We start from the raw sequence: 57,671 nt of genomic DNA, 5'->3' as shown, positions 1-57,671 counted from the left end.
CATTTTCATCTGTGCTTGGCTTTTCACTAATTGTATCATCCAAACAAAGAACATCGTATTCGCTGTTATGTTTTCTAACTAAAGGCTTTATATATTTCCAAAATTCTAAGCTTGTTAAATCTGACTTGTTTAAAAACCTTGTTATTTTGTCATGTGATACTTCTTGATCTAATATATCTGATAATTTTGTGGCTGTAGCATACTTAGTTTGGCTTATAAGATAGTCTGTGTATATATCTAGTAAATCCTTGTCCATTTCTTAAAAAACAGAATTTTTTCCTATGTCCAGTATTCTAAATATCTTTTTAAAACTTACAATCTTTTACGTAAGGTGAGTTATAAGATAGTCTGTGTATATATCTAGTAAATCCTTGTCCATTTCTTAAAAAACAGAATTTTTTCCTATGTCCAGTATTCTAAATATCTTTTTAAAACTTACAATCTTTTACGTAAGGTGAGTTATAAGTTCAAATTTGTCAATCATGGTTTTTAATATTAAACTTCAATTTCAAACCTTTTACAGCAAATTATTTTTTATGATTCACAAATGAAGTAACCCCAGCTATTTAGCTGAGGCCTTATATTTGTGCTCTATAAATTGAGTCTTATATATTAAAAAAGATGGCGACTACCTACTTTCACCTGGGCAAGAGCCAGACTATCATCGGCGTGTTGTAGTTTCACTTCTGAGTTCGGAAAGGGATCAGGTGGTTCCTACAAGCTATCATCGCCAAAACTTGAGTTTTGGATTATAAAGATATTTAACAATTCAGCATAGAAATAGACTTAAGTCTCTCGGATCATTAGTACTGGTAAGCTACATACATTACTGCACTTCCACACCCAGCCTATCAACGTCGTAGTCTCCAACGTTCCTTACAGGTTTTAAACCTGAGAGATCTAATCTTGAAGGAGGCTTCCCGCTTAGATGCTTTCAGCGGTTATCCCGTCCGAACGTAGCTACCCGGCAATGCTTCTGGCGAAACAACCGGAACACCAGTGGTTCGTTCACTCCGGTCCTCTCGTACTAGGAGCAACTCTTCTCAAATCTCTAACGCCCACGGCAGATAGGGACCGAACTGTCTCACGACGTTCTGAACCCAGCTCGCGTACCACTTTAAATGGCGAACAGCCATACCCTTGGGACCTGCTTCAGCCCCAGGATGTGATGAGCCGACATCGAGGTGCCAAACTCCTCCGTCGATATGAACTCTTGGGAGGAATCAGCCTGTTATCCCCGGAGTACCTTTTATCCGTTGAGCGATGGCCTTTCCATACAGAACCACCGGATCACTAAGACCTACTTTCGTACCTGCTCGAGCCGTCACTCTCGCAGTCAAGCGCACTTTTGCCTTTATACTCTTGGTATGATTTCCGACCATACCGAGTGCACCTTCGTACTCCTCCGTTACTCTTTAGGAGGAGACCGCCCCAGTCAAACTACCCACCATACACTGTCCTCGTCTTTCAACTGAGTTAGAACTTCAATAATTCAAGGGTGGTATTTCAAGGTCGACTCCACATGATCTAGCGACCATGCTTCTTAGTCTCCCACCTATCCTACACATAAATGATCAAAGTCCAGTGCAAAGCTATAGTAAAGGTTCACGGGGTCTTTCCGTCTAACCGCGGGTACGCTGCATCTTCACAGCGATTTCAATTTCACTGAGCCTCTGGTGGAGACAGTGTGGCCATCGTTACGCCATTCGTGCAGGTCGGAACTTACCCGACAAGGAATTTCGCTACCTTAGGACCGTTATAGTTACGGCCGCCGTTTACTGGGGCTTCGATCCAGAGCTTCGCCTAAGCTAACCCCTTCAATTAACCTTCCAGCACCGGGCAGGCGTCACACCCTATACTTCCTCTCTCGAGTTCGCAGAGTGCTGTGTTTTTGATAAACAGTCGCAGCCACCTGGTATTTGCAACCCTCAACAGCTTACGTAGCAAGTACTTCACCATTAAGGGCACACCTTCTTCCAAAGTTACGGTGTCATTTTGCCTAGTTCCTTCACCAGAGTTCTCTCATAGCCTTAGTATTCTCTACCTACCCACCAGTGTCGGTTTACAGTACGGTTACTTATACAATATACTTAGAAGCTTTTCCTGGAAGCAGGGCATCAGTAGCTTCGCCAAATAAATTTGGCTTCGTCTCGTATCTCAGATTATCAAGTTACCGGATTTGCCTAATAACTCTACCTACTTACTTTCACTTGGACAACCATGCGCCAAGCCTACCTAGCCTTCTCCGTCCCTCCTTCGTTCATATAAGCAGCACAGGAATATTAACCTGTTTCCCATCGACTTCACTCTTCAGCTACGCCTTAGGGGCCGGCTTACCCTACGTTGATTAACATTGCGTAGGAATCCTTGGGTTTTCGGCCAATAAGAATCTCACTTATTTTACGTTACTCATGTCAGCATTCGCACTTCTGATACCTCCAGCAAACTTCTCAATTCACCTTCATCGGCTTACAGAACGCTCCCCTACCAATATATTAAATATATTCCGCAACTTCGGTGCATAGCTTAGCCCCGTTAAATCTTACGTGCAGGCCGACTCGACCAGTGAGCTATTACGCTTTCTTTAAAGGATGGCTGCTTCTAAGCCAACCTCCTGGCTGTCTGGGCCTTCCCACTTCGTTTCCCACTTAGCTATGACTTAGGGACCTTAGTTGGCGGTCTGGGCTGTTTCCCTTTCCACGACGGACCTTAGCACCCGCCGTGTGTCTCCCGTGATAAAACTTGATCGTATTCTGAGTTTGCATCGAGTCGGTAAGCTCGTAAAAGCCCCCTAGTCGAAACAGTGCTTTACCCCAATCAGTCAATTCACGAGGCACTACCTAAATAGTTTTCGGGGAGAACCAGCTATCTCCGTGCTTGATTAGCCTTTCACTCCGATCCACAGCTCATCCCATACTTTTGCAACAGTACCGGGTTCGGTCCTCCAGTTAGTATTACCTAACCTTCAACCTGGCCATGGATAGATCGCGCCGGTTTCGGGTCTACTCCTAGCGACTAGTCGCCCTATTAAAACTCGCTTTCGCTACGGATCCCTTATTCAGTTATCCTCGCCACTAAAAGTAACTCGCTGACCCATTATACAAAAGGTACGCAGTCACATGACTAAATCATGCTCCTACTGCTTGTATGCAAGCGGTTTCAGATTCTATTTCACTCCCTTTATTAGGGTTCTTTTCACCTTTCCCTCACGGTACTAGTTCACTATCGGTCATTCAGGAGTATTTAGCCTTGGAGGATGGTCCCCCCATGTTCAAACAAGGTTTCTCGTGCCCCGTCCTACTTGTTCGTATGCTTAGTTCCATCTTAATCATTTCGTATACGGGACTATCACCCTCTATCGTCAAGCTTCCCAACTTGTTCTACTATAATTAAAATTATATCATACCAGGCTCTTCCCACTTCGCTCGCCACTACTATGGGAATCTCAATTGATTTCTCTTCCTAAGGGTACTTAGATGTTTCAGTTCCCCTCGTTCGCTCTCTATCTTATATCAGATAAAGTGACTGGACTGCTCCAGCCGGGTTCCCCCATTCGGAAATTCCGGGATCAACGCTTATTTGTCAGCTACCCCAGACTTATCGCAGACTAACACGTCCTTCTTCGCCTCTGAATGCCAAGGCATCCACCGCTTGCACTTATTCTCTTAAGTCTATTTCTATACTAAATTGTTAAATATCTCTATATTCATGCAAATAAAATATTGGTGGAGCCAAGCGGGATCGAACCGCTGACCCCCTGCGTGCAAAGCAGGTGCTCTCCCAGCTGAGCTATGGCCCCAAAAAAAATGGTGGGTCTGAGTAGACTTGAACTACCGACCTCACCCTTATCAGGGGTGCGCTCTAACCAACTGAGCTACAGACCCGTATCTTATTTACACTAAAATATATTAGCTACAAACACTCTATCAATTCATCTGAATTAGCAATTAAGCTCTATTCTTATTATTCTTTTCGTATTTCCTTTAAGGAGGTGATCCAGCCGCAGGTTCCCCTACGGCTACCTTGTTACGACTTCACCCTAGTCATGAATCACTCCGTGGTAAACGCCCATCCGTTAAGCTATCTACTTCTGGAGCAACCCACTCCCATGGTGTGACGGGCGGTGTGTACAAGACCCGGGAACGTATTCACCGCGACATTCTGATTCGCGATTACTAGCGATTCCGACTTCATGCTCTCGAGTTGCAGAGAACAATCCGGACTAAGAGTACCTTTCTGAGTTTCGCTCCACCTCGCGGTTTGGCAGCCCTCTGTAATACCCATTGTAGCACGTGTGTAGCCCTGGTCGTAAGGGCCATGATGACTTGACGTCGTCCCCACCTTCCTCCGCCTTGTCAGCGGCAGTCTCAATAGAGTACCCAACTTAATGATGGTAACTATCAATAGGGGTTGCGCTCGTTGCGGGACTTAACCCAACATTTCACAACACGAGCTGACGACAGCCGTGCAGCACCTGTCACACAGTTCCCGAAGGCACCAATTCATCTCTGAAAAGTTCTGTGGATGTCAAGACCAGGTAAGGTTCTTCGCGTTGCATCGAATTAAACCACATGCTCCACCGCTTGTGCGGGTCCCCGTCAATTCCTTTGAGTTTTAGCCTTGCGGCCGTAGTCCCCAGGCGGAGTACTTATCGCGTTAGCTACGCCACTAGGCCCTTTACACCGAACCCAACAGCTAGTACTCATCGTTTACAGCGTGGACTACCAGGGTATCTAATCCTGTTTGATCCCCACGCTTTCGTCCCTCAGTGTCAGTATTAGTCCAGAATGTTGCCTTCGCCATCGGTGTTCCTTCTGATCTCTACGCATTTCACCGCTACACCAGAAATTCCCCATTCCTCTACCATACTCTAGTTTGACAGTATCAAATGCAGTTCCAAGGTTGAGCCCTGGGCTTTCACATCTGACTTATCAAACCACCTACAGACCCTTTACGCCCAGTAATTCCGATTAACGCTTGCACCCCCCGTATTACCGCGGCTGCTGGCACGGAGTTAGCCGGTGCTTATTCTTTAGGTAACGTCAATTCCATTAGCTATTAACTAATAGACCTTCCTCCCTAACTAAAGTGCTTTACAACCCTAAGGCCTTCTTCACACACATGGTATTGCTGGATCAGAGTTTCCTCCATTGTCCAATATTCCCCACTGCTGCCTCCCGTAGGAGTTTGGGCCGTGTCTCAGTCCCAATGTGGCTGATCATCCTCTCAAATCAGCTATGGATCGTCGCCTTGGTAGGCCCTTACCCTACCAACTAGCTAATCCAACGCAGGCTCATCCATTCGCGGCAGCAACAAGTTGCCACCTTTAATCCTCAGATATTATGCGGTATTAACAGTCGTTTCCAACTGGTATCCCCCTCAAATGGGTAAATTCCTACGCGTTACTCACCCGTCCGCCACTCGTCAGCATCCGAAGACCTGCTACCGTTCGACTTGCATGTGTTAAGCATACCACCAGCGTTCAATCTGAGCCAGGATCAAACTCTTCAGTTTAATCTAATTCTCTGACTCAATCACTAAACTCAAATTCTTCAACAAAGTGTTTGTATTTAATATATCTCTTAAATATCTCCAGGCATCAAGCCCCTCTCTACCGCTAACATCACCCGTCAGCCAGTGAAGACATATAATACACACCTCCCTCTCTCAACGCAAGAGCTTTTTATGAAATTTTTGAAGTTTTTGAAGTTTTTTAATGTTTTTACTTTTTTATGAATATTTATAACGTTCGTGCTTGACACGGAGGTCTCTTACACACTGGATAAAAACTGGAAGGTTGCCGTCTTCGCGATAATTGCAAATCAGGTTTTAAATATCCTAGAATTACTGATGATTAAAAAGTTTATAAAAAAACTAGCTGGGTCCGGTAATTATTATAAATCTATAATTAGAAATCTAAACAATAATACTTATACCGACTAAGAGACTGGCCAGCAGCCGGCAGTAAATTGAATTTCACCCCCATTCTCGTATCCATTTTTGACATCATCACCATCACCGCTCCCTTTTCTGATTTCAGATCCACTAGAATTGTAATCCACGAATGCGACACCTCTGTCTATACCATATGATATCTCTCCCCAAGCTGGATCTTGTTCTGGCTTCCATCCATATCCTGCATCACAGGTAATTGTCCATTCATTATTATTTGTGGTTGAAAATTCGGCATTAGCGATTGCTTTATTTTGATTAAGAGCATTCACTATAGTTTGCGCTGTAAGACCTACTGGCCTTTCAACACCATTTTCTGTTTGACCTTCGTCTGGCATTGTGAATGTGTGACTACTTACCATAACTGGCTCCTCCACATCAACAGATTTACTCTCATTAATTGTTATCGTGGAGCCATCCTCTTTAGTTATAGTACCTGATACACTTATTTGTTTAGCCCCAGCTGAACCAAACACATAACCAGTTGGGTTATCTGTAGCTGTACAGTTTCCAGATTCACATTCTGTAAAGCCAGCAGCTGTCATGTCCGCTCCTGTAGCATAACTTCCTCCTGATATACTCCATGTGATATCAAACTGTGTGCCTTCAGTATCCCCTACTGGCTCTGCTTTTAATACTTGATCAATATCTTTACCTAGGACTGTTGTATATCTAAGTAAATCAACTTGGTCTAAAGCTATACTACATGTTAGATCATTACAACTTGTAACTATCTGATACTCACTTAGCTCTTCTTGTGTACCACAACTACTTAATAATGAAGCTGATGTTAACAAAACCATCACACATATTAATTTTTTATTCATGACGTTGCCCTTATTATTATAGTTAAACCATGTATTTATTTAAATAATATATATTAATAAAATTTATTATCAACAATTGTTTTAACAAATATTAAATAGTTACGTGTATTTGATTGACATATAAATTTAAATTATAACTAGGGTAAAGTGGTTTTTGGAGGCAGAATAAACCTTTCGTCGCTTGGATTATAATCAAAACTATTAAACAGCTCTGATTTAACTCCTTAGTAAACATTATACTAAGAATTTAACTTACAATTCCGTCAGGCTTGACCACGGAATCTACTGAAATAGCTTGGTCTTAAGCTATTTCAGGGGCTGTTGAAAGCTGGAATTAGATGGGTGGTAACAAGGCAAAAATATTCGAAAAAGCGCAGTTTACATGTAGTAAATGAGCATTTTGAGAATGTTTTTAACACAGTTAGAAACATATAATTTTAGTTTGCAACAGTCCCTTTCAGTTAGTACTACTTTTATGCCTAGTAGGTTATATAACTAAACTATTATAAAAGCATTACAAATAAAATCTCTCCTGATATCATGAGTACTGAATCGAGTTCAGCACAGGCCCGTTTTACGGATCTCCTAAATATGGGCAAGGCGAAAAGATTCCGGATCAAGTCCGGAATTGTAAGTTAAATTCTTAGTATAATGTTTACTAAGGAGTTAAATCAGAGCTGTTTAATAGTTTTGATTATAATCCAAGCGACCGTCCCGGAATAGATTTAAACAATCGTCGTCATCAAGGTACTTGGGTTATCTCCTTAATACGTTTGGATAGTTGCTTGGTTTTAACGACCGTTTACAATCGCAAACATTTATAAACATACTAAGGAGATACTTGAAATGTATCATAATTTTATCGGTATTGATATATCAAAGAATGATTTTGTAGTAGCAATTCATGCTAAGAAAAAGACTTTTAAATATCTTAATAACTTAACTGGTTTTGATGAGCTTTTATCAGATCATCCTATACTCAAGGATAATTCTTTTGTAGTTCTTGAAACTACTGGAGGCTATGAAAAAGCTTTACTTGAGTATTTAATAGCTAAGAATATAGTTGTTCACAGAGCTAATACTAGAGTAGTTAAACATTTTATTCGTTCTACAGGTCAATTAGGTAAATCAGATAATATTGATGCTATTGGACTAGCTAAATATGGGTATGAAAGACACCGTGATCTAGAATGTTATCAACCTAATGATGATAAAATGCAGAAGCTTATAAAATATATTCTTAGAAAACAAGATATTAAAAACAGTTAGTAGCTGAAAAAATAGATATCAAGCACCAGACCAAAAATGTACAAAAGACTCTCACCAAAGAATGATAGGATTCTATAAACAAGAGATTATGATTATAGAAAGACTTATGGTGGTAGAGCTGATTTAAAACCTATATTATTTATGTCAGCATTAACTGCTGCTAGAAGTAATGGTAAGCTTGGAATATTTTATAGAGATCTTGTTGAAAGGGGTAAAAAGAAGATGGTAGCACTTGTAGCTGTTATGAGAAAAATTATAGTCATTGCTAATGCTAAAATTAGAGATCTAAAAAGAGATTTGAAGGTCTTATAAAGAAATTAGCAACATAGTTGATGACGTACTACTTTTTAGTATCGCTAGCTATAAGGAGCTATTCAATGATACTTTCTGGAACACTACGGTATACATATACAGCATGAAAGTACACCCACAATGACCATATGATTATTAACAAATAGAATATTGATGTATTTAAAATGTCAAACCCTCCATAATAGCTTGGGGATAAGCTAGATAATATAGCTAAGACAATTATATGTAGTATTAAAGGTAATGATTTTTTGACAACCTTAAAAAGACCTTGATCAAAAGATGCCTGCTTGATTACATACAAGATATATAAAGATAACACAAACACAACAACATAACCCGTGTTAGGAAATTTTGAAAATGTAAATAGTATTGATAAAAATACAAACATAGCTGGCAAAATGATTTTTGCAAGAGGTATAGCAAATCTACCTCTAATACCATTAGCTCTTAGCTTCCCTAAACATACTGGTATCGACATATATGAGATGACATAAAATAACGATAAAAATGAAACTAACGATGACCATGACCTAAATAGTAGTAAAAAAAGTACAGCTAAACTAACAGTGGCATAAAGAGAACGTCTACTAAAGTTATATTTTGTCATTTTATTAAAAAACTTAGGTGCTTGGCGCTCTTGGGACATAGCTGTTAATAGTCTAGTCGTTGAGCCAGTATAAATCATGCCTGTCCCAGCAGGTGAAATAACCGCATCAGCATACAACACTATTGTTATTAAATTTAGGTTTAGCATCATAGTCAACTGTACAAATGGACTAGTAAAATCTAAATTTGCCCACCCCTTATGTAACTCATCAGCTGAAAGAGCTCCGATAAAAGCTGTTTGCAACATCAAATATACACCTAGAGTAATTAGTACTGAAAATACCGTTGCTAGAACGATATCTCTTTTAGGGTTTTTTGCCTCTGAACAGAAAGATGTTATATTCTGAAAACCGTTAAAAGAATAAACCATCCCCGCACCAATCATGGCAGAAAATATTGATGTTACATCATAAGGAGCATAATCACTACTTACAGCCGTAAAGTTACTACTGTTGAAACTAACTATTATAATTGATAAAGCCGTTATAAACGGTATCAATATTTTTACAGTAGTTAAAATAACGTTACTACTTGAAAGTACTTTAACCCCCCAAAAATTAACTACCCCAAACAGTAATATAATCATAGTTGCCAGACCAAGGCCGATAGGGGTCAAGGATCCGTGCCCTGGATTAAACAAATAAGTAGATGCTGTATCTGAAAGTGAAGCTAGATACTGAATGCTACCCTCAGCCTCTGTAGCTATAACAGCAGTTAACCCTAGCCAAGTTGCTATAGTACAAATAAAAGCAAAATCTTTGTTGTGACTAATGACTAAAAGTCTAGCCATCAATCCTCGTTTAGGATAGTTGAAAGAAATTTCCGCAAGACTCAAACCTAACACTAAAATTATAAGCGCTGTAATTAGCCAAGCAATATAAGCAGCTGGACCTGCGATCTTAGCAGCGTAAAAAGAACTAAATAACCAACCTGAGCCAATCATGGTTCCAACCCCTATGGCCGTTAAACCTATAAGCCCCATCTTATTTTCTTTCATATTAATTTATAACCCCGTAAAGTAAATAGTCTAAAAATTTCATGACTATAATATAATCAAAATATGTTTTTAGCTAGACAAATAAATTTTTCAACATGCACTTTTTTGATCAATTTCCATTAACTTAAAGTAAGCCTAAAAAAATATAGTGATCATTAAATTATGATTTTAACTAGTTTCTCAAAACAAAACATATTTGACTAAATTTAAAACTCGTTATATCATCATTATTGCTATTAACAGCATGATAGAAGGTAAGACATGAAACTAAAAAAAATGATAATAGCTCCTGCTCTATTAACGCTAACATTATTACTAAATAGTTGCTGGCTATTGGTAGGAGCTGCTGGAGGTGGTGTTGCTGTAGCATACGCTGAAGGTAAATACTCCATGAATATGGAAGGTAACCTTAAATCCATCTACAATGCAGCTATACAAGCTGTACAAAGTAATGATGACTTTGTATTAACAAAAAAAGAGATAACTCCTACTAAGGCAAATATAGAAGGCTCTACCAAAGTTAATAATACCGACTTCTATATTAGTATAGAGAAACTAACAGATAATGCTTCTCGAGTAACCATTAAATTTGGTGCTTTTGGTGATCGTACAGCATCTGCAACATTAATGGACCAAATCCAAAAGAATGTCCAATAACTAAAACAAAAGTAAGGGCATATTGATGGCACATCTCAAAAAAAGTTTTTCTACTCTCTTTATATGTATATTTACACTAGTATTAAGTAGTTGTATATTAGCGTCTGTAACAGTCGGAGGAGGCACAGTTGCATATGTAGAAGGGAAATATTCTATGAATATTGAGGGTTATTATAAAGATGTCTACCAATCAGCTCTAAAAGCTATAAATGATAATAATGATTTTGTACTTGTCTCTAAAGATTTGAACCTAGATAATGACACTGCCGAGATTGATGGCGCCACTAAAATAGAGAGTACTAACTTTTACATTAAAATTGAAAAATTAAATAATAATGTGTCTAAAGTAACTATTAAGTTTGGTACTTTTGGTGATCAGGCAATGTCTTCTACATTAATGGATCAAATCCAAGCTAACGTAAATAAATCTAAAGCTTAATATCCTTACTAATGTTGGTGTATATATACAATGTTAAAAAAATTTAAACCAATAGTACTTGGTTTTATAATAGCAACTGCTCTTAACAGCTGTGTACTAGCAGCAATATTAGTTGGTTCTGCTGCGGTAGCAGGTGGTACCGTATACTACATAAATGGCAATTATGTAATTGAAATACCCAAAGACGTCCGCTCTGTATATAATGCAACCATTAAGACCTTCCAAACAAACAACCTATACTCTTTAAATGGCCAATCGTATTCACAAACTACTGCTTCTATCAGTGGCAAAGATAGTTCTGAAGAAATTTCCGTAACTCTAAAAGACATTGATAAGCGTAGCACGGAAGTTAAAATACGCTTCGGTATGCTGGGAGATAAACAAAAATCTGCTGACTTAGCAAACCAGATCACAAAAAATATAACTTAAAAAATTAATCTCTATTAATTTAAATTTTTACTTTTTAAATATTTTTTTAAATGTATAATTTGTGATAAATGCAACCTAGTTAGTTTTAGAGCTTATGAGCAATAAAGTACTAGATAGATATTATACAAATAACAGACATATTTGGGTGTTAGTGTTGTCTGGTGGACTCTTGGGAATCATAATTGGGCTAGTTGCAACATCTTTTGAGCTACTACTTGGCCTTATAGCTAATTTCAAAAAAATGCTATTTGGACTTTGCGGCGCTAATAATATCTATTTACAAATTGCCGTTTCAATAGTAATCACCACAGCCATGGTAACATTATCTTTATACTTGATTAGAAAATTCGCTACTGAAGCGGGAGGTAGTGGTATACAAGAAGTTGAAGGAGCGTTAAAAGGTTGTCGTAAACTCAGAAAAAGAGTTGCTCCAGTGAAATTCCTTAGTGGCTTATTATCTTTGGGATCAGGTTTAAGTGTCGGTAAAGAAGGACCCTCTATACATATTGCTGCGTCTATTGCCCAGGTTTTTGTAGATAAATTTAAACTAACCCAAAAATATGCCAATGCTGTAGTATCTGCTGGTGCTGGTGCTGGCTTAGCTGCTGCTTTTAATACTCCGTTATCTGGAATAATCTTTGTAATCGAAGAGATGAATAGAAAATTTAGGTTTAGTGTATCTGCCATAAAATGTGTACTAATAGCATGTATCACAAGCATTATTGTTTCTAGATCTATCGTAGGTAACCCACCAGCTATTAGAATTGAGACTTTTTCTAGTGTTCCCCAAGATACCCTTTGGTTATTTATGATCTTAGGGATATTTTTTGGCTACTTTGGGTTATTATTTAATAAAATCCTCATAAAAGTAGCTGATTTTTTTTCTGGGGGTCCTCGTAAAAGGTATTGGATTTTGGTAATTTGTGTCTGTGTAATTTTCGGTGCCGGTGTTGTAATTTCACCAAATGCTGTTGGTGGTGGATATATAGTTATTGCAGATGCTCTAGATTACAACTTGCCAGTTAAAATATTATTGTTATTATTTGCTCTAAGATTTATTGGAGTAATTTTTTCTTATAGTACGGGAGTTACTGGTGGAATTTTTGCACCTATGATCGCTCTAGGAACTATATTTGGACTTGCTTATGGAATGAGTGTAAACACCTTTTTTCCACAATATAATATAGATGCTGGTGTTTTTGCCGTTGCAGGAATGAGCGCTCTATTTACTGCAACAGTAGGAGCCCCACTAACAGGAATAGTGTTAGTGATAGAAATGACTTGGAACTATCAGCTTTTACTTCCACTTATGATTACTTGTTTTAGTGCCTCTATGCTAACCTACATACACCACCAAAAACCTATATATGATACTTTATTAAGAAGGACTATATCTATTGAAAGAAAACAACAGGCTAAAATAAAAAATGAAAAAAATTCAAAACCAGCTTCAGACTCTCAAGAACACATTATTGATTAAACAAAAGCATAATCATGCAATACCTTTGATGCATTGGGATTTAAATGAAAATAGTTTTAATAAGTTTGCACCGTATTTAGAAAATATTTAGAAAAGAAATTTGCTCAAGTTTATAACTTCTCTTAACGCTTTGGCTATGCATGTGACATTTAGGTAAATAACTACCGCTTGAATACTAATAAAAAAGTAAATATTATATAACTAATAACAAAATACTAATATTTAATGTATGAAAAAAACATTTTTTTTGAGTCTAGCTTCTATCACTATCACGACTCTTAGCTTTGCAGATACATCAATTAATCAGCCAAATATTAACGTAGTGTCAGATTCAAGTGTTACTGCTACAAAACAAATATCTAAGGACTATCTGCCAACTTCTGAAAGTGTCAATGGAACCAAAATACTAAAAGCTACTCAGCCTACACAAAGTAGTCACCTAGTTGGCTCAAATCCAGCTACATGGACACCTGCTTACTTAAACGTTAAAAACTTTAAAAAATGCCTAAAAACTCAAAAGTATAGAGGTTGGGAGGGCTACTGTATGCCAGAGCAACAAAGTAAAGATTGTCCTAATGAATCTTGGGAAAAGTTAAAACAAATGAATCTAGTTCCTTGTGTAAAAGATAAAGATTAAAAAAAAACCTGGCTTTGGGTGGATGGTTATTTAATTAACTTCTGTATTCTGTAATTTGTGAGTTATGTTGCTTTACCTTCATACTATATGCCCAAAGGATAATAGCTCCTACAAAAATCGGTAATAATACAGAAGGAAAAAGCATAAGTGTAAAATATTCTCCGAAAATCCTAACCCAGAAAACCCCAGCCGCGTTCCCTGCAATAAAAACTAATACACAGACTAAAAAGAAAGGAATTTTCCAGAGGTCCTTTCTTGATCCTTTTAAAGCTCTGCCAATTTCTATACCTAAATCAGTTGTGGTGCCAGTCATATGAGTCGTACGTGCGAAACTACCAAAAAATAAGGTTGTAAAACTATTTTGCATACCCATAGCCATAGCAAGAAAAAGATCATCTATAACTTGATGATGAGTAAAAACATCTATAAGAATAGTTCCAGTTAACATAACAAAACTCTGTAAAACCAAAGATTTTGTATGGTTTTTTGAGATAACGTAAGGGTCTGTACTTATAATAATACCATTTATAGCGGCCCCTATAATAAAGCCAAATACTAGAGCAGTTACTTCATAGGCAAAATGCCAATCGTAATCTGCTATATTATGACCTAAAATTCTATAGTTACCTGTCATTGCTGCCACACTGGCACCAAAGGATTTATATAAGACTACACTATCTATCCAACCAGCGTTAAAAACCAAAATGATACAAATGAAATATGTGAATGTTAATCTTTTTGTGAACATTCTTAGTTCCACGTCTTCTTATTACCTAGAGTGTATCATACAAGGATTATCGTTTTGTTGGGTTTTTGCTTTTTGTTAAAACAGTTTAATAATTTTTCAATAAACTCCCTATAAAAATATTCTCTTGCTTATCAATATTGACTGTTACTGCTCCATTATTATAAGTGTCTATAATTTTAGTTTTATTACCCCTAAATAAACTAATATTATCTCTAGCTAAGCTTTTATCTGAAATATGGATAAATAATTCTGGTTTAAATCTAGTAATAAACTTAGAATAAGGAATCTTTGTTGAAATAATAGTACTTGGACTGATAACACGATTGTATAACTTATAAATCATTTGTTGAACGCTAATAGAAGTATCATCTAGTATTAAAAATTCATTTTTACCAACTTTAAAACTAATAGAACAACTACTACCCTCTCCTAAAAGCTTAACGTTTACTTGCTGTAGTAAAAAATTATTTTGATATTCACATTTTTGAGCAGGCAAATCTGTAACGATGTTAGTAATGATTTTATTTACTGGTACTTGTTTTTTTAGGTTAAAAAGGTCTATAGTATGACTAGAATCTCCTGAGATTATTAAATAGTCCAAATGATCTATTCCTTGTAATTCTAAATATTTTAATAAATTAGTTTGTAGAGAAAAGTTATTAGATAAGTTCTTATTTGACGTATAAAGTAAACTTATACCATGCTCTTGTAACAAAACCATAGCTTCTCTTGTATCAAATATGTGTATCTGAATGCTTTGATGTTTTTTTGCTATATTTTCAAAAGGTTGAAAGAACACTAAACATAAAGAAAATCCTAACAAACGTAATGGCTTTCCTATAGGTAAAAAAACTAAAATCAAACCAATCATGACTATAGTTAAGCTAATAACAGAAAAATATCCTAGGTAATCTACTAGCTGAACATGATGAGTTAAAAATTCCAAATATGTGTTGAGAATCTCTAATAAAAAGCTAGGAATGATCCATAATTTAATGTCGATAACTGATAAAAACAAGCATAAAAATAATAACGGTACGATTAACAAGCTAACTAATGGAATAGCAACTATATTTGCTATAATCGAAACTAACGAAAAACTGCCAAAAAAATATACTGATACAGGGATAAGTAAAATGGCTAAATAACTCTGACTTAGCAAACTTATCCAAACCCTTGATTTATATTGCTGCAAAATAATAGTAAGAAAAATAAGAAATGCTACTGCTGAAAAACTTAGCCATAAACTCGCACTATGGATAGAATTAAAATCCAATATTAATATCAATGCTAGAGCTATACTAAGTGATCTAGTTATAGAAACTCTTTTTTTAAAAAACCATAAGATTGCTACTACAGAAAGCATAATCACAGCCCTTTGAGTCGGTAGACTAAAACCAGCAAGCAAACTATAAATAAAAGCTATAATTAATGAAAAGGATACAGCTACATATTGTGCTGGAATCTTACGACATAAAGTCGGTGAAAAAGACCAGAAAACTCTAACTATAACAAAAGCTATAAAGCTTAATAAACCTATATGTAAGCCAGATATAACCATTAAGTGTGAGGTCCCAGATTCTAAAAATAAATTTTGTTGCTCTTGGTTAAAATCTTTTTTGCCTATCAATAAGGCTAATATCAACTCTCTTGTTTTATAGTTTTGTAAATCAATTTGTAAGTAATTATATAAATAGTATCTTAATCGTTCAGGCAAATAGCTAATAGCTGTACCTTGGAATTTTATCTCAGAATTTGGCACCAATTTGCCTAAAGCAACTATATTATTACGCTCCAAATACTGAGCATAATTAAAAGAGTTAACGTTACTATACTCATGAGGTTTATATAATTTTACCTGTAACTGTAATTCATTAGCTGGAATTAAATAATGAACATACTCCCTGCTGGCTTTTAAAAGAAGCTTACCATAATTATATGAATGAAAGGTAAATTCTAACTCTTTTTCGCTACTTTCTGGAATAGAGCTAACAACCCCGGTTAGAATAAGATTGTTATCATACTTATAATTTTCTATAGTCTGATACGGCTTACATGAATCTAGAAAGCAGAAAATAAGTAAAATAAATATACGACTAATCACAAACAACTTTTGTAAAATTTTTAATTTATTTATAAATAAATAATACATAATTTAAAAAGTTATTTTAATAAACCTTATTAAAATTAATTTTCTAGATTTAAAACAAACTAATTTAAGAGCTATGGTGTTATCACATATGATATTGTTTGCCTTAATCATATCAAGATAAATAAATTCTAATACTACAACCAAGAAACTCTTTCATAGAATGATTTCATAAATTAGAAGACCTAAGAATAAATAAGAAAAGGCTTTACCTTATAGTAGAAATAATATCCTTGTTATACGTACCAAAACACGTAGAGCTAAAAAGCTACAGAGACTATGAAAGATTTGGCAATGCTAAGCTTTTAGCTTCTCATGGTATAGTTAAAGGGCATGGGCGTATAGCACAAAAAGGCTGTTATGTAACAGACCCGATTGACTGGTTAGTAGACAGAAATAAATGGTACGGTTTGAAATTTATAGTGGGGATATTGAAAATAAATTACACTGGGTCCTGGATGTATCGATGTCTGAAGATGGCTCAGAAGATATAAAGGTTAATTCTCCTGAAAATTTAGCCATTTAGGCATATTACCTTAAACAGATTACAACAGACCAAAAAACCATGGAAGATATAAGTATCAAGGGTTTAGGAAAGCTTGCAGGATGGAGCAAAACTACTTAATGAAAATAGTTGCGGCTAGTTTTGAGGCTGACACATTTATTGCGGGAGAGCCTTATTCTTTGAATGCGAACAAGGTTTGTAATTCCTTATGAAAGTTACCGGCTTTGCCTCTGTTCTGTTGTTCATATTTATAAAGAGTAGATCCATGTCTTGCATAACAACGAATATCACGCTGTCTTACCTTTTCGTGCATGGCAAACCCCATCGCAAACTTCAATTTTTTGTAGGTATAATCATTTAGTAGTTTAGCCATTGCCTTCATCGAATTGGTACCGCCAGACCCACTTCTTCTTTGTGCTACTATATTACATAGCTGCGTCATATTAACAGCTGATGCTATTCTGTCCCGTTTAGTTAAATTTTTTGTTGCTTCAGACACGATTGTCTGTAATTCTTGAAATTTACCCCAATAATCTTCATCTTCCTGGTCAACCACCATTGCTTGCCTCAATTTAGAAGCATTAACCACGTCTTCAATAAGTTCCGAATGACTTGCCATTTTGGCAGTATCCTGTAAATGAATTTGACGCTGTTGCGACAAAGAAAAGTCTGGTAAGTTTTCCAATAAATCATCCCAATACTTCATTTCGCTAAGCAAAACGCATTCTTGCGGTTTATTCGCAAAACTGTAATATAAATTAACTTTATGTCCGGCGTCTTTCAAATATTTTTGGACTGGAATTTCTTCTCTATCTGTCAGGTGCAGTATCCCATAGATCGCCAGTAGTGTAGTGTCCGATTCGTTCTTCAGGTGATTATTTATAATTTTAGCAGCCGCAATGTTGCCCTTTTCTAATCTATCGTCACCTGCTCCATTAGAATCATTGTTACTTTGATGACTGTACAAATCCTCAATTCCGATAATAGTTATACCATTGTCGATGAGGAATTTAACACATTCAATCATTTGCTTAAAACATAAGTGACCCGTAAATGACTTGTATTTTCCTCTTGCTATACTGCTTCCAAAGAAAGCGTCCATCAAAAAACCGTCAACATTTTCCAATTCCTCTGCATTAAAGCTGGTTAATATTTCTTGCTGCATCCGATGGTTTTGCTTTTGATTATTTTTGATTATTTTTATTAGTTTATTTTTTAATCTTCTATCATTTATAGACATTGGACCCCGAGGCCTCATCGAGTAATTATTGATCTGCACAGGTTTTTCGTTGGTCTGTATTTCTTCTTTGTTGTCCACATAAAATGTCATGCAATCATGATGTACTAAAAATTCAATGAAAACCGTTTTTATATCGTGCTTAACACATATTGCAAGCAGTTTGGTTGGATCTTCAAAAGCGTTTAGCCCTTTGTTATGGTATTCGCCTATTAAGTGTATGGTATTGTTACTCATTGTGTTTTGTGTTTTCCTTTCTTAAGTTATCGCTATAGATTGATGTTGCGTAAATTGGTTCTATCGCAAACTGGTAGTTGAGTGAATTTATAGTATAATTTTATCACAAATATTTATATAGAGCATTAGATAAAAGTGGAGACACTTTAGAGTTATGCTATCTGCCAAAAGAGATAAAAAAGCAGCGGATAAATTCTTTAAGGAAACCATTGGCAAGCATGGCTTACCAGAGAAAGTTAATGTAGATAAATCAGGTGCGAATGAAGCTGCCTTACTGACTATCAATATTTTCTTATTTTTGCTTGGGATATGGTTAACTAATGGAATAGAGATTAGACAAAATAAGTATCTCAATAATTTAATAGAACAGGATCATAGAAACATAAAGAGATTAACTCGACCCATGTTACCCAGATTCTAAATAGAAATGCACCAATAATAATTTGATAAAAACGATGATTGTTTTCATATTTTACTATAGAAAATATGGGGCATTTATGAAAAGCTATAAACATTTAACTCACCTTACGTAAAAGATTGTAAGTTTTAAAAAGATATTTAGAATACTGGACATAGGAAAAAATTCTGTTTTTTAAGAAATGGACAAGGATTTACTAGATATATACACAGACTATCTTATAAGCCAAACTAAGTATGCTACAGCCACAAAATTATCAGATATATTAGATCAAGAAGTATCACATGACAAAATAACAAGGTTTTTAAACAAGTCAGATTTAACAAGCTTAGAATTTTGGAAATATATAAAGCCTTTAGTTAGAAAACATAACAGCGAATACGATGTTCTTTGTTTGGATGATACAATTAGTGAAAAGCCAAGCACAGATGAAAATGATATAGTCTGTTGGCATCACTCTCATGCTAAAAGTGTTCATGTAAAGGGTATTAATATAGTCTCATGTATGCTTAGTACATCAAACTTATCTATTCCTATAGACTATGAGATAGTGAAAAAGGATGAGCGATATTATGATGAAAAAGATAAGCGGTATAAAAGAAGATCTAAAGTTACTAAAAACCAAATGTTTCAAAACATGATAAATCGAGCAGTTATTAATCATGTTAAGTTTAAATATATTTTGGCAGATAGCTGGTTTTGCTCTAAAGATAATATGAATTTCATACATCATAGATTATCGAAGAAATTTATACTTGGTATGAAGTCAAATAGAGTTGTTGCCTTGAGTGATTATGCTAGAAAGAGTAAGGATTTTATTAAGCTCTCTGAACTTGATATTGCTGATGGAGAATCTTTAAAGATATGGCTTAAAGATATGAATTTCCCTGTGCTTTTAACAAAAAAGATTTTCATAAACGAGAACGGTACAAAAGGAATTTTATATCTTGTAACAAATGATTTAGAAATAGATTCTAATCAGTTATACCATGACTATCAAAAAAGATGGCAAATAGAGGTTTATCATAAATCAATTAAGCAAAATACTTCTTTATCAGCCTCACCAACTAAAGTTGAGAAAACTCAAAGAAATCATATTTTTTGCTCATTAGTAGCTTTTTGTAAACTAGAAATGCTTAAGATAAAAACTTCACTAAACCACTTCGCTCTGAAATATAAGCTATTAGTTAGATCTAACGCTATTGCTCTTAAGGAGTTATATGAAATTAGAAATTCATAACTAAAATGCGTAAGGTGAGATTTAAGTTACGAAGAATTAGTAAAGATAGAAACATTGTTAAATGAAAAGTATACAATTGCAGAGATAATAGCTATTAAGCTCTCTAGAAATAAAAGCGCCATTTATAGATGTATTTCAAACAATGTAGGAAAACGTGGCTACAGTGCCAATGTTGCCTATAAGCTAATAAAATCTAGGCGTCTAAACAGCTCTAAAACTAGAAGAATTTTACCAAATAGTATTTTAGAAAAATATATATTTGAGAAAGTTAAAGAATACTGGTCACCTGAGCAAGTAGCTAATATGTGGAAAACAGAAGCAAAGGAAACACTTTGCCATGAGACAATTTATCAATACATATATATATAAGAACAAACCACACTTAGTAAAACTATTCTTCCGTAGAAAGGGTAAGAAACATATAAAGGATAGGAAGTCTAAACACCAGATACTTAATAGGAGAATGATTGATGAACGCCCAGCTAATGTTGAGAGAAAGAGTGGTAAACTTATAGCAACAAAACTGCCTAATAAGTGTTCACAATCCGTTTTAGAAGGTACTGGTATGACAGTATATTTCGCTAGAGCATATGCATTTTGGCAAAAAGGAACTAATGAAAGCACTAATGGATTACTAAGACAGTTCATTCCAAAAGGGACTGATTTTGATACAGTAAGTGATGAAGATTTACAAAGATATGTTAATCTAATAAATAATAGACCTAGAAAACGACATCAATGGCTAACTCCGAATCAGGTGTTTGAACAAGGTTTAAATATGTGTCGCGCTTCGGTTTAGAATCTGGCATTTACTATATTGAAAAACTTATGTGAGAATTAACATGAAGAGAAGGTTACTGCTATTTACTGGGATTTTTAGCTTTACTAGTTTTTATGCAATACCAATTAAAAATACAGAAGTCAAAGATGGTCTTATTTACCAAAAAAATAATCCTGCAGAACCATATACAGGAAAGGTATCATCCTATTTTGAAAACGGTAAAATAAAAAGTGAGATAAGCTTTAAAAAAGGTAAACCAACAGGTGTAGCCAATGGATGGTATGATAATGGTAAAAAACGCTATTCCTACTACCAAATAGATGGCTTAAAGAATGGTGAATCTACACTATTCGATAAAGATGGGATGATCAAAAGTATAGAATTCTTTAAAAAGAATAAGCTAATTAGTTATAAAGAATTTGACAGTACAAATGATAAATTAGCAATTGATGCTAGCGAATATTTACCTATTTTTAATAACATAAATTACAAATACCGTAATTATGAAAAACATTCTAAACAAGATAGTAAAGATAAGTATGATATATATAAATATAGTGTTACTTTTACAAAAGTAAGTTGTGATAAAAATACTAAATCTTGCATTTATAAATTGATTCAAGGAGTTAATAAGCTAGAGGAAGTATATGCTATTAAAAAATCAGGTATTTATTCATACCTAAAGAAACTTAATGATGAGGTTTTAGATCAAAATGAATATCTAAAATCCAAAACTTTAGTTTTAGCAAATATACTTTCTCCAAATGAAAATACTAAGATTAATAAATTAAAAGCCTTTATGATTAATAACCATAAATATAATAACTGTATAGAGTTAAATCAAAAAGAAACGTCACATTCTCATAAAGTACCTTTCTATTATAATGCGACCAAACTTACTCAACAAACTTCTAGAATTTATTGTAAGAATATTGGTATGACAGAAACCAACGAGATATCCAGTTATTTTATTAAAAACAAGGAAATAGGAAAAACTGTTTTTAGATCTATATTAGATCCTAGGAGTATTTCTAAATAATTAACAATTACATAGACAAAACTTACACTATACGATTTAACGTTTTAATTTGTATTGTATTTTTAAAAAAAAGGTGGATGATCATACCCTCCTATTTGGGACACTTAAGTGTTAAGAAAAGGAGACAAGATGAAGTATCAAAGATATACAAAAGAATTTAAAGATAATGCTGTTAAATTATGTTTACAACCAGATACAAATAGGCGAGAAATAGCAGATAATTTAGGAGTTAAATATAAAACCATTTGCAACTGGATATCCAAAGCTATGTCGAATCCTCCTAAAGAGATAAAGATAGATTATAAAACGCAGTATCAGCAATTATCTTCTGAAAATGCTGATTTAAAGAAAAAGCTTAAACAACTGGAGTTACGGACTTTTAAATTTAAGCAGTCATTTTGAGTATTTTTTTCATTTTTATAATTTCCCTATGACTCGCTTGATTGGCGGCGATTAACATTTTCCTTTTCAACGCATAGTGATTTTTATTTGAAGCAAGTTTTAGTTTTTCAAGTTCAATAAATGCACCTATAGATAAACCTATATGGTTAAGCTGAGTAGTAATTACAGATGTAGGTGATTTAGCAAGACTAGCGTTTTGTTTTATACTTCGATGATAAACTTCTATATTCCATCTTTTTTGATAGATATCTTCTATGTGGTTACTCTCTAGGTTTAGATCATTAGTAATTAAATAAATCTCACCTGTTGAATTGTCCCCGTTTTTGAAGACTTGGCGAGTAACCACAAGACTATATTTTATATCTTTTAAATAAATTTTCATAGCCTCATTTTCTAGCAATCCTAATTCATCTAACCTACAGTAGTTACCAGCAAGAGCATTAGCTTTACTCTTAGCAACTAAACGATTATTTGCTATACCTATTACATACGAGAGTTTATGTTTGTTAAAGAATTTCAAATTAGTTTTAGAAGCAAAATATCTATCAGCTACTATATAATCAAAACTAGAGAAATTCTTAATAATTTTCAATATCAGTTTTCTTGCCAGTTCATTAATTGTGTAGCGTGCTTTACGCTTTAAGCGCTCCATACCTGCTTTATCTTTTTCTACTACAAAGTTTTCCTTAGTTTGTACTTCAAAGCCTACAGGAATATTAGCATCTCCAACGTGGATTAAAGCACTAATAAGATTGATGCCTTTAACTGCTCTACCTACAGAATGATCATAAAACCAGTTTACTACCTCATTGACCATACTATCAGATTTAGGACTTATTGTATTGTCTATAGATAATATCTTTGGCTTATCTTTGTAGGCGTTTAAAATACTTTTACCTTTTAACCAGACATATTTACTTTCATAACTACCAACTTTTAACATCCGAGAAAAACTATCATGCTTTACTAGTTCATCTAACATACTTGAACACATTGTCGCACTTGCTTGGGAGTTTTGACATAATAAATATTCAGTATATAGATTGGCTAATTCACGTTGTTTCATTTTTAGAACATAACATAGTTGATGTAATTATAAATTAACACATAGAAAACTTTTTCGCTTTAACTTTTTCCCAAAAGTCCGTAACTCCAGTTAAACAAGTAGAAACAGAGCGTGAAATACTAAAAAAGGCAGCAGCGTACTTTGCAAAGCAAGGACTGTAAGGTACGCTTTTATTAAGGAGCATTGCAAAGTCATGCCAGTAACAACATTATGTAAATATTTGAATGTAAGTACATCCTCATATTACAGATGGATACATGAGCCTATAGGTAAAAGACAATCTAATGATGCTGAGCTAGATAATGCTATTACTGCTATATTTAACGAACATAAATCTAGATATGGGAGTGTTAGGATATACAAACAACTTAAAGATATGGGTTGGAAAGTTACTCAACCTAGAGTATCTAAACGTATGAAATTACTTGATTTGCAGGCAAAAGCTGCTCGTAAACATAAAGCAATGACAGACTCTAACCATAACAAACATGTTTCTGAGAACTTATTAGAACAGAACTTCACAGCGTTGTCTATGAACCATAGGTGGGTTACAGATATAACTTACATACCTACACAAGAAGGATGGCTGTATCTTTTTGTGATTATAGATTTATTCTCAAGGGCAGTTTTAGGTTGGGCAATGGATTCTAGAATGAAAGCAGACTTAATCTGTAGTGCTTTAAATATGGCATTATTTAGAAGAAATTTTCCTAGTGGTGTTATTATACATTCTGACAAAGGGTCACAATATTGTAGTAAACAGTATCAGGATGTTATTAAAAATAACTGGCTATTATCAAGTATGAGTTCTAAAGGATGTTGTTATGATAATGCTGCTTGTGAGAGTTTCTTTGGTACTTTAAAAGTTGAGTTAGTTCATGATGAAAACTATAAAACTAGAGAAGAAGCTAAGCTATCTATATTTGAGTATATTGAGGCTTACTATAATACAAAAAGGAAACATTCTACAATAAATTATATGACTCCAAATCAGTTTGAATATATAATGGAAAATAAAAAGGTAAACTGTCCCAAATTGACGGGGTAGATCAGGATAATAATTAATCCTTTTTAGTCCATTTAACAGTTAAGAACAATATGAAATCTTTAAAAATACTCATTGATCATGAGAAGGCTTGGTCACCTTACTATCCAACAGAAAATTTAATAACTATAGATAAATATCTACAAAACATAAGTCAAAAGCCAAGCTATATAATCAATCTATCAGAAAAAATGGCTTACTTAGAACAAGGGTATTATGCTTGCCTATTAGCCAAAGCTAACAATGATACAATAATCCCCAATGTAACAACTCTTAACAACATAAAACATTTTGAAGAAATACACCTTGCTGAACTTGCTCTAAAAATAAACCATAATGCTCTTAACCATATTACTAAAAACAATATCTTGGATATTATGATCTTTTTTGGAACCACGAACATAAAAGGGTTTGAAAAAATAGCTAAAAAAATATTTGAAATGTACCCGGCTCCGTTATTGTCAATAAAGCTAGAAAAAGAAAATTCTCTTTGGCACTTTAAGAACCTAGAAATAGCCAATATAAGCTCATTAAGTGACCAAGAACAGAGTATGTTTGCTGAAGCATTAAATAATTTTAGTACTAAAGTTTGGCGTAAAAAGAAAAATAAAAAAACTTATCAATATGACCTTGCTATTTTACATGACCCTGATGAAGTTCTTCCACCTAGTGATCCTAAAGCGTTAAAAAACTTCAAAAGAGCTGCTAACCAGTTAGGAATATATGTAGATATGATTACTCAAGATGATTATATGAAGTTACTTGAGTATGATGGTTTATTTATTAGAACAACAACTTCTATTAATCACTATAGTTATAGATTCGCTAAAAAAGCTGAAGATAATAACCTAGTTGTTATAGATGATACAAAATCCATAATTTGTTGTACAAACAAAGTTTATCTACATAATTTACTAGTCAAAAATAAAATACCAACTCCTGAAGCCCGATTAATTTTTAAAGATAATCTTTTACCTTTAGAAGAATTGGTTGCTGAGCTAAGCCTGCCAATAGTACTTAAAATCCCAGATGGATCATTCTCAAAAGGTGTAAATAAAGCTTCAACTATTGAAGAATTACAGGAAACTTTAGAAAATATGTTTCAACAATCTTCTATAATTATTGCTCAGAAATATTATTATACAGAGTTTGATTGGCGTATAGGAATACTAAATAGTAAGCCTATTTATGCTTGTAAGTATTATATGGCAAAAGGACACTGGCAAATAACTAATCACAGTAAAAAGTCTACTCAGCATGGTAGTTCAGAAGCTTTTGCTATACATCAAGTTGAAAAATCTATAATAAAAACCGCTATTAAAGCTGCAAAAACTATTGGTAACAGTTTATATGGTATAGATATCAAAGTAGTCAATGGTAAACCTATCGTTATAGAAATTAACGATAATCCATCTATTGATTCTGATATAGAGGATGCTTATATTGGTGAGCAACTTTATTCGACTATAATGTTAGAATTCCTAAATAGGATGAACTATAAGAAATTACCTTATGCAAATTTATAAAGCTAGCTTAAATGATTTAAAATCGCTTATAGAATTAGAAAATTCTCTTTTTAATAGTGATCAAATATCTAAAAGACAATTTAAATACAATATAGAAAAACAGAAACTATTTTTTGTTGCTAAGGTAAATGATCAGTTAGCTGGCTATATACTTTGCTTTGAATACAAAAAAAGTATAAGAATATACTCTCTAGCTGTAAATGAAAAATTCCAAGGTAAGGGTATTGGAAAAAGTTTACTTAACTATCTGATAACTAATTCAACAAAAAATATATATCTTGAAGTAAATGTAAATAATTCAAATGCTATAGCTCTTTATGAAAAACTAAATTTTACTATTTACAAAACTATTCCAAACTACTATCAAGATGATGATTCAGCTTATAGAATGGTTCTAAGAAGAAACTAAAAAACTTCCAACAGCTCAGGGATTTTCTCTATATTCAGAGCTATAATTTTGTGTCTAGATGTTATACCTTTAACTATAGCTATATCTTTCTTTTTAATCTTGAAATGCTTTGATAAAAAATCTATCACAACTTTATTTGCCTTACCATCTACAGCAGGGGACGATATTTTTATTTTTAAAGAACCATTATGTTCACCACAAATTTCAGATTTTGAGGAGTTAGGTTGGATATATACAGATATTTTGTACATCTAGCTTACGAAAATAGTTGTATTAATACACTTTGCAAGAAAATTTGGATACAAAATAGACTTACTAGTACAATAACAGGCGAAAAGTCAAAACCTGATCTAGGCTTTATTATTTTTCTTGCTATTGCTAGTAAAGGTTCTGTAACTTGAAATATTATTATAAACAGAGGGTTGTATCCGCCATGGATAAACCAACTAGCTATAGCTCTTATTATTATTAAATAAACGTACATATTTATAACAGCAAACACTATATCTACAACCGGTTTAGCAACTGCAAATACTAAGCTTATACCAAAACCCTTTAGTAAAGCTAAAAGTAAATTCTGTACAATAAAAACAAAATACGTAGCGACAATACACGACCAATCTAAACCAAAAAACCCAGGCACAAGCTTTCTGATAGGAAGAATAATAATATTTGTAGCCCGCATGACTAGCTGGCAGATAGGGTTATGAAAATCAGCTTTCACCCACTGTAAAAAAAATCTAAATAAGAGAATAAAAGCATATAAACCAAAAACAATATTTATAAGAAATTCTGCGACATTTACAATTCCGCTTAGCATTATAATGTTAACTCCAATCTTGCATTTTACAATTTTAAATACTCTAATGATGCAACTACAGCTTCAACTTGTGCTTGTATACATTCATCTGGATTAGTTTTAGGACTATCTGGGTAAACTTCTGTTGTGGTTGTATATTTAGCATCAGTAAATGACATACAAAGCTTTGAACCTGCTGAATCACATTGTGTTAAACCATCAATAACTGCTATTTCCCCAGAGATTTGTCCTTTCTCGTCAATTTTTGCTAGATGGGTAACCTTAGCTACAGCAGATATTATGTACTCTTGAAAACTTTTTTCTAATTTGTTTTGGTTCGCTACTAGATAAAATCCATCTGTTATACCCCATTTCTCAATCACTATAGCATCTCTAGCAGCTAGTGCTGGTCTAAACTCGCTATCATCGGTATCTGTAGTCTCATGTAAATCTATATGCATAGATATATCTACACCAAGAGAAAATACATACTCCATAGCGTTAGTAGCTTCTTGAGAAGCACTACCTAAATAAAAAGAACGGTTTGGATCTACAGCATCTGGATTCCAACGATTGATAGTCTCATAACCCCATGGACTAATACACGGTAAAATTATGATATTAAAATATTTTGAATACTCTAAAGCTCTTGTTTGCGCGAAGTTAATAGCTCCTTGGACTCCACTTGTCTCATAACCATGCACCCCACCAGTTACTAACACATATGGCTTTGAATTATCCCAGTTTTTTGTTTTTATAGCATATAAGTCATATTTACCTACTAAATACTCTAACTTGCCATATATTTCTATATCAAAGTCTTTAACTAGCTCTTTTATCTTAGTAACTACTTCTTCATGGTAAGAACGCTTAATCTTTTGTTCTGCTAACCACTGTTTTTTTTCTACCTCACTCCATTTCTGACCTAAGGTACCGATATGATAATGTTCCATAATTTTGATATTAACTAGTTCAATCCTATAATTATCTAATTATATATTATTTTACCAAGACATCAGAGAAATTATTTGTAGCGGAAATTTATTAAGAATTTTTATGGCTGGGCTACCAGGATTCGAACCTGGGAATGACGGGATCAAAACCCGTTGCCTTACCGCTTGGCGATAGCCCAACATAAGCTAACCTAAAAGTTAGTAGACATAGTTTAATGTCTTAACTAGCCACTTGTCAAGAGGTTTATTGATTTTTGTTGCAAGTTGCTGCAATCGTGCCTTATCATCTGAGAATAAATAAAAACATGAGCCTGTTCCTGTCATTCTAAAATTAACGTCTAAATTTTTAAGATAACTCTCAAATTCTGGATAATTGGCAAAAAATACTTTCTCAAAAACGTTCCCCATAATGTCACTATCAAATTCTAAGTCTTTTGACAGTAGTTTAGAACTTTTAACAAGTTTTTTACTACTAAAAAACTCCTTTGTACTAATATGAACATTTGGCTTAACTAACAGTATAAACTTAGTATCAAAATCCTTTGGATATAATACTTCACCAACCCCTTCTGCCCACGCAGAACGACCATATAAAAAAATTGGCACATCTGCACCAAGCTTTACCGCCAAACTTATCATTTCAGAATTTTTAAGGTCTGGTACATAGTGATCACGCATAGCCATAAGAGTGGTTGCTGCATTTGAACTACCACCGCCTAGGCCTGCGCCCATTGGGATATTTTTAACCACATCAATATCAACACCAATACGTTGCACACCATAGGTTTGTTGAAAGAGTTTAATTGCCTTAAAGATTAAATTATCTTCTCTTGCGGATATTGCAACGTCACTTGTTATATTTATGTTAGTTGAATTGTTAAAACTAAATTTTAGCTGATCTTTCAAATCTACAAAAGTAAACCAAGTTTGTAAATTATGATAACCATCTTCACGCTTATTAAGCACATGCAAAAATAGATTTATCTTTGCGAAACTGTTGTATGCTTTAGGTTTTATAGTTGCCATGATTTTATAACTACTTTTAGTAAAATATCACCTCTAGACATCCTAAATTTTGTTGGAAGTGGATATTTTTGATCCATTAACTCATAACCTTGATAACTTATTTTCCAACCTTGTTGCGAAAGTTCTCCTGCTAGATTATTAGCTTTTAATTTTAAGTTTGCCGGAGTTTGTGGTACAGCTATAGCTTTGATCCAATATTTTAGCCCATCTAATGGAACATACCAACCCAACTCATCTAACATTAGTGTTTTAACATCTTTAGCTTCAAGGATTTCACCTTTACTGTTTTTTAAAATAACCTTGTTTTTGTCACCTGAAATCTCTACTTTCCCAACACCTAAAGGTCCGTAGAGGCTCATAATAAAGTTATCCTTATCTTGAGAATATGTATAATTAGCAGAATCAGCTTTATTATTATAAATAATACCTATCACGCCACTAACTTGCCATTTATCAAGATCTAGCAATTGTGAATCTAACTTAGCTCTATCAAACTTTCTATGTGCATCTATAGCGTTCGTATCCAAAGTAGAGCATGCGACCAATAGAGTTGATAATATAAAAAATGTAACAAGCTTAAATTTCTGCTTTATATCTATTTTTAATCGTAACATAATGCTTTGCATTTTCTATAATATCTTGTTTTTCTTTTTCACTTAACTGGCGGATTTTCTTTACTGGTGAACCTAAATACATGTGTCCTGATTCTAACTGTTTTCCGGGAGGGACTAAACTTCCAGCACCAACCAAAACATTTTCACCAACAATAGCGCCATCTAAGACTATAGCTCCCATACCTATCAATGAGTTATTCCCTATATGGCAACCATGTAACACTACCCCATGACCTATAGTCACATAATCCCCTATTTTTAGATCATAACCTTTACCAGAGTCTTTTGGATACTCCGTAGTGTGCAAGGTGCTGCAGTCTTGAACATTACTACATTTTCCTATCGTTATTTTTAACAGATCTCCTCTAACACTTACTTGCGGCCAAATAGAAGCATCTGCCTTTATAACTACATCACCTATTACAGCAGCTGATTCATCTATATATGCTGACTCTACAATTTCAGGATACTTGCCATTAAAAGCTCTTATACACCTAGACATAATTGCTCTTTGTTTTTATTATCATCTCTTAATGATACCAAACTATAACTTTCTGATTTAATCTTTTTATCCCTAAAAAAAGGTTGAACATAGCCATTACTATCAATAGTAAATAAAGGAATAGCATTAGTATTGTCGACAAAAAAATTCTCTAGAGTGTAGTTAGGAGTTATATTAGTGCTTCTAATTTTAGCTCCTTGATTTAGTCTCTCAATTAATACATTAAAGTCTATTCCTTCATCAAATAGTAAGGTAGCTAAGTTAGTCTCTATAGAGCCTATACCTTTATAACTTTCTTTTTGTGAGGCTCTTAGCACATATGTGTTATTTGCACCAAACTCATATTTATATTTCATCGCTGAAACAGCATTTACATATTCACTGGTAGATAAACCTAACATAGCACCTATCCCCACTAAGCTAATACTCCAATCAGCATGGACTGACACTGGGCTTCCATAATAAGTATTTAATCCTAATTGCCGACATTTTTGTACATTTGTCCAAGATGAATCTGTAATCAACACCTCGATATCATTTTTAACAAAAACTTCCGCAAGTTCACGTGCAAACCTATTTCCACCGATAATTAAAAAGCCTTTACCTTCTGGTTCAGTAACCTTCAGTAACTTAGAAATAAATGGAGCGAATACACTTTGAAAAATTACTGTAAAAACGATAATCATAAACACAAAAAACACTAATGTGTTAGCTTCATCATATAACTCTGGTTGCGTTTTAATTATTTTAACAGATGCCAATGCTGCTACTGAAGCTGCAACTATACCACGTGGATATATCATCCCCATAACAAACCTTTCACTTAAAGAGGTTTTTGAACGAAATGTGCATAAGTAAACAACTAAAGGACGTAATACAAACTGTAAAAAAATAAAAACTTCTATTAAAGAAAGCCAATACTCTATTACTAAACTAAAATCAATTTCTGCACTAAGTACAATAAAAAGTATAGATATAATCACTATACTAAGGTTTTCCTTAAAAGAAACTATATCAGACATCCGAATATCTTTCATATTAGCCATAACTAGACCAGCTACAGTAACCATCAGAAGTCCAGCACCATGCATGATGCTGTCTGATACAATAAAACCAACAACAACTACTGCTAAAACAAAGAAACTTTTAAGATACTCCGGAATATAGTGCCTCTTAAAACTAACACCTATTAGATACCCTACAATAAAACCTATTACAATACCAAGTACGCAAACAAATATTATATAGGCAATAAATAGCCCTATACTATTTACCTCACTAGAAAAACTACCACCAATAACAAACCATGAGAGCATAAAAACTACAACTAATGCGCCTATAGGATCTACTATTATAGATTCCCATTTAAGGATATTTGCAATATGGCGCTTTGGACGAACAGCTCTCATTAAAGGAGGAACAACTGTTGGGCCACTTACACAAGTAACTCCTCCTATTAATAATGACAATTCCATATTCAAGCCCACAATATAATGGCAAAACCAGGCTGTAAAAACTACTGTTAAACCCAATCCTACTGTTACCAATAAAAAAACGACTCTACTAACATTTTTTATCTTATTAAAATTAAGTGATAAGCTTCCCTCAAATAATATAATTGACACACAAATTGAGACAAATGGCGAAAGGGCCTCCCCAAATATAACATCACCATCTACTAACTTAAAACCCATAGGAAATGCCGCTTCAGATATTGGACCAAGAATGATTCCACTTAAGATCAGAAAAAGGATAGATGGAAGCTTAAGTCTCCAGGATAAATATTGTGATACTATTGCAAAAAGCAATATCAAACCTGCTGCTAACAATATATAGTTAGATGAGTGTAAAAATAGCTCAATATTATTACTCAAGTTTTAACCTTAGAATATAATAAAAGACTTAAGATATTATATGATATATATAACTTTATCAATACTTTCCGATAATGCTATAAGGTCAAATAAAAAAAGCTAAAACCCATCAATTTATGCTAAATTTTATAATATTATGAGCTTAAAATATAGCTAAATTATTTTATACAAAAAACAATAGTGTAAAAAAGTTTTCCTAATGAAGAACTAAATACAACCTTATACATAAACTGATAAATCTAAAGTTATTGTATTCATATGTTCGCCATTATACAGTTCTTGGTAGGAATATTCTGGACCCAATAATACATTGTCATCAAAATATGATCTTTGAGCTGAGAAAATAAGTTGATTCCTAATACCAGAAGAGGTTTTACCAAACGTTGGTGATGCGTTAGACAAAGGCATAGGAATGTTTGCAGCATTGTAAGATTGGCCATAAGTAACGTTAAAGTTGGTATTTTTACCTGCTAGATTTAAAGCATACACCAAACCAGCATACCAAGCACCTGTGTTAACGTTTGTACCATTCTTATTGAAATCTTCTGCAGTAGTTGTTGATGACCAACCACCTTGTATCTGCCAGATCCCCCCAAGCATAGCATACGCTAAGTTAGCGTCAAAGTTAATAACACCTATATTCTCATTTTCTCTACCAACACTTTGTAAGAATTGTGGAATACTACTATTTCCAGCTCCAGCTATATTAAATACGTAGCCAGCATTAAAACCAGCTGATAAACTTTCTGTTAGAGCATCAGCATAAAATAAACCTGTTGAGAAGTTTGCTCTTTTATCATCAGAACCAAAAACAGCAACGTTAGCGTTGATAGTATCTGTTTTATAGTTAACTGATATGTTAGTTACCTTATCTGGAGATAAAAATTCATCAATAATACCACTACTCCAAGGACCTCCCCCACCGTAAGATCCTACTGATAACTTACTTCTACCAGCTGTTATGAAAAATGGTGAAGTATCTAGATTACCAAACATTACAAAAGCATTACCTAAGCCAAAACCACCTGATTCACTTGTGTCAAAATCAAACTGTGCTGTTACATAATGTCCTAAGTTTGAAAGGAAGTATAACTTAGCATTAGTTAAATATATATTCTCACCTGTTGCTGAGAAATCATTTCCTGATATTCTTTGGATTGAACTACCAAACCAAGTCTGAGCATCAGCTTCTATATAGCCACCGAAAAATACTGAATAATCATCAAACTTATCTCTTTGACCTAACAGTGTAGAAGCAAAAAGGTTTGAAGATATCATTCCGACTGGAATTGTGTTATTACCAGAATAAGAACCTAGATAACTTACTTGACCTCGAGTTGTAATTGCTGGTGTACCACCAACGTCAATACCATTATTTGAAGCAAATACCCCCCCACTTTGACTATCACTAGCCTCTATAGAATTTCCTTGAGTTATGCTTGAAGAGATATCTTCTGGGTCTATTTCACTAGTTTTAAGGGTCCCAAGGTCTAAATAGTTTTCTGTTGATCCCAAATTACCACCTACTTTAGAGCTGTACGTAGCAAACTGTGAGCTGCCACCAGAAGTGCTTCTGATACTACCTTGCTGAGATTTAAGTTGATTTACTTGTCCTTGTAATAGTTGAACTTGAGCTTGTAATTGCAGCAAAAGCTCTTTTTCATTTAGGTGTTGTGGCGTTGGTGTAGAACTGCTTTCAGAAGAAGAATCTGTCAAACTAAGATCTTGTTGCCCAATACTTGTAGCTCCAAGAGGCCCCCCCTGCGAAACTACCTCAGTATTTTGCTCAGCGTATAAGTTAGTTCCAAAAATCAAACTTAAAAAAGCTACTTTGAGCATTTTACTTTTAAAAGTATAAGACATAAACCACCTTTTTTTAAAAAACCTCAACGTGTATACAGACAAGCCGGAACACTAATTTACAGACTTTTAATAATATACTCAAATAAAAGCAAATTAAATAAAAATAACCCAGCAAAAAATAGTTTTGTTTATAGGGCCTCTTTGCAAGCTAGCGTTAGACGGATGGTGACAAGGCATTTAACTTAATTAATACCAATTCCAACATAAATTGGTGCGTTTATCACAAAGGAGTTTATGACTAATTTAAGTTTTTGATGTGCAGGCAATAGAAGTAGCTATTGGTAAATATTAAATGGTTAAATTAGGTATGAAATACAAAGTTAGAAAGTACTAATATGTGTTGGAATTGGTATAAGTAGCCATTACATTTTTTTAATATACTCAACAGCGTTCTCGTCTAAAGAAAGCATACCTATGTTTGAATCGTAGAAGATAAGTTCAGCGTAACGCGCCCAATCTATAAATGTATCAAATACACGCGCAGCAACATCCGCTGGAAAGTGATCGTCTAATTCTGCAAGAAACCTACTTTTTGGCGCTGAATTGGATTCTCTATCATGTAAAACCTTGACTACATGCCTTGCCAGTGGTATATACTTTAAAAACAATCTACCAAATATAAATTTTCTCTCATCAATGTTTGATTCAATAAATTTGCGTCCCATAGCTGTCATTTTAATATCACCATCAGAAACTTCTGCAAATCTTAAAATAGATAATATCTCAATAATTGGGAATAAATCATCAATATCAAGATGTAGCTCATCTGCTAATTGTGATAAATCTATAGCATCAGCATTTTTAATATCAGACATTTCATCTAAAAGACCGTTCATTTCTGATATATCAACATCAGGTATACGATAACCTATCGTCATTGCTGTTTTTTTGTTCATACGTTCTGTAAGCTCTTTAGTTTGAGCTGTAGTCATCATCCTATAAACCTCATCTACCAAATCTGCCACAGCAGGATCTTGGGAACTCCTTGGATGAGGAATATTAACTTTTAACTCACCCCGTATAAAGCCAGGATTACTACCAAATATAATAATCCTATTAGCAGTTAATACTGCCTCTTCAATACTATGAGTCACATATAAAATACCTTTCATTGCGTCATTAGTTTCCCAAAGCTCTAACAAATCTTCTCTTAGATTTTCAGCTGTCAAAATATCTAAAGCTGAAAAGGGCTCATCCATTAAAAGTACATCAGGTTCTAGTACCAAAGCTCTAGCAAAACCAACTCTTTGTTTCATACCACCAGAAAGCTCTTTAGGATAAGCATTTTCAAAACCATCTAAGCCAACCATATCAATAGCTTTTAAAGCTCTTTCTCTGCGCTCTTGTGAGCTTATATTGCGAGCTTCTAGACCTAATTCAACATTTTGCAACACTGTCAGCCATGGCATAAGCGCAAAACTTTGAAAAACCATCGATATATCAGGAACTGGAGCTGAAACCTTTTTACCTCTGTATAAAACTTCTCCTGTAGTAGGGCTTAACAAGCCAGCTATAATCCTTAGTAAAGTAGATTTTCCCGAGCCAGATTTCCCCAGTAAAGCGACAATTTCCCCTTCATACAATGTGAAATCTATATTATCTAAGACCTTTAGTAAGTGCTCTTCTTTAATCAAGAAGCTCTTACTTACATTTCCTACTGAAATTATTTTCTTGCTCATTTATTTTATCCTCTATGCTACATATTCATACTGAAGCGATTTTCTGTATAGCTATAAAGTCTTCGCCAAAAAAGCTTATTTGAAGATACTACTAATATGCTCATCACAATAACACCCAAAAGTACATTAGCTGTATGATCCCCCTGCATATTAGTATATTTAGTAATGTAGCTACCTAAACCTGCAGCTTGTATAACTGTATCCTTACCCCAATTTATATACTCACATACTATACTTGCATTCCATGCACCTCCAGCAGCAGTTATAGCTCCTGTTACATAATACGGCATAACAGCTGGAAAGAGAAATCTTCGCCACTTAGTTAACCCCTTTAATTGCATATTTTTTGCAGCAAGTTTTAGCTCTTCTGGCACTGCTGAAGCTCCTGCAATTACATTAAATAAAATATACCACTGTGTACCAAGTGCCATTAGTAAGATACACCAGATATTAAAATTTAAATTGAAAGTAATTACTAAAGTACCAAACACACCATAAAGTACATTTACTGGAAAAGCTGCTGCCATTTGTGCATATGGTTGCACTTTTTGGGCTATTTTGGGACGCATACCAACCCACACACCTATTGGAACCCATATAATAGAAGTTATTAATATCAAAACAACTACCCTTAAACCAGTAAAAAGTCCATCATACAAAGCCTCAAAAGCTTCAGGTAAGCAAACATCACCTTTACCAAAGATAGTTTCATAGGCAAAGTATAAAAGAGTTAATACAGCTAATGATATAAAGCCAAACCATATAACCTTCTGCAACATAGTTTCTTTTTTATCTTCTTTCTTATGTTTTTTTTGATTAAAGGCTTTAGTTAGGTCTTTTTTAAAAAGGTTGCTATTAATAATCTGTCCTATAACTTTACCAACCAGGCCCGTAAAAAGCTTTATAGCCAAAGATTTTTGTAAAATTTTAAGAAACCAAGATTTAGTATGCACTTCAGACTGGTTCTCTCCTAGCATAAATTTCTCTGACCATGCAACCAAGGGTCTAAATAAAAGCTGGTCGTATAAAATTATAGTTACAAGCATAGTAATAATTGCTGCAGCAACTGCTATAAAATCTCGAGCATTATTTGCTGCATCAATAAATGAACCTATTCCTGGTAAATTCACGAAAATTGATTGAGAGGCACCAAAATTAACAACTATAGTTTCAGAAGCAACTATCATAAACCAAGAGGCTGACATTGACATCATAGTATTCCATACTAAACCTGGCATAGAAAAAGGAACTTCTAGTTTCCAAAATTTTTGCCATGCTGATAACTGATACATATCAGCTGCTTCCTTTAGCTCTTTAGGTATGGTTTTTAATGACTGATAAAAACTTAAAATCATATTCCATACTTGAGCAGTTATAATCCCAAATATAACTGCTGACTGAGCCCCCCATAAAGAACTAGGAAAGAGCACTAAAAACCCTGTTACTGTAATAGCAAAAAAACCAAGTATTGGTATTGATTGTAATATATCAACAGCTGGTATTATTATACTTTCTGCTCTTTTACTTTTTGCTGCCCATGTACCAAATACAAAAGTTATTAGCAAAGAAAAAGCTAAACCAATAAACATACGTATAGTTGTTTCAGCGGTATAATAAGGCAATAACCACAAACTTAGCGAAATTTCTGAATATTTTTGTACGCTTGCTTGATCGGTATAATCAACAACCCCACCTAATCGAGATGTTGACCATACAAATATACATAAAATCAGCAAGACTATTGTTAAAGCTAGAACATCCCACTTGGTTTTAGAAACTCTTGTTGACATATTTGCAGTATACAATCTTTTCATATGTCAGCTACCTTTATTTTTAACAACAAGCCTTAGTATATGCCATTTATGTTTTTTTTTGTATTATTAATTTGGCCTAATTTTTGCTAAAATCTAGCCAGTTAGTATTTTAAAAAACACTAAAAAATGAAAAAAGAGCAAAGAGTTATCAAAGTGCAAAAAGGTCAAAGAGTCTGTTGCCCGACAAAATATCATGAAAATTGGAACTTGCATCCAAGAGTTTTTATAGATCTTAAAGACAAAAAATCAAATACCTGCCCATATTGTGGTACAGTTTTTAAGGTTGAAAAGTAGCTTTAATTTCTCTACTTAACTTATTCGTTGCCAGAACTGTTTTCTAATTCATATAAAGATTTTATAAAATAATTTTTGGCACCTTTGTAGTCACTTTCATAGATAACTACTTTTGTATCTTTTGGATAGTTCTTATCTGGAAACTCCTCAAATATGATACTTTCAGAACCATTTTCTGGAGCCACTTCATATTCGTATTTTCCAATTATATCATCTTTGTTAGCAACATATATATAGCTACCACCTCCACCGACTATAGCACCACCAACAGCACCAACTCCAGCTCCAGTTACCGCTCCAAATCCTGCACCTATAGCCGCCCCACCACCAACTCCAGCAGCCATACATGGAACTGTACCTATCCCCAAAGTGGCTACACTACATACAACCCCCAATGCTCCACCTGTAAGCCCTCCAGCGATAGCACCAACTCCAGCTCCTCCTACTGCTCCGACACCAGCTCCTCCTATTGCTCCATCCTCAGCTCCATCTTTGCTGGCTTGAGCATTGATCTTAGCTTTACTCATAGTTTCTTTTTCATATTTAACTATACCTTTACCAATAGGTTTAACCACAGGCTGACTTGCACATGAAGCTAAAAATATTGTGCTTAAAATTATAAGATGTTTTTTCATATTTAATAATTTCTTTTGCTTATAAAAATGTCTAATCAAACTTATGGTTTGAATGTTTATAAATACTAAAACTTGTTTCGATATATAAAATCCTGTAACTACTGAGCATGTTACAGGATTCAATAACTATACACTCAAGGGGTTTTTGACGTATTTAAAATAGCTCTGTATTTTATTTAGATGTTGCTTTTATGTTACTCAAGATGAGATCTTCTAAACTATAAATGTCATTGATATCATGATCTATCTTATTGGCATCACCATCATCGCCTATATCTATTCCTAAATACACCCTACCTTTCATGTTTATAGCATAAAAGACTACTGGTTGATTATACTTATTTGAAAAAGCCCAAACTCTAGATTCATTATCTCCATAATCACTTGCTTGAAGCTTAAATTCTTTAGGATTATTTTTTATAGTCTCTGTGATAGCATCGTACAACTGTTTAACCGTGATTCCTTCTTGCAGCTCTAGACTATGAAGTCCAGCATCAGCATCAAAAATATCGTCATGAGTTACAAAACTTCCAGTAACCACTGGTATACAACCACTTAAAACTAGGCCTATCAAGAACATTAAGATAGCTACATTCTTCTTCATTTATATATCCCTACTACTAAATAAAATGCTACAACCACGGCAAGTAACGAAAAAAACACACTTGCTAAAATGTATCCAAATGCCAGAAAAGCTTCGCCTCTTTGTAGCAAGTTTAGTATATCCAAACTAAAACTAGAAAAAGTTGTAAACCCTCCCAAAAAGCCGGTTACCAGAAGGGCTCTAGTATATGCCGAGAAACTCTCATTAAATAAATTTGTTTTTATTAAAAAAGCAGCAATTAAACCAATTAAAAAAGAGCCTATAACATTACATAAAAAGATGCCTACGGGAATTTGTTTAGACATACTAGCGCTAACTTGCATTACTGAAAATCTAGCTATAGCGCCAAGACCTCCACCAATGCCTACTAATAATATCATCAGTCTCATTTAATTCTCCAATATTCCATACGCTCCTAATTCTATCATTTCTTGAGCTAATAATTTACCTAAATTTTCAGGGTCTACTCCATTTTTTGACCTTCTTATAATTTTTTTACCATCACTACTAGCAACCATTGCTTGCAGTGTTATTTTTTGATTCTCTACAGTTGCATAAGCACCTATAGCAACATGACATCCTCCCTTTAACTCTTGGTTAAAAGCTCGTTCTGCTTTAGCAGCAAGAAAACTAGTTTCATCATTAAGTTTTTTTAACTCAGCCAAAAGCTTTTTATCTTTTTCTAGGGCTTCTATTGTAACTACACCTTGACCAACAGCAGGTAGAGATATCTCTGTAGGTATGTATTGAGCGACACGATCTTGCAAACCTAATCTAATAAGCCCAGCACTAGCTAATATAATAGCTTCATAATCATTATTATCTAATTTAGATAATCTAGTTTGAACGTTACCTCTTAAATCTTTGATAACCAAATCATTTCTATAGTTAAGCAGTTGAGCTTTACGACGTAGACTAGAAGTCCCAACGACAGCTCCTTTAGGCAAATCGTCTAACGATGTATATTTATTTGAAACAAACGCATCCCGCGGGTCCTCTCTAGGCATAAAACTTGCTAAACAAAATCCTGATGGAAGATCATAAGGAACATCTTTTAACGAATGTACTGCAATATCAGCCTTATTACTTTGCATGGCTACTTCTAGTTCTTTCATAAATAAAGCTTTACCGCCAACTTTATTTAGAGGCTTATCTAGAATAATATCCCCTTGAGTCTTCATTGTGACTATTTCACATGAGATACCTAGCTTGTTTTGTATCTCCGATTTAACAAACTTGGTTTGCCAAAGAGCTAGTTTACTTTCTCTACTTGCTATTATAATTTTTTTACTCATCATACGTTAAATACTTGCGATATATAATTAGATATATCATTTATTTCTTCTATACACACACTATGCTGCATACCATTATATGATTTATACTTAATTTTAAAACCTTGTGCAACTAGTTTAGCAGACAGCTCTTGTCCTAAAACTTCTGGCAAAACTTGGTCATGTGTACCATGACACACCAATACTGGAGCATCTTTATTAATATCTGTAACATCTTTTTTAAGCTCATCCCATGCTGGCAAATATGTTGACAAAGCCATTACTCCACCAAGTTTATGTTTAGTGATAAGCATTGTATAAACAGCAATAACCCCACCCTGTGAGAAGCCTGCCAAGATAATGTTTTCTCCTGTGATCCCTTGAGCAATCTGTTTATCAATTAAAGTATTTAACTTAGCTATTGAGTTTTTGATACCTTCAATATCTACAACTCTGTTTAGACTATTAGTATCAAGAGATTTAATATCGTACCATGCTGACATTTGCATACCCATATTTACAGTAATTGGCATTATATCAGCATGCGGAAATATAAAACGAATATTATCTAGAGGGATACCTAAATGGTCAACTATATCAACAAAATCATGACCATCAGCACCTAAACCATGTAGCCAAATTACACAATATTTTGGGTTTACTTTTGCTTCCACTAGCTCGTAATTCATAAATTCATAAATTTTACAGAACACTGTGTAAGATGATACATTAATTTACATAAAATTTATTCTGATAAATAATTTTTATGCACAAAACTGATTGACGTAATTATAAATTGGACTATCAAAAAAATATTTACCCCTTTAAAAATGTTGTACTTCAAGGATTCTAATTTAGTGCGTGATAAGCAGAAAAGCTCTCACCCTTATGTGGATAACTATGTTTATATTTATGTAACTCTTTGTAATAAATAGTTATCTTTTTATTTTTTTTCTTTTGCTTAAAAGCTTGAAATTACTAGTATATAAGGTTTTTAAAGCAAAATATCTGCTAAGAGAAGTAAGAATAACTAACCTATACTTTCCTGTGGATAAGAATGTGTACTTTTTGTTAAAACCTGGTTATCTATTTTCTAGAACCTTAAAATAAGCTTCCTGATTTACAAGGTTTACTGAGCTATTTTCTAAAACTAAAGTGCTATTTAGATCTAGTTTACTATTGACAGATATTTTCTTTGTCATAGCTAGTTTCTCTATAGATACTAATACTCTGTTTCTCTCTAGTAACTCTACAACTGTAGCTTTGAATTTCATATTAGGGTTTTGTATTAGATATACTAGCTTCCAATGTAGATTTGAATCTCTTTCAGTTTGTCTGTTTATTCTTATTGGAGTATCTACTTGTGCTATAATTTCATTTACAGTATCAATACTTAATAATTCTTGATGACCTAAAAAACGTCTAATCTGATAGTGAACTAACAAATCAAGATATCTTCTTAAAGGACTAGTTACTTGTACATAGTTTTCTAAACCCATACCAGCATGTTTATCAGCTTGTGTAGTATACTGCCCTCTTTGTAACTTTTTCCTCGCAGCAAACATATCTGCTGGCGTTAGCAGAGATTCTAACTCTTCTTTAGTCAGCCCATGCTGTGGCTGTGTAGAAAAAGGAACAGCTATGCTATGTTCTAGACAAAATTTACCTACCGCGACACCTGCCATAAGCATAGTATCTCTTACTAAAGTCCGCGAGCCTAATTTGTGTAAATCATATATGCTAACTTTTTTATCAGCTTCTAGTTTAATTTTAGCTTCTGGAAAATCTAACTCAACACCTCCTGATTGTAAGCGTTTTTCTGTAAAACTTTTTGCAAATTTGGGAATATATCCAAGGTCAAGACTACTTATATTTTCTTCTGCAAATTCATAACTTAGTCTAGTTACTTTAATTTTACTAAAGCATATTTGTATATTCTCGATATCACCATTATCAGTAACATTAAAACCTATAGATAAGGCTGGAGATATTTCTTGTAGTCCTAATCCTAAAATTTCTGTAGCTTTCGCTGGAAGCATTGAAATAATTTTCTCAGGAGTATACAAATTTGAACCTCTAGCTCTAGCTTCTAAATCTACTTGCTCACCAAAAGCAATACTTGAAGATGGATCAGCAACATGTACCCATATTTTACTATTTTTAGCATCCCAGCTTATAGCATCATCAGGGTCGTTGCTATCCTCATCATCGATAGCATAAGCTTTTAGATGGGTTAAATCCAACCTACTAACATCAGAACTAAAATTATATTCAAACTCTGCAGGATTATCCTCTAGCTCTGCTTTATATCTATATAAATGTGGGTTATTGTATTCATCCCAATAGCCAATATCTAGAAGTAACTTATATGCGCTATTCTCTGATTCTTCCATGTTAAGGTGCTTAAAGAATCTACAGTTTGGGCTTTTTAATAACGCTAAAGCTTCAATCTCTTTTAGGGATTTTTCATCATCTTGCAAATACGTTTTATTATTTAGACGCTCTATAAAATTATTAAGCTCTTGTTCTTTTTTTTGTCTTTCCTGTTTTTCTCGAGTTATTGCTTCTTTTTGTGCAGGAGAATGTATGTTTATACTAAAATCCTCATTAAAGCTAAAAAACTCTCCTTCTGACACTAAAAGCCAAATTGTATATACCTGGTTAACTCCAGTATTTTCAAAAAACAGTTCACTTAACTCCTCTATTGAGGTTTCTGTTTGCTCTTGCAAAAGCTCCCAAGTTAACTCAAGATCATCAATTTGTAGTTGTTTTAACTCTGCTAACTCAAAATCGTTTTGTGTATCTATTAGGAATTGGACATTTTTAGGTGGTAATTTTATTTTTTTGCCATCTAAGGTTTCTATTTCTATTTTTTTGTCTAAAACATCTACAACCTTAGCTGGTTTAGACTTAAAGATAACTAAGCTATTTTTTTGCATTTTTCTATTCAAGAATATAATTAGTTACCTAAATATAAAACAAGCAACAAGAATTGCAAGTATATACCAAAACTTTAAGCTTTTAATTTGGAGCAATAAAAAATCAACTGATAATGCCAAAGTAGCTAGCAATATATTTAAATAATGCTTTATGAACTTGGTATGTCGGGTGAACTTTATCAAAAAAAGCAAATTCTTGAGGATTAGCACATAAAGTTCCTGTCTCCGCCGCTAGGATAGCAGAGGTTATATCAGGATTAAGAGGAATTTTATCCATGACATTCAAATTTAAATCTATATCATTTAATTGTAACTGTCTACTATCATTTTCCTCTATCTCTGGATTTGAAATTAATAAATTTTTATAAAATTCTTTTTGGTCTGTGAATGAATTTAATGCAAAATAAGATCCCAGCCAGCAGCTTTTATGTATTTTTTCAGGAGACAGGTGGGTACTATAAGTTTGATTAAATTTATCTGTGTCATTAATTAGAGTATTAAACATTTCATCTAAAGAAAGAAAATCAACATTATCATCAGTATTAGCAAATTGCTTGAGATATTCATTATGTAATTTAGAAACTTCTTTTAATAAGGCTTGATTTCCTATTTCTATTGATTCAGGAGTTAAACTTAAATCAGGCAGACCAATAATTAAAGTTTTTGATGCTTTTACTGATTGTACAGCAGCCTTTATTTTATCTGTAACTTGTTTTGCTATATCTGGAATTGTGCTAGGGTCTTGTGATGCACTAATAGTCAGATAATCATTAGCACCAATAAAAAATATAGCGAAAGTTTTGTCAGTATCATGAGCGCCTCTATCCACTGAGTATGCGCTAATCTCAGTACCTAATGTATATGGCAATCCAATATCTGTCCATGATGGTTCAAATACAACTGTAGCACCACCAACCGCATAATTACTTATTTTGATTTTATCTTTTAATGAATTATTTAAAATATCACTCCATACTGCACCGTTAGAAAACATTCCTTTATTATAAGGGATTGATTTAGGGATTATACCGTTTGTGTAACCATATAAGTTCCCATAATCACTTAAGCTATCACCAAAAATCAATATCCTTTCAACATCTTTTAATTTGCTGCTTCTTATTTGTAGTTGAGTGTTACAGGCAGAAACTGTAAATATTGGAATCCTGCGCTTTAATGTAGTGGTGTAGCTATGCCATTCATATGAATAATCACTATTTTGATGTTCTATATTAATATCTCCAGTTAAGTTTTTGAAATCTGCGTAGTTTGCAGTAAACCCATTAGTTAGAATATATTGTAAAGAACCACTATCATTTGTAGAATCTAATGAATGAAAATTTATATTTATAGTTGATACATAATTGATTATTTCACTGTTTGTATAATCTCCTATATTTATGTACTCAAAAGGTTCTAGTTTTTTGTTTATTATCGTTGCTCCAGAACTATTTCCTGGGTGAACATTAAATTCTACAGGTGCAAAGCAATTGTTTTCTAAAATTAGTTCCGAGCGGGCATCTGCTAGACAAATAGTAGGAAGTATAAAGCTAAAACCAAACAAAGCTGAATATAAGCTTCTCATAGCAAATAAAGTCTTAATAATTTTTTTTATCATGGTTATTTATCTCAAGGTGTAGTTATGTATGAATTTGATTCCAAGCAGTCATTTTTTCAGTATTAATATATTGATTTTTTCTAACATATTTACAAATTCAAAACCTGCCCGTTGTGATTCTATAGAATCTTAATTTTAAAATCCTAGCATGGCTTCAGAGCACCGTCAAGTTGGCTTTATCGTTGACCAGCAATTGCCTTAAAAATCTTTGAAAATGTAAGTTTACAGAGTGGTTTATATTAAATACTCTGCTCGTGAAAATTTAATTTTATTACAAAAATGTACTTAAAGCCACCCCAAAAACACAAATAATGAAAACTTGACTAAACACTCTTTACAGATAAGTTTTGGATCTCTAGAATACTTTCAATTTGTCCATTAACTTTATAAAAGTAAATGATAAAAAACTTTTTCAAATACCTTTTTTCTTTAATTCTCACTCATCACAATAAGGTTATTTTATGATATTAGCTAATGATATGACTAACGCATTATTGGTTTTCCCAGATGGTACATACTATTTAGGTAGATCAATAGGGGTACGAGGTTGGACAGACGGTGAAATATGTTTCAATACATCAATGACAGGTTATCAAGAGACTCTAACAGATCCATCCTATGCCGGCCAGATTATCACTTTTACATTCCCTCACATTGGTAATGTCGGTATCAATAACGAGGATAATGAGTCACTAGGGGTATTTGCTAAAGGGTTAATCGTACGTGAAGATCTCACAAACCCATCAAATTTTAGAGCTAAAAAAAGTATCGATACCTGGCTAAAAAATAGAAATATCGTCGGTATCTGTGGTGTAGATACGCGTGCAATCGTGCGTAAAGTACGCAAAGAAGGTGCTGTAAGGGTGGCGATATTATCAGTTAAGCCAGGTGAATTTTTGGATGCAAACTATGTCAGATCAAGAATCAAAAACAAATCTAACCTTAATGGCAGAGACTTAGCTATAAGTGTCACTACAAACAGAGAATATGACTGGAATGAGCATACTTTTTCACTTGGACAACAAGTATATAAACAACAAGAAAGCTATAAATATAGTGTTGTAGTTATCGACTATGGTGTCAAATACAATATCTTAAGAAACCTAGTAGATGCTGGATTTAAGGTAACAGTGGTACCTGCTGATAGTACTTATGAAGATATTATGAAACATAATCCTGATGGAGTTTTTTTATCAAATGGTCCTGGAGATCCATTTGCAACATCTGACTATACTATGCCTGTTATCAAAAAACTTCTAGAAGTCAAAATGCCAATATTTGGTATTTGTTTAGGTAACCAATTATTAGCCCTAGCTGCTGGGCTAAAAACTAAAAAAATGCACAAAGGTCATCGTGGTGTAAACCAGCCTGTGCTCGATGCTAATACTAAAAAAGTTCTTATCACAAGCCAAAACCATGGCTTTGTGGTTTGTGATGACAACGTTCCTGATAATATTCAAATTCATATGAGCTCACTTTTTGATGGTACCGTTGAGGGCTTAAGATTTAAAGATAGACCAGCTTTTGCGGTCCAATACCATCCGGAGAGTTCTCCAGGTCCACATGACTGTAAGTATTTGTTTAATGAATTTGCCGAGATGATAGCAGAAAGTAAGAAAGGGAATTAAAAACATGCCAAAAAGAACAGATATAAAAAGTATTTTAGTACTAGGTGCCGGTCCAATCATTATCGGTCAGGCTTGTGAATTTGACTACTCAGGAACTCAGGCATGTAAGGTTTTGAAAGAAGATGGCTACACAGTCTTTCTAGTAAACTCAAACCCTGCAACGATCATGACAGATCCAACAACAGCAGATAAAATTTTTATCGAACCAATTACAGTTGAGAGCGTTGGTAAAATTATCGCTAGAGAAAAGCCTGATGCAATCCTACCTACAGTTGGTGGACAAACCGCACTTAATTGTGCTTTAGAGTTAGACAAAGCCGGTGTTTTAGAAAAATACAATGTCGAAATGCTTGGTGCAAAAGCTGACTCTATTGATAAAGCAGAAAATAGAGAAAGATTTAACAAAGCCATGGCAAAAATTGGCTTAGAGGTTCCTAGAAACGTGGTAGTGCAATCTATGGAACAAGCTTATAAAGCTCTAGAGGATATAGGACTTCCTGCTATTATTAGACCTTCTTTTACCTTAGGTGGTAGTGGTGGCGGTATAGCTTACACCAAAGAAGAATTTGAAAAAATTGTCAAAAATGGTCTGAGCCTCTCACCAACTAATGAAGTTTTAATTGATGAGTCAATCCTAGGTTGGAAAGAGTACGAAATGGAAGTTATCCGTGATAAGGCTGATAACTCAATTATTGTTTGCTCAATTGAGAATATCGATCCAATGGGTATCCACACTGGCGATAGTATCACTGTAACCCCAGCACTAACTTTAACAGATAAAGAATATCAAATAATGCGAGATGCTTCTATTGCTGTACTTAGAGAGATTGGTGTAGAGACTGGTGGTTCAAATGTGCAATTTGCTGTGAATCCTAAAGATGGTAAATTGGTTGTTATCGAGATGAACCCACGTGTATCACGATCTTCGGCACTAGCTTCAAAAGCTACAGGTTACCCAATCGCAAAAGTTGCTGCAAGATTAGCTGTTGGCTATACTCTTGATGAAATTGATAATGATATTACAAAAGTTACTCCAGCATCATTTGAGCCAACTATTGACTATATAGTTACTAAGATCCCTAGGTTTACATTTGAAAAATTCCCAACAACTTCAGCTAAGTTATCATCACAAATGAAGTCTGTTGGTGAAGCTATGGCAATTGGCAGATCATTCTCTGAGAGCTTACAAAAAGCTCTTGTATCACTTGAAACTGGTCTAACAGGTCTAGATCAAGTTGAGATACCTGGTTATAATAAAGAAAAATCTTTTTACCAAAATAAAGCTGTTATTTTAGAATGTCTAAAAGAGCTATCTCCTATGCGTATATTAAGAGTAGCGCAAGCTCTTAGATACGGTGTAAGTGAAAAAGACATCCATGATGCTTGTAAAATAGATCCTTGGTTTATTGAACAAATTGCAAATATTGTTGCTGCAGAAGAAAAGCTTAAAAAGACGGGGCTACCAAATAGTAAAGAAGAGTTTTCTATTTACAAAAATCTTGGTTTTTCAGATGCTAAGATTGCTGAGCTTGTTGGTAGAACAGAAAGGTATATTAGAAACTTTAGGTTTGGTAAAGAAATCTATCCTACATTTAAGAGAGTAGACACATGTGCTGCTGAATTTGAGTCACAATCGTCATATTTGTACTCCACTTATGAACACTATAGTTATGAAGAAATCGTACGGGATTGTGAGTCAGATATATCTGCTAATAAAAAGGTTATCATCTTAGGTGGTGGCCCTAATCGTATTGGTCAAGGTATAGAGTTTGATTACGCTTGTGTTCACGCTGCAAAATCTCTTAAAGAAGAAGGTATCGAAACTATCATGATTAACTGTAACCCAGAGACAGTTTCTACAGATTACGATACTTCTGATAAGCTATATTTTGAGCCTTTATGTGCCGAGAATGTCCTAAATATTATCAAAAATGAAATGCGTAAAGGTGAAGTTCTTGGAGTAATTGTACAGTTTGGTGGACAAACACCACTAAAACTAGTATCGGCACTACATGAGAATAATATCCCTATACTTGGGACAGATCCAGATAAGATTGATCTAGCAGAAGATAGAGAGAGATTCAAAGAGCTACTTGATAAAGTTGGTTTAAAACAACCTCTAAATACAATTGCATATACTATTAATGAACTAAAGAAAAAGATTGTTAATGTTGGTTACCCTGTAGTTGTGAGACCATCTAATGTTTTAGGCGGTAGAGCAATGGAAATTGTCCATTCACAAGAAGAGCTAGATGCTTATATCAAAGCTAATAGTAAATGTATCCTTGAAGGACCTATTTTGATTGATAAGTTCCTAGAAGATGCTACAGAGCTAGATGTAGATGCACTTGCTGATGGTGGTGAACGTGTCTTTGTTGCTGGTATCATGGAGCATATTGAAGAGGCTGGTATTCACTCTGGTGATTCAGCTTGCTCTATCCCTACTCGATCTCTATCTAATGAGCAAATCGAAGAGGTCAAACAAGCGACTATTAAACTAGCCAAAGAGCTAAATGTAATCGGTCTAATGAATGTTCAGTTTGCTTATCAAAATGGACAATTGTATGTAATTGAGGTAAACCCTCGTGCATCAAGAACAGTACCATTTGTCGCTAAAGCTACTGGTAATAGTATTGCAAATATCGCAACTAAGCTTATGCTTGGTAAAAAACTTTCGGAGTTTATCTTAAATAACCCAATCCCTCGCCATTTCTCTGTCAAAGAAGCTGTTTTCCCATTTGGCAGGTTTGCTGATGTCGATTGCTATTTAGGTCCAGAGATGAAATCTACCGGTGAAGCTATGGGTATGGATAGATCTTTTGGAGTAGCTTTCTACAAAGCTCAAGAAATGGCTTTTAATAAGCTACCTCTAAAAGGTAATATCTTAATAGCTGTAAGTGATGCTGATAAGCCAAAGTTAATCAAACCAGTTAAAGAGCTGATAGAGCTTGGTTTTAACATCTTTGCAACTAAAGGTACCGAAAGCTTTTTAAGAGAGCGTGGTCTACAATGTAAGCTCTTTGATAAAGCTTCTGATAATATTGGCAATGATCAAGTACATAGTACTGTCAAAGCTATCGAAGCAGGCGAAGTTGATTTATTGGTTAACACCTCAATAAGACAAGAGCTAAAAATAAGCTTAGCATTAAGAAGAGCTGCTATTATGAGTAGAGTTTCTTATGTAACAACAGTTGGTGCTTTTGAAGCCTTTGTAACTGCTGTCAAAGATATGCGTAAGATTAATAATAATTTTGATGTTAAAACTGTTAAAGAGTGGATTAATAGTTAATTTTAAAAACTATCCCATTCTCCTCTTGAGAGGGGCGACGACAGGCGAAGTGTGGTGTTTTCGACTGCCACTCATTTCTCTACAAAAAATGGGATAAAAGATTAGTTAAAAAATAAATAAGTCATCATGAACTGGTTTCAGGATCTCAATATCTAATACTGTGAGATGCTGAAGTAAATTTAGCATGACATTAATATTGAGGGTTTTCAATGCTAACATTTCAAAAGCTACTACGCGGTGATCAAATTACTAAAGATGACTTATATAAACTATTTAATCAAGCAGATATATATAAAGATAAACTAGCTAAATCTGAGATTATAAAAGATCTAGAGGGCAAAATTTTAGCGTCATTATTCTTTGAGCCAAGCACAAGAACAAGGTTTTCATTTGAATCTGCAATGAATAGATTAGGTGGTAAAGTCATATCACTAGAAAATGGATCGTCAAGTTCAACACAAAAGGGTGAAACTCTTGATGATACAGGTAGAATGATCGATCAATATGCTGATATTATCGTTATGCGTCATCCTAAGCCTCATAGTGTCGAAGAGTTTTCAAAATATGTCAGTTCACCGGTAATAAATGCTGGCGACGGTGCAAATGAGCATCCCACACAGTCTCTAGTTGACTTATATACAATTTACTCTGAAAAAGGTTCAATTGAGAATCTTAAAATAGGTTTTATAGGAGATCTCAAGTATGGTCGTACGGTTCATTCACTCACTAATATACTCACTAAATATAATGCTTCTTTTAAATTTATATCTTCTCAAGAATTACAGGTTCCTGATAAACTTAGAAGTTTTGTTATAAAAAACGGCAACCATTTTACTGAGTTAGACAAAATTAGTGCCGATGTTTTAGAAGATTTAGATGTACTGTATATAACTCGTGTCCAAAAAGAAAGGTTTCCAGATGAAGAAAGCTATCTAAACAATAAAGATTTATGTTATTTAGATAGAAAACATATATCTGATTCTAGCAATTTTATAATACTTCACCCTCTGCCAAGAGTAGATGAGATGGATAGATCCATTGATGAACTTGACTGTGCTAAATATTTTGAGCAAATTAAATATAGCGTGCCTATAAGAATGTCTTTACTTTATTTATTAGCAAGGAATAAGTCTAACTGCTAAACTATGATTTAACTTGAAAATTCCATTTATGTCTCCATATATTTACCGTACAAAGAGTATTTACTACATATAAATTTGACTTTTTAGTAAATAACCTATAAATTTGTATCACCCTAATGGGGGCGAATATGGTTTCGACATGAATGTCAAACTCTAAGGTGCATGCCGAGGAAGTACCGTAACCTCGTAAATAACAGTACAAATGCCAATAATAACTGGCAACAAAAAAGCAAACCGCGTAGCGGCTAACGACAGCAACTTTGCTGCTGTTGCTAAAGCTGCCTAGTCTAGCTTAATAACCTAGATGCGCACGGATATGATAGCCTTTCTTATGAAGCTATCTACGCATCCGTTCATATTGACGCATAAGACGGTCTTTGCTTTTTGTCTGGGAGTTAAGGCTGTATTTAACAGACTCGCTAACTATTACCCTGGCTAATTGGGGAATAGCTAAGCTAAACTCAAATAGATTAGCCTAAGCATGTAGATCCAAAGATGGAGAGTTTATGGACGCGGGTTCAAACCCCGCCGCCTCCACCAATAGCATTTTTATCTTTAAAGTAATTTTAAAATAACTAAAAAACTTACGATTTTGGCTCCGGACACTTATAAACTGACCCTGTCACACTATAGTTAGTCTGCTGGTAACCTCCAGAACCGTTTGCCATGCTTCCAGTGTTACCTGCTTGACTAGAGATTAACTGTATATAATTTCCTCCCAAATCATAAGCTTGATTTCTAATATCATTGTAAGCACCTGTTTGAAGATTATTGTTTGATGTAAAACCACCTGTGAAAAAATTACCTTGGCTTGCTGTGATAGTGTTTATAAATTTACAATCACTAGCTGCTGGTGCTGTGGATAATTGTACACTCTGTGCTACAGGATTTAATTTATTTGCAGCACAACCACTTAAGGCTATCGCTACTGATAGCAAAATTAATATTTTCTTATTATTCATTACCGACCTCAGGTTTTATAAATTTATAATTTAAGGATTAGTCACATAATTGGCAGGACTATTATACTAAAATAATAATGTTTAGAAAAATATTATAAGTTAAAAATTTTGATAATGGGGCTGTTGCAAACTGGAATTAGATGGGTGGTAACAAGGCAAAAATATTCGAAAAAGCGCAGTTTACACGTAGTAAATGAGCATTTTGAAAATATTTTTAACACAGTTAGAAACATATAATTTTAGTTTGCAACAGTCCCGTAATTATTTTCTTCTATTGCTTTAACTGCCTTAGCAAAAGTATAGCCATTTCCTTTATCAAAAACTATTTACCAAGTCATAGCTCAAGTAAAATATAAGAAAATTATTTTTTAAGATAATTGATTTTTAGAGATAACGCTACTTAAAAAGTTAAGTAGTCTTGCAAAGAAGAGAGCTTATTTAGTAGGAGTAGAAATAGGATAAAACTGTTCCATTTGTTTTGCAAATTCTATAGGATCTATTGTAGTTGGTGTCTGACCTAATGACCAAACCATAAATCCATTAAAGTTAGAGTAGCTATTAATTGCTGGACCATAAGCATCACCTTTATCAAATACAGCTTCATATTCTTCTGGTGATACATAACTACTTTCACTAGGTGCAAAATCATCACCTAAAACTATTTGAGTTACATTATTTTTTGCTACTTTTAATGCATTAGCTGCAATCTTAACAGATTGTGTAGGTGGTTGATTAGGCCATCCAGGAGCATTTAAATTGTTATAATTTTGGATTAAAAGAGCATCAAAACAAACGTTACCACCACATGCTTCTGGATTTAACATAGCGGCAAATGGTTTTGCTTGACTGTCTGTCCAGTATATAGCAGGTTCTACTCCTTTATCCTCATATGTTTGAGGGGCTGATGTTATAAAAAAGCCTCTAGGAAAATCATCAGCTCTAGCTTCAGCATTTTCCCTCATTTTAGCTATTAAATCTTGCATACTCTCAGTCCAAGCTTCACTACCATCAATAGAGCTACCTTCTAAGTCAAAATCTAATCCATCTAAGTGATTTTCTGCTAAGAAATTAACAATATTTTTTGCTAAAGTATCTACATTATTTAAGTCTGGGGCCCATACACTAGTATTAGCTCCACCAACTGATGCTATTACTAAAGCTCCTTTTTTATGTAATCTATCTACACCATCAACAAAGTTTTCAAGTATCACAGCATCTGCAAAGTTATTAACTGTAGTTCCCTTAACCAATAAGAAACCTGGTAGGATAACATTATAGTAATCACCGAAAGATTCCATATAAGAAGCTAAATTACTACTTTGTCCGTTTGTCCATGTACCCCAATATCCTGCCATAACTCTTTCAGGCCAATTACCTGCTTTTTCATATGCTATAACATCAGTATCGACTACTTTACCATCAACTATAGTTAAAGGAGAAGCTTTGTAAGTTTCTCCATTCTCTTTATAGCTATCTGGAGTAACTGTAAACTCACCTTGAGAAGGTATACTGATAGTATTTGAACCATTTACTAATTGTACAGTTTGCTCATAACCACTAGAGTTTGTAACTTTAGCTGTAGTAGAGTCTGGAGAAGTTCCTGTTGCGTAAGTAACATTTAAACTAACTGTAGTAGCTTCAACGGCTTCTGTTTCAAAACTTATGTTTAAGCTTACTTCTTTAGTACTTTCATCCACAACTATTGGATTAGGTGTAACCTCATTAGCAATATAAACTTCTGAAGCATCTGAACTCAAAATCTTAGGTACTGAAACATCAAAACTTCCTTGACCTAAAACTATAGGGGTTTGTCTGGTAGAGTCTATAGTATATGATTCACCGCCTATTACAATTTCAAAAGTTTTTACTGTTTGAGGTAAACCTGTAGTGTTAACAGAAACCTTTGCCTCAACAGCTTGTCCACAATACTTCCAAACATCATTAGTTCCTGGAGCTGCATTTTGGGTCCACCACTGTGCTTCATATATTCCACCATCGTACTTTGCAAAATCTTCTTTTAAATATATAGTACTATTTGAGTAAGCAGGGACTTTTGAAGCATCATATGGATCACAATCACTTGGAGAAACAGAGTTTTTGTACGTTAAAGCAATGATATTTGAGCTTTTTTCATTAAGCTTAACACTTGATGGAGTTATAGAACCAATATTTTGACCACTAACAGTTATATTATAAGCAGTATCTTTACCTTCTGTAACTTGCAACTGTACTTTACCATTTGAAACGATCTCAGATTTACCTTTACTATCAGTAAATTTAATAACCGCATCTGAAGGTAATTCATCACCTTCGATACTTACATTAAAATCTTTATATATTGGTGTAGGTAAAGCTTCGTAACTTAGTTCTATAGATTTAGTTTGTGAGTTCACTTGAATAGTTGATGGAGAAATAGTACCTTCATCACCTTTAAGTTCAACTGTATAGGTTTCAGAACCACCTTCTGGGTAGTCTAAAGTTACCTTGCCACCTGAAACAACAAAAGTTTTACCTGTTGAATTTACAAATTCAACTACTGCAGTATCTGGTAAATCACCAGTAATATTAACTAAAGCAGTTACTTGTTCAGTTGGAGTAGAGTTAACTTTTTCCCAAGCGTCAGCTCCATAAATACCTGTAGGCTCATAAACAGCTATAGTACACCAATCACCTGCTGGCCAGACTTTACACTTATAAGTATTGCCTCCTTCTGTAACCAAAGTTCCTGGTGTATAACTACTTACCTTCGAAGCAGACCAAGGTTGAATATCTGCTGCTGATAAAGCTGATATACTACCAAAAGCTGCTAGAGTTGCTAAAAAAGTTTTTTTATATTCCATATCAAAATCCCCACTAGTTTTATTTGATAATATTTTGCCTGCAATAACTATAACTGAATTTAACAGACATTCTCATTTTTACATAAAAAAGTATACTAGTCTAAATTGTAAGTTTATATAAAAAATTTTAACAAGACATAAGCATTTTTGACGACAGTAAAAAATATAAAAAACTAAATTTCTAATATAGATTAATAGAAATACCTGTAAAATTTATAACATTTTAGTATTTAATAATTTTGAGCTTACATTAATAGACCGTTACAAACTAAAATTACATTAAGAGAAGTAAATTATATTTCTAGATTTTCATTGGCATAATAATAAATAAACTATTATCTTTTTCATCTTTTATTAAAGCACTCATATTAGGGTTATCTAGATATATAGACATAGTTTCTTCACTAAGAACATTTATGATGTCTAATAAATATCTATAATTAAAACATATTTCTATAGGCTGATCATTATATTGTACTTCTACAGTATCTTCTGCTTTTTCATTGTCAGGGTTATTTGCGGATAAAAGCATCTGACCAGCTGAGACATTTAAACGTACACCTTTGTATTTATCGTTAGCTAAGATAGACGTTCTTAACAAAGAGTTTTTAAATACCTGTTTATCTACTGCTAAAAGTTTAGTGTTATTTTTAGGAATAACCTTTTGATAGTCAGGGTAACGGCCATCTATAAGCTTAGAAATAAAACTAAAGCTACCAAACTGTGCTTTTAAATAATTTTTGCCAAGACAAATTTTTATTGGTTGCTCTGTTTTACCCACTATTTTTTTAAGCTCTAAAATGGCTTTTCTAGGAATAATTGATTGACTAGTACTGTCTAGTACTTTACTATCAATTATAGCTTCTGTAATAGACATTCTATGACCGTCTGTAGATACTGCTCTTAGAAGATTTGAGTTTATTTCCCAAAACATACCATTTAGAAAGTATCTAGTATCATCACTAGCCATAGAGAAATCTACTTTCGAAATAATATGATGAAAATCTTGCTGAGTTAAGTCAAAACTTGCCTGCTCATTAATATTGCTGTCAATAAGAGGATAATTCTCCGCATTTAATGAAATAAGATTAAAAGTACTATTGTTAGAAACAATAGTTACTTTATTATCATTTATATTAAAATCAATTATTGAATTATCTGTTAAACTTCTAACTATGTTAAAGATTTTATCAGCGTTTAAAGCTAGTTTTATATGAGTGTCACAAGTAACTGGAATATCACAAGATATCTCTGTATCAAGGTCAGAAGCAGTAATTTTTAAGTTATTATTATTTATATCAAATAAAATACAAGACAACAAAGGCATAGTACTTTTGCTATTTGCTACAGATAGCATAGATTGCAAAGGTTTTAATAAGCCATCTCTATTTATTGCAAAATTCATTTTTAAAAAACCCCTTTATCAATTAATATAAGTCTATTTAACGAGAAATTTTATCTAAAAGCAACTCATAATCATCAGAAATCGATGTGTTACTTTGCCTTAACTTAGTTATTGCTTTAACAGCATGCATTACTGTAGTGTGGTCTCTACCACCAAAAGCATTACCAATCTCTGGTAAACTATGTGATGTTAACTCTCTTGCCAAACTCATAGCTATTTGTCTGGGTCTAGCTATGTTTCTACTTCTTTGGTTAGAAGTTAAATCCTTTACTCTAATTCTATAAAAATCCGCAACAACTTTTTGAATATTATCTATTTTAACTTTCTTCTCTTGAATTTTAATTATATCTCTTAGGCAAGATTGAGCTACTTCAACAGTAGGCTCCTTATAATTAAACCTAGAAGTTGTAAGTACTCTATTTAAAGCTCCTTCTAATTCTCTAACATTAGTTCTAACATTTTCAGCTATAAATACAGCTGTTTCGTTAGGTAATTTTTGACCCAAGTCATGAGCTTTTTTAAGCAAAATAGCTATTCTAGTTTCTAAATCAGGCATGTCCACGGATACTGTTAACCCATACCCAAAACGTGAAACTAGTCTTTCTTCCAAACCTTCTATTTCATTTGGATATTTATCACTTGTTAAAATTATTTGTTTCCCATTTTCATACAAAGAATTAAAAGTATGAAAAAATTCTTGTGCTGTACCTTCTTTACCTGCTATAAACTGAATATCATCTATTAAAAGAATATCCGCTGATCTATATACTCTTTGAAACTCGTCTTGATCTTGTAACCGTATGGAGTTTACATAGTCTTTTATGAATTGTTCTGAATTTGTGTAAATAATTTTTGCTTGAGGATTAACATCCCTAGCATGGTTACCTATAGCCTGCATAAGATGAGTTTTACCAAGCCCACTTCCTCCATATATAAACAAAGGATTATGTAACTTACCTGGATTAATAGATACTTGCATTGCAGCTGCTCTAGCTATCTTGTTAGCATCCCCCACTACAAAACTATCAAAAACGTATTTTTCTTTTAATGGTAACCCAAAAGAATACTCTTCACCTGCTTTAGCTGTTATTAACATAGCTTCGTCAAAACCAAATAATTCTTGAGATGGTTTTATTTGTTTAAGCTTTTTTGTTTTTGTAGGCTCAGCTATTACAGTTGTATGTTCTTCAATATCATCTTTTATTTCCACATTTGAGGAGCTAAAAAAATTTGCTTGAGGTCCAGCTGAAACAGTGTTTTCTAAACTAGTATCACCAGAAAACTTTTTGTTAGAATATTCAACTACCAAATCATTTCCATGATGTTCTTGAATTGTAGATATTATGATATTTCCATATTTTGCTTTTATATGTTTTTTAAAATACTCATTATTACAATAAATTGTAAATAAATTTGCATTTTGGACTACAGTAATAGGCTTTATCCACGTTTTATATTCAAACGTGGTTAGGTCTTTTTTAAGCTTTTTTAAGCATTTATTCCATGTAGCCAT

At 33.8% G+C, this 57,671-nt stretch carries 48 protein-coding genes, 3 tRNA genes, 3 rRNA genes, 1 other RNA gene and 1 pseudogene (1 of these 56 running past the window's edge); 22 read left to right on the top strand and 34 right to left on the bottom strand.

Annotated features, from left to right (window positions below; translation table 11 throughout):
- From E4K63_RS00270 to E4K63_RS00240, 7 genes are all read right to left on the bottom strand, one after another.
- On the bottom strand, positions 1 to 256 hold the start of the coding sequence (locus E4K63_RS00270) for an IS701 family transposase (protein ID WP_179965674.1). Its footprint begins 803 nt before the window's first position; 256 of the gene's 1,059 nt are visible here — the first part of the coding sequence; its start codon is at positions 254 to 256; its stop codon lies beyond the left edge, outside the window.
- 363 nt (positions 257 to 619) lie between these two features.
- A 5S ribosomal RNA gene (gene rrf / locus E4K63_RS00265) occupies positions 620 to 735 on the bottom strand.
- 47 nt (positions 736 to 782) lie between these two features.
- Positions 783 to 3,671: ribosomal RNA gene (locus E4K63_RS00260) — 23S ribosomal RNA — on the bottom strand.
- Between the two features lie 52 nt (positions 3,672 to 3,723).
- Positions 3,724 to 3,799, bottom strand: a tRNA-Ala gene (locus E4K63_RS00255).
- A gap of 8 nt (positions 3,800 to 3,807) precedes the next feature.
- Positions 3,808 to 3,884 (bottom strand) — tRNA-Ile (locus tag E4K63_RS00250).
- Between the two features lie 100 nt (positions 3,885 to 3,984).
- A 16S ribosomal RNA gene (locus tag E4K63_RS00245) occupies positions 3,985 to 5,514 on the bottom strand.
- Together the 16S, 23S and 5S rRNA genes with 2 tRNA genes alongside form the textbook arrangement of a ribosomal RNA operon.
- A gap of 425 nt (positions 5,515 to 5,939) precedes the next feature.
- Positions 5,940 to 6,779, bottom strand: a complete 840-nt coding sequence (locus E4K63_RS00240) for a DUF3281 family protein (RefSeq protein ID WP_133942567.1) — start codon at positions 6,777 to 6,779, stop codon at positions 5,940 to 5,942.
- An 846-nt stretch (positions 6,780 to 7,625) separates the two neighbouring features.
- On the opposite strand from E4K63_RS00240, the gene E4K63_RS08155 reads away from it, so the two are divergent.
- Positions 7,626 to 8,048, top strand: coding sequence for an IS110 family transposase (locus tag E4K63_RS08155; protein WP_244947449.1), 423 nt, complete (start codon positions 7,626 to 7,628; stop codon positions 8,046 to 8,048).
- A 141-nt stretch (positions 8,049 to 8,189) separates the two neighbouring features.
- Positions 8,190 to 8,360: a hypothetical protein gene (locus E4K63_RS08150; protein WP_244947448.1), complete on the top strand. Its 171-nt coding sequence runs from the start codon at positions 8,190 to 8,192 to the stop codon at positions 8,358 to 8,360.
- Positions 8,361 to 8,418: 58 nt separating this feature from the next.
- Here the strand turns inward: E4K63_RS08150 and E4K63_RS00230 are convergent, their stop codons facing one another.
- On the bottom strand, positions 8,419 to 9,963 hold the full coding sequence (locus E4K63_RS00230) for an APC family permease (RefSeq protein ID WP_133942479.1): 1,545 nt from the start codon (positions 9,961 to 9,963) through the stop codon (positions 8,419 to 8,421).
- Positions 9,964 to 10,224: 261 nt separating this feature from the next.
- Between E4K63_RS00230 and E4K63_RS00225 the strand changes: the two genes are divergently transcribed.
- From E4K63_RS00225 to E4K63_RS00205, 5 genes are all read left to right on the top strand, one after another.
- Entirely contained in the window at positions 10,225 to 10,620 is a 396-nt protein-coding gene (locus E4K63_RS00225; protein WP_133942480.1) for a DUF3568 family protein, read from the top strand.
- Between the two features lie 25 nt (positions 10,621 to 10,645).
- Positions 10,646 to 11,059, top strand: a complete 414-nt coding sequence (locus tag E4K63_RS00220; RefSeq protein ID WP_133942481.1) for a DUF3568 domain-containing protein — start codon at positions 10,646 to 10,648, stop codon at positions 11,057 to 11,059.
- 30 nt (positions 11,060 to 11,089) lie between these two features.
- On the top strand, positions 11,090 to 11,488 hold the full coding sequence (locus tag E4K63_RS00215; protein ID WP_133942482.1) for a DUF3568 family protein: 399 nt from the start codon (positions 11,090 to 11,092) through the stop codon (positions 11,486 to 11,488).
- A gap of 94 nt (positions 11,489 to 11,582) precedes the next feature.
- The gene (clcA, locus tag E4K63_RS00210) at positions 11,583 to 12,968 is read left to right on the top strand and encodes a H(+)/Cl(-) exchange transporter ClcA (protein WP_133942483.1); all 1,386 of its coding nucleotides are present in this window, start codon (positions 11,583 to 11,585) and stop codon (positions 12,966 to 12,968) included.
- Between the two features lie 229 nt (positions 12,969 to 13,197).
- On the top strand, positions 13,198 to 13,605 hold the full coding sequence (locus E4K63_RS00205; protein ID WP_133942484.1) for a hypothetical protein: 408 nt from the start codon (positions 13,198 to 13,200) through the stop codon (positions 13,603 to 13,605).
- 34 nt (positions 13,606 to 13,639) lie between these two features.
- Here the strand turns inward: E4K63_RS00205 and E4K63_RS00200 are convergent, their stop codons facing one another.
- The gene (locus E4K63_RS00200) at positions 13,640 to 14,353 is read right to left on the bottom strand and encodes a YoaK family protein (RefSeq protein WP_133942485.1); all 714 of its coding nucleotides are present in this window, start codon (positions 14,351 to 14,353) and stop codon (positions 13,640 to 13,642) included.
- A gap of 85 nt (positions 14,354 to 14,438) precedes the next feature.
- A complete protein-coding gene (locus E4K63_RS00195; RefSeq protein ID WP_133942486.1) occupies positions 14,439 to 16,505 on the bottom strand; it encodes a ComEC/Rec2 family competence protein in 2,067 nt (688 codons plus the stop codon).
- A 397-nt stretch (positions 16,506 to 16,902) separates the two neighbouring features.
- On the opposite strand from E4K63_RS00195, the gene E4K63_RS08280 reads away from it, so the two are divergent.
- On the top strand, positions 16,903 to 17,028 hold the full coding sequence (locus E4K63_RS08280) for a hypothetical protein (protein ID WP_279586418.1): 126 nt from the start codon (positions 16,903 to 16,905) through the stop codon (positions 17,026 to 17,028).
- A gap of 151 nt (positions 17,029 to 17,179) precedes the next feature.
- Here the strand turns inward: E4K63_RS08280 and E4K63_RS00190 are convergent, their stop codons facing one another.
- Complete coding sequence (locus E4K63_RS00190) at positions 17,180 to 18,481, bottom strand: hypothetical protein (RefSeq protein ID WP_133942487.1); 1,302 nt, start codon at positions 18,479 to 18,481, stop codon at positions 17,180 to 17,182.
- Positions 18,482 to 18,588: 107 nt separating this feature from the next.
- Between E4K63_RS00190 and E4K63_RS00185 the strand changes: the two are divergent.
- The 6 genes and pseudogenes from E4K63_RS00185 to E4K63_RS00160 form a co-directional block, all read left to right on the top strand.
- A pseudogene (locus E4K63_RS00185) lies at positions 18,589 to 18,890 on the top strand (DDE-type integrase/transposase/recombinase); the annotation flags it as partial.
- Between the two features lie 190 nt (positions 18,891 to 19,080).
- Positions 19,081 to 20,139, top strand: a complete 1,059-nt coding sequence (locus E4K63_RS00180; RefSeq protein ID WP_179965674.1) for an IS701 family transposase — start codon at positions 19,081 to 19,083, stop codon at positions 20,137 to 20,139.
- Positions 20,140 to 20,193: 54 nt separating this feature from the next.
- The gene (locus tag E4K63_RS00175; RefSeq protein ID WP_133942561.1) at positions 20,194 to 20,508 is read left to right on the top strand and encodes a hypothetical protein; all 315 of its coding nucleotides are present in this window, start codon (positions 20,194 to 20,196) and stop codon (positions 20,506 to 20,508) included.
- 94 nt (positions 20,509 to 20,602) lie between these two features.
- Complete coding sequence (locus tag E4K63_RS00170) at positions 20,603 to 20,938, top strand: IS30 family transposase (protein ID WP_166666924.1); 336 nt, start codon at positions 20,603 to 20,605, stop codon at positions 20,936 to 20,938.
- Positions 20,939 to 20,981: 43 nt separating this feature from the next.
- Positions 20,982 to 21,959: a toxin-antitoxin system YwqK family antitoxin gene (locus E4K63_RS00165; RefSeq protein WP_133942563.1), complete on the top strand. Its 978-nt coding sequence runs from the start codon at positions 20,982 to 20,984 to the stop codon at positions 21,957 to 21,959.
- A 129-nt stretch (positions 21,960 to 22,088) separates the two neighbouring features.
- A complete protein-coding gene (locus E4K63_RS00160) occupies positions 22,089 to 22,361 on the top strand; it encodes a transposase (RefSeq protein WP_179965673.1) in 273 nt (90 codons plus the stop codon).
- Here the strand turns inward: E4K63_RS00160 and E4K63_RS00155 are convergent.
- Positions 22,345 to 23,427 carry an IS701 family transposase gene (locus E4K63_RS00155; protein ID WP_179965672.1) on the bottom strand — a complete coding sequence of 361 codons (1,083 nt, stop codon included), beginning with the start codon at positions 23,425 to 23,427 and terminating at the stop codon, positions 22,345 to 22,347. The two genes, E4K63_RS00160 and E4K63_RS00155, sit on opposite strands and share 17 nt — an antisense overlap.
- Before the next feature lie 172 nt (positions 23,428 to 23,599).
- On the opposite strand from E4K63_RS00155, the gene E4K63_RS00150 reads away from it, so the two are divergent.
- From E4K63_RS00150 to E4K63_RS00140, 3 genes are read left to right on the top strand one after another with little or no spacing between them, the layout of a single operon-like run.
- Positions 23,600 to 24,475, top strand: a complete 876-nt coding sequence (locus tag E4K63_RS00150; protein WP_244947459.1) for an IS3 family transposase — start codon at positions 23,600 to 23,602, stop codon at positions 24,473 to 24,475.
- A 50-nt stretch (positions 24,476 to 24,525) separates the two neighbouring features.
- Entirely contained in the window at positions 24,526 to 25,998 is a 1,473-nt protein-coding gene (locus E4K63_RS00145; RefSeq protein ID WP_133942295.1) for a RimK family protein, read from the top strand.
- Positions 25,985 to 26,407 carry a GNAT family N-acetyltransferase gene (locus tag E4K63_RS00140; protein WP_133942294.1) on the top strand — a complete coding sequence of 141 codons (423 nt, stop codon included), beginning with the start codon at positions 25,985 to 25,987 and terminating at the stop codon, positions 26,405 to 26,407. The genes E4K63_RS00145 and E4K63_RS00140 overlap by 14 nt, the downstream gene beginning before the upstream one ends.
- Here E4K63_RS00140 and E4K63_RS00135 read toward each other — a convergent pair.
- The 11 genes from E4K63_RS00135 to E4K63_RS00085 all read right to left on the bottom strand — a co-directional run bounded on the left by E4K63_RS00135 (position 26,404) and on the right by E4K63_RS00085 (position 37,531).
- On the bottom strand, positions 26,404 to 26,658 hold the full coding sequence (locus tag E4K63_RS00135; RefSeq protein WP_133942293.1) for a DUF167 domain-containing protein: 255 nt from the start codon (positions 26,656 to 26,658) through the stop codon (positions 26,404 to 26,406). The genes E4K63_RS00140 and E4K63_RS00135 overlap by 4 nt on opposite strands.
- A 5-nt stretch (positions 26,659 to 26,663) precedes the next feature.
- Positions 26,664 to 27,227, bottom strand: a complete 564-nt coding sequence (locus E4K63_RS00130) for a YggT family protein (RefSeq protein WP_133942292.1) — start codon at positions 27,225 to 27,227, stop codon at positions 26,664 to 26,666.
- Between the two features lie 26 nt (positions 27,228 to 27,253).
- Entirely contained in the window at positions 27,254 to 28,162 is a 909-nt protein-coding gene (locus E4K63_RS00125; protein ID WP_208318264.1) for a M14 family metallopeptidase, read from the bottom strand.
- A gap of 101 nt (positions 28,163 to 28,263) precedes the next feature.
- Positions 28,264 to 28,338: transfer RNA gene (locus E4K63_RS00120), tRNA-Gln, on the bottom strand.
- A gap of 19 nt (positions 28,339 to 28,357) precedes the next feature.
- Positions 28,358 to 29,185 (bottom strand): 4-(cytidine 5'-diphospho)-2-C-methyl-D-erythritol kinase, encoded by an 828-nt coding sequence (ispE, locus tag E4K63_RS00115; protein ID WP_133942290.1) that lies wholly within the window; start codon positions 29,183 to 29,185, stop codon positions 28,358 to 28,360.
- Complete coding sequence (gene lolB / locus E4K63_RS00110; protein ID WP_133942289.1) at positions 29,173 to 29,811, bottom strand: lipoprotein insertase outer membrane protein LolB; 639 nt, start codon at positions 29,809 to 29,811, stop codon at positions 29,173 to 29,175. Before lolB ends, ispE begins: the two co-directional genes overlap by 13 nt.
- The gene (locus tag E4K63_RS00105) at positions 29,762 to 30,301 is read right to left on the bottom strand and encodes a gamma carbonic anhydrase family protein (protein WP_133942288.1); all 540 of its coding nucleotides are present in this window, start codon (positions 30,299 to 30,301) and stop codon (positions 29,762 to 29,764) included. The genes lolB and E4K63_RS00105 overlap by 50 nt, the downstream gene beginning before the upstream one ends.
- A complete protein-coding gene (locus E4K63_RS00100) occupies positions 30,286 to 32,175 on the bottom strand; it encodes a cation:proton antiporter (protein ID WP_133942287.1) in 1,890 nt (629 codons plus the stop codon). The genes E4K63_RS00105 and E4K63_RS00100 overlap by 16 nt, the downstream gene beginning before the upstream one ends.
- A 219-nt stretch (positions 32,176 to 32,394) precedes the next feature.
- Positions 32,395 to 34,038: a DUF3573 domain-containing protein gene (locus E4K63_RS00095; RefSeq protein WP_424922898.1), complete on the bottom strand. Its 1,644-nt coding sequence runs from the start codon at positions 34,036 to 34,038 to the stop codon at positions 32,395 to 32,397.
- A gap of 362 nt (positions 34,039 to 34,400) precedes the next feature.
- Positions 34,401 to 35,717, bottom strand: a complete 1,317-nt coding sequence (locus E4K63_RS00090) for an ABC transporter ATP-binding protein (RefSeq protein WP_133942286.1) — start codon at positions 35,715 to 35,717, stop codon at positions 34,401 to 34,403.
- Positions 35,718 to 35,734: 17 nt separating this feature from the next.
- Positions 35,735 to 37,531, bottom strand: coding sequence for an ABC transporter permease (locus E4K63_RS00085; protein ID WP_133942285.1), 1,797 nt, complete (start codon positions 37,529 to 37,531; stop codon positions 35,735 to 35,737).
- A gap of 126 nt (positions 37,532 to 37,657) precedes the next feature.
- Between E4K63_RS00085 and E4K63_RS00080 the strand changes: the two genes are divergently transcribed.
- A complete protein-coding gene (locus tag E4K63_RS00080) occupies positions 37,658 to 37,825 on the top strand; it encodes a zinc-finger domain-containing protein (RefSeq protein WP_133942284.1) in 168 nt (55 codons plus the stop codon).
- Between the two features lie 20 nt (positions 37,826 to 37,845).
- Here the strand turns inward: E4K63_RS00080 and E4K63_RS00075 are convergent, their stop codons facing one another.
- The 7 genes from E4K63_RS00075 to E4K63_RS00045 all read right to left on the bottom strand — a co-directional run bounded on the left by E4K63_RS00075 (position 37,846) and on the right by E4K63_RS00045 (position 44,892).
- On the bottom strand, positions 37,846 to 38,460 hold the full coding sequence (locus E4K63_RS00075) for a hypothetical protein (RefSeq protein ID WP_243830504.1): 615 nt from the start codon (positions 38,458 to 38,460) through the stop codon (positions 37,846 to 37,848).
- Positions 38,461 to 38,632: 172 nt separating this feature from the next.
- Positions 38,633 to 39,064, bottom strand: coding sequence for a hypothetical protein (locus E4K63_RS00070; protein WP_243830503.1), 432 nt, complete (start codon positions 39,062 to 39,064; stop codon positions 38,633 to 38,635).
- Complete coding sequence (crcB, locus tag E4K63_RS00065) at positions 39,061 to 39,453, bottom strand: fluoride efflux transporter CrcB (RefSeq protein WP_133942283.1); 393 nt, start codon at positions 39,451 to 39,453, stop codon at positions 39,061 to 39,063. The genes E4K63_RS00070 and crcB overlap by 4 nt, the downstream gene beginning before the upstream one ends.
- Positions 39,454 to 40,359: a hydroxymethylbilane synthase gene (hemC, locus tag E4K63_RS00060; RefSeq protein WP_166666912.1), complete on the bottom strand. Its 906-nt coding sequence runs from the start codon at positions 40,357 to 40,359 to the stop codon at positions 39,454 to 39,456.
- On the bottom strand, positions 40,359 to 41,027 hold the full coding sequence (locus tag E4K63_RS00055; RefSeq protein ID WP_133942281.1) for an alpha/beta hydrolase: 669 nt from the start codon (positions 41,025 to 41,027) through the stop codon (positions 40,359 to 40,361). Before E4K63_RS00055 ends, hemC begins: the two co-directional genes overlap by 1 nt.
- Positions 41,028 to 41,420: 393 nt before the next feature.
- Entirely contained in the window at positions 41,421 to 43,277 is a 1,857-nt protein-coding gene (locus E4K63_RS00050; protein ID WP_133942280.1) for a ribonuclease catalytic domain-containing protein, read from the bottom strand.
- 103 nt (positions 43,278 to 43,380) lie between these two features.
- Positions 43,381 to 44,892 (bottom strand): SGNH/GDSL hydrolase family protein, encoded by a 1,512-nt coding sequence (locus E4K63_RS00045; protein ID WP_243830502.1) that lies wholly within the window; start codon positions 44,890 to 44,892, stop codon positions 43,381 to 43,383.
- A 461-nt stretch (positions 44,893 to 45,353) separates the two neighbouring features.
- Between E4K63_RS00045 and carA the strand changes: the two genes are divergently transcribed.
- From carA to ssrA, 4 genes are all read left to right on the top strand, one after another.
- The gene (gene carA / locus E4K63_RS00040; RefSeq protein ID WP_133942279.1) at positions 45,354 to 46,520 is read left to right on the top strand and encodes a glutamine-hydrolyzing carbamoyl-phosphate synthase small subunit; all 1,167 of its coding nucleotides are present in this window, start codon (positions 45,354 to 45,356) and stop codon (positions 46,518 to 46,520) included.
- A 4-nt stretch (positions 46,521 to 46,524) separates the two neighbouring features.
- Positions 46,525 to 49,809: a carbamoyl-phosphate synthase large subunit gene (carB, locus tag E4K63_RS00035; RefSeq protein ID WP_133942278.1), complete on the top strand. Its 3,285-nt coding sequence runs from the start codon at positions 46,525 to 46,527 to the stop codon at positions 49,807 to 49,809.
- Positions 49,810 to 50,018: 209 nt separating this feature from the next.
- A complete protein-coding gene (gene pyrB / locus E4K63_RS00030) occupies positions 50,019 to 50,951 on the top strand; it encodes an aspartate carbamoyltransferase (protein WP_133942277.1) in 933 nt (310 codons plus the stop codon).
- Between the two features lie 118 nt (positions 50,952 to 51,069).
- Positions 51,070 to 51,491, top strand: a transfer-messenger RNA (tmRNA) gene (gene ssrA / locus E4K63_RS00025).
- A 44-nt stretch (positions 51,492 to 51,535) separates the two neighbouring features.
- Here ssrA and E4K63_RS00020 read toward each other — a convergent pair.
- From E4K63_RS00020 to dnaA, 4 genes are all read right to left on the bottom strand, one after another.
- Positions 51,536 to 51,913: a DUF4156 domain-containing protein gene (locus tag E4K63_RS00020; protein WP_133942276.1), complete on the bottom strand. Its 378-nt coding sequence runs from the start codon at positions 51,911 to 51,913 to the stop codon at positions 51,536 to 51,538.
- A 434-nt stretch (positions 51,914 to 52,347) separates the two neighbouring features.
- Entirely contained in the window at positions 52,348 to 54,753 is a 2,406-nt protein-coding gene (locus tag E4K63_RS00015; protein WP_133942275.1) for a glycosyl hydrolase family 18 protein, read from the bottom strand.
- A 301-nt stretch (positions 54,754 to 55,054) separates the two neighbouring features.
- Positions 55,055 to 56,158: a DNA polymerase III subunit beta gene (dnaN, locus tag E4K63_RS00010; protein WP_133942274.1), complete on the bottom strand. Its 1,104-nt coding sequence runs from the start codon at positions 56,156 to 56,158 to the stop codon at positions 55,055 to 55,057.
- 37 nt (positions 56,159 to 56,195) lie between these two features.
- Positions 56,196 to 57,671, bottom strand: coding sequence for a chromosomal replication initiator protein DnaA (gene dnaA / locus E4K63_RS00005; RefSeq protein ID WP_035720556.1), 1,476 nt, complete (start codon positions 57,669 to 57,671; stop codon positions 56,196 to 56,198).

This window comes from Allofrancisella inopinata, assembly GCF_012222965.1.
Taxonomy (GTDB): domain Bacteria; phylum Pseudomonadota; class Gammaproteobacteria; order Francisellales; family Francisellaceae; genus Francisella; species Francisella inopinata.
The sequence above is the reverse complement of the archived record's forward strand: the minus strand, read 5'-3'. Positions and strand labels throughout refer to the sequence as shown.

Excerpts from the sequence above, each read along its gene's own strand:
- hemC (WP_166666912.1), bottom strand. The coding sequence starts at position 40,359 with ATGAGTAAAAAAATTATAATAGCAAGTAGAGAAAGTAAACTAGCTCTT.
- E4K63_RS00225 (WP_133942480.1), top strand. The coding sequence starts at position 10,225 with ATGAAACTAAAAAAAATGATAATAGCTCCTGCTCTATTAACGCTAACA.
- ispE (WP_133942290.1), bottom strand. The coding sequence starts at position 29,185 with ATGGCAACTATAAAACCTAAAGCATACAACAGTTTCGCAAAGATAAAT.
- E4K63_RS08280 (WP_279586418.1), top strand. The coding sequence starts at position 16,903 with ATGGTACGGTTTGAAATTTATAGTGGGGATATTGAAAATAAATTACAC.
- E4K63_RS00200 (WP_133942485.1), bottom strand. The coding sequence starts at position 14,353 with ATGTTCACAAAAAGATTAACATTCACATATTTCATTTGTATCATTTTG.
- E4K63_RS08155 (WP_244947449.1), top strand. The coding sequence starts at position 7,626 with ATGTATCATAATTTTATCGGTATTGATATATCAAAGAATGATTTTGTA.
- E4K63_RS00130 (WP_133942292.1), bottom strand. The coding sequence starts at position 27,227 with ATGCTAAGCGGAATTGTAAATGTCGCAGAATTTCTTATAAATATTGTT.
- E4K63_RS00170 (WP_166666924.1), top strand. The coding sequence starts at position 20,603 with ATGATTGATGAACGCCCAGCTAATGTTGAGAGAAAGAGTGGTAAACTT.
- E4K63_RS00080 (WP_133942284.1), top strand. The coding sequence starts at position 37,658 with ATGAAAAAAGAGCAAAGAGTTATCAAAGTGCAAAAAGGTCAAAGAGTC.
- E4K63_RS00050 (WP_133942280.1), bottom strand. The coding sequence starts at position 43,277 with ATGCAAAAAAATAGCTTAGTTATCTTTAAGTCTAAACCAGCTAAGGTT.
- dnaN (WP_133942274.1), bottom strand. The coding sequence starts at position 56,158 with ATGAATTTTGCAATAAATAGAGATGGCTTATTAAAACCTTTGCAATCT.
- E4K63_RS00205 (WP_133942484.1), top strand. The coding sequence starts at position 13,198 with ATGAAAAAAACATTTTTTTTGAGTCTAGCTTCTATCACTATCACGACT.
- E4K63_RS00145 (WP_133942295.1), top strand. The coding sequence starts at position 24,526 with ATGAAATCTTTAAAAATACTCATTGATCATGAGAAGGCTTGGTCACCT.
- E4K63_RS00230 (WP_133942479.1), bottom strand. The coding sequence starts at position 9,963 with ATGAAAGAAAATAAGATGGGGCTTATAGGTTTAACGGCCATAGGGGTT.
- E4K63_RS00155 (WP_179965672.1), bottom strand. The coding sequence starts at position 23,427 with ATGAAACAACGTGAATTAGCCAATCTATATACTGAATATTTATTATGT.
- dnaA (WP_035720556.1), bottom strand. The coding sequence starts at position 57,671 with ATGGCTACATGGAATAAATGCTTAAAAAAGCTTAAAAAAGACCTAACC.
- E4K63_RS00055 (WP_133942281.1), bottom strand. The coding sequence starts at position 41,027 with ATGAATTACGAGCTAGTGGAAGCAAAAGTAAACCCAAAATATTGTGTA.
- E4K63_RS00075 (WP_243830504.1), bottom strand. The coding sequence starts at position 38,460 with ATGAAAAAACATCTTATAATTTTAAGCACAATATTTTTAGCTTCATGT.
- lolB (WP_133942289.1), bottom strand. The coding sequence starts at position 29,811 with ATGCAAAGCATTATGTTACGATTAAAAATAGATATAAAGCAGAAATTT.
- crcB (WP_133942283.1), bottom strand. The coding sequence starts at position 39,453 with ATGAGACTGATGATATTATTAGTAGGCATTGGTGGAGGTCTTGGCGCT.
- E4K63_RS00015 (WP_133942275.1), bottom strand. The coding sequence starts at position 54,753 with ATGGAATATAAAAAAACTTTTTTAGCAACTCTAGCAGCTTTTGGTAGT.
- E4K63_RS00215 (WP_133942482.1), top strand. The coding sequence starts at position 11,090 with ATGTTAAAAAAATTTAAACCAATAGTACTTGGTTTTATAATAGCAACT.
- E4K63_RS00135 (WP_133942293.1), bottom strand. The coding sequence starts at position 26,658 with ATGTACAAAATATCTGTATATATCCAACCTAACTCCTCAAAATCTGAA.
- E4K63_RS08150 (WP_244947448.1), top strand. The coding sequence starts at position 8,190 with ATGTCAGCATTAACTGCTGCTAGAAGTAATGGTAAGCTTGGAATATTT.
- E4K63_RS00095 (WP_424922898.1), bottom strand. The coding sequence starts at position 34,038 with ATGTCTTATACTTTTAAAAGTAAAATGCTCAAAGTAGCTTTTTTAAGT.
- E4K63_RS00190 (WP_133942487.1), bottom strand. The coding sequence starts at position 18,481 with ATGAGTAACAATACCATACACTTAATAGGCGAATACCATAACAAAGGG.
- carB (WP_133942278.1), top strand. The coding sequence starts at position 46,525 with ATGCCAAAAAGAACAGATATAAAAAGTATTTTAGTACTAGGTGCCGGT.
- E4K63_RS00165 (WP_133942563.1), top strand. The coding sequence starts at position 20,982 with ATGAAGAGAAGGTTACTGCTATTTACTGGGATTTTTAGCTTTACTAGT.
- E4K63_RS00045 (WP_243830502.1), bottom strand. The coding sequence starts at position 44,892 with ATGATAAAAAAAATTATTAAGACTTTATTTGCTATGAGAAGCTTATAT.
- E4K63_RS00070 (WP_243830503.1), bottom strand. The coding sequence starts at position 39,064 with ATGAAGAAGAATGTAGCTATCTTAATGTTCTTGATAGGCCTAGTTTTA.
- E4K63_RS00020 (WP_133942276.1), bottom strand. The coding sequence starts at position 51,913 with ATGAATAATAAGAAAATATTAATTTTGCTATCAGTAGCGATAGCCTTA.
- clcA (WP_133942483.1), top strand. The coding sequence starts at position 11,583 with ATGAGCAATAAAGTACTAGATAGATATTATACAAATAACAGACATATT.
- E4K63_RS00085 (WP_133942285.1), bottom strand. The coding sequence starts at position 37,531 with ATGAAAAGATTGTATACTGCAAATATGTCAACAAGAGTTTCTAAAACC.
- E4K63_RS00105 (WP_133942288.1), bottom strand. The coding sequence starts at position 30,301 with ATGTCTAGGTGTATAAGAGCTTTTAATGGCAAGTATCCTGAAATTGTA.
- E4K63_RS00240 (WP_133942567.1), bottom strand. The coding sequence starts at position 6,779 with ATGAATAAAAAATTAATATGTGTGATGGTTTTGTTAACATCAGCTTCA.
- carA (WP_133942279.1), top strand. The coding sequence starts at position 45,354 with ATGATATTAGCTAATGATATGACTAACGCATTATTGGTTTTCCCAGAT.
- pyrB (WP_133942277.1), top strand. The coding sequence starts at position 50,019 with ATGCTAACATTTCAAAAGCTACTACGCGGTGATCAAATTACTAAAGAT.
- E4K63_RS00090 (WP_133942286.1), bottom strand. The coding sequence starts at position 35,717 with ATGAGCAAGAAAATAATTTCAGTAGGAAATGTAAGTAAGAGCTTCTTG.
- E4K63_RS00195 (WP_133942486.1), bottom strand. The coding sequence starts at position 16,505 with ATGTATTATTTATTTATAAATAAATTAAAAATTTTACAAAAGTTGTTT.
- E4K63_RS00140 (WP_133942294.1), top strand. The coding sequence starts at position 25,985 with ATGCAAATTTATAAAGCTAGCTTAAATGATTTAAAATCGCTTATAGAA.
- E4K63_RS00180 (WP_179965674.1), top strand. The coding sequence starts at position 19,081 with ATGGACAAGGATTTACTAGATATATACACAGACTATCTTATAAGCCAA.
- E4K63_RS00160 (WP_179965673.1), top strand. The coding sequence starts at position 22,089 with ATGAAGTATCAAAGATATACAAAAGAATTTAAAGATAATGCTGTTAAA.
- E4K63_RS00220 (WP_133942481.1), top strand. The coding sequence starts at position 10,646 with ATGGCACATCTCAAAAAAAGTTTTTCTACTCTCTTTATATGTATATTT.